The sequence below is a fragment of the Psychrobacillus sp. NPDC093200 genome (genome assembly GCF_050280345.1).
Classification (GTDB): Bacteria; Bacillota; Bacilli; order Bacillales_A; family Planococcaceae; genus Psychrobacillus; species Psychrobacillus faecigallinarum.
Genome location: NZ_JBNNVC010000001.1, coordinates 1039876 through 1097546 on the forward strand (window position 1 = coordinate 1039876; position 57671 = coordinate 1097546).

General features: G+C 35.4%; 59 protein-coding genes and 1 other annotated feature (2 of these 60 only partly in view). Of the genes, 42 read left to right on the top strand and 17 right to left on the bottom strand.

What is annotated here, in order from left to right; translation table 11 throughout:
- The 5 genes from addA to ACQKNZ_RS05060 form a co-directional block, all read left to right on the top strand.
- A protein-coding gene (gene addA / locus ACQKNZ_RS05040; protein WP_427658434.1) for a helicase-exonuclease AddAB subunit AddA crosses the window boundary here: on the top strand, positions 1-706 show its 3' end. The gene continues 3008 nt to the left of window position 1, outside the view; only the last 706 of its 3714 coding nucleotides appear in the window; its start codon lies off the left edge, out of view; its stop codon occupies positions 704-706.
- Between the two features lie 11 nt (positions 707-717).
- Positions 718-1878 (top strand): DUF418 domain-containing protein, encoded by a 1161-nt coding sequence (locus ACQKNZ_RS05045; RefSeq protein ID WP_427658436.1) that lies wholly within the window; start codon positions 718-720, stop codon positions 1876-1878.
- A 79-nt stretch (positions 1879-1957) separates the two neighbouring features.
- Entirely contained in the window at positions 1958-2854 is an 897-nt protein-coding gene (locus tag ACQKNZ_RS05050; RefSeq protein ID WP_340862800.1) for a fumarylacetoacetate hydrolase family protein, read from the top strand.
- 57 nt (positions 2855-2911) lie between these two features.
- Positions 2912-3274: a DUF1516 family protein gene (locus ACQKNZ_RS05055; RefSeq protein WP_144537687.1), complete on the top strand. Its 363-nt coding sequence runs from the start codon at positions 2912-2914 to the stop codon at positions 3272-3274.
- A gap of 446 nt (positions 3275-3720) precedes the next feature.
- The gene (locus tag ACQKNZ_RS05060) at positions 3721-5172 is read left to right on the top strand and encodes an alpha-amylase family glycosyl hydrolase (protein ID WP_144537689.1); all 1452 of its coding nucleotides are present in this window, start codon (positions 3721-3723) and stop codon (positions 5170-5172) included.
- 212 nt (positions 5173-5384) lie between these two features.
- On the opposite strand, the gene ACQKNZ_RS05065 is transcribed toward ACQKNZ_RS05060, so the two are convergent.
- The 3 genes from ACQKNZ_RS05065 to ACQKNZ_RS05075 form a co-directional block, all read right to left on the bottom strand.
- Entirely contained in the window at positions 5385-5888 is a 504-nt protein-coding gene (locus ACQKNZ_RS05065; RefSeq protein ID WP_340862801.1) for a DUF3231 family protein, read from the bottom strand.
- A 118-nt stretch (positions 5889-6006) separates the two neighbouring features.
- Positions 6007-6858 (bottom strand): DegV family protein, encoded by an 852-nt coding sequence (locus ACQKNZ_RS05070; RefSeq protein WP_144537692.1) that lies wholly within the window; start codon positions 6856-6858, stop codon positions 6007-6009.
- A 28-nt stretch (positions 6859-6886) separates the two neighbouring features.
- Positions 6887-7696 (bottom strand): Cof-type HAD-IIB family hydrolase, encoded by an 810-nt coding sequence (locus tag ACQKNZ_RS05075; protein WP_144537694.1) that lies wholly within the window; start codon positions 7694-7696, stop codon positions 6887-6889.
- Positions 7697-7830: 134 nt separating this feature from the next.
- On the opposite strand from ACQKNZ_RS05075, the gene ACQKNZ_RS05080 reads away from it, so the two are divergent.
- Together ACQKNZ_RS05080 and ACQKNZ_RS05085 are read left to right on the top strand one after the other, a co-directional pair.
- The gene (locus ACQKNZ_RS05080; protein ID WP_427658440.1) at positions 7831-8589 is read left to right on the top strand and encodes a prolyl oligopeptidase family serine peptidase; all 759 of its coding nucleotides are present in this window, start codon (positions 7831-7833) and stop codon (positions 8587-8589) included.
- A 49-nt stretch (positions 8590-8638) separates the two neighbouring features.
- The gene (locus tag ACQKNZ_RS05085; RefSeq protein ID WP_144537696.1) at positions 8639-8947 is read left to right on the top strand and encodes a metal-sulfur cluster assembly factor; all 309 of its coding nucleotides are present in this window, start codon (positions 8639-8641) and stop codon (positions 8945-8947) included.
- A 182-nt stretch (positions 8948-9129) separates the two neighbouring features.
- Here the strand turns inward: ACQKNZ_RS05085 and ACQKNZ_RS05090 are convergent, their stop codons facing one another.
- A complete protein-coding gene (locus tag ACQKNZ_RS05090; RefSeq protein ID WP_427658442.1) occupies positions 9130-9861 on the bottom strand; it encodes a Crp/Fnr family transcriptional regulator in 732 nt (243 codons plus the stop codon).
- A gap of 104 nt (positions 9862-9965) precedes the next feature.
- On the opposite strand from ACQKNZ_RS05090, the gene ACQKNZ_RS05095 reads away from it, so the two are divergent.
- A complete protein-coding gene (locus ACQKNZ_RS05095) occupies positions 9966-12092 on the top strand; it encodes an ATP-dependent Clp protease ATP-binding subunit (RefSeq protein WP_151110800.1) in 2127 nt (708 codons plus the stop codon).
- Between the two features lie 54 nt (positions 12093-12146).
- On the opposite strand, the gene ACQKNZ_RS05100 is transcribed toward ACQKNZ_RS05095, so the two are convergent.
- The gene (locus ACQKNZ_RS05100) at positions 12147-12335 is read right to left on the bottom strand and encodes a DUF2929 family protein (protein WP_144537701.1); all 189 of its coding nucleotides are present in this window, start codon (positions 12333-12335) and stop codon (positions 12147-12149) included.
- A 166-nt stretch (positions 12336-12501) separates the two neighbouring features.
- Between ACQKNZ_RS05100 and ACQKNZ_RS05105 the strand changes: the two genes are divergently transcribed.
- The 7 genes from ACQKNZ_RS05105 (at position 12502) to ACQKNZ_RS05135 (ending at position 21103) form a co-directional block, all read left to right on the top strand.
- Positions 12502-13437 (top strand): beta-ketoacyl-ACP synthase III, encoded by a 936-nt coding sequence (locus ACQKNZ_RS05105; RefSeq protein ID WP_427658445.1) that lies wholly within the window; start codon positions 12502-12504, stop codon positions 13435-13437.
- 26 nt (positions 13438-13463) lie between these two features.
- Positions 13464-14702, top strand: a complete 1239-nt coding sequence (fabF, locus tag ACQKNZ_RS05110; protein WP_144537704.1) for a beta-ketoacyl-ACP synthase II — start codon at positions 13464-13466, stop codon at positions 14700-14702.
- 607 nt (positions 14703-15309) lie between these two features.
- Complete coding sequence (locus ACQKNZ_RS05115; RefSeq protein ID WP_144537705.1) at positions 15310-16323, top strand: ABC transporter ATP-binding protein; 1014 nt, start codon at positions 15310-15312, stop codon at positions 16321-16323.
- Positions 16320-17267 carry an ATP-binding cassette domain-containing protein gene (locus ACQKNZ_RS05120; protein ID WP_144537707.1) on the top strand — a complete coding sequence of 316 codons (948 nt, stop codon included), beginning with the start codon at positions 16320-16322 and terminating at the stop codon, positions 17265-17267. The genes ACQKNZ_RS05115 and ACQKNZ_RS05120 overlap by 4 nt, the downstream gene beginning before the upstream one ends.
- 1 nt (position 17268) lies before the next feature.
- Positions 17269-18231: an oligopeptide ABC transporter permease gene (gene opp4B, locus ACQKNZ_RS05125; protein WP_144537709.1), complete on the top strand. Its 963-nt coding sequence runs from the start codon at positions 17269-17271 to the stop codon at positions 18229-18231.
- 30 nt (positions 18232-18261) lie between these two features.
- Complete coding sequence (locus ACQKNZ_RS05130) at positions 18262-19164, top strand: ABC transporter permease (protein WP_427658449.1); 903 nt, start codon at positions 18262-18264, stop codon at positions 19162-19164.
- A 79-nt stretch (positions 19165-19243) separates the two neighbouring features.
- Positions 19244-21103, top strand: coding sequence for an oligopeptide ABC transporter substrate-binding protein (locus tag ACQKNZ_RS05135; protein ID WP_144537712.1), 1860 nt, complete (start codon positions 19244-19246; stop codon positions 21101-21103).
- 247 nt (positions 21104-21350) lie between these two features.
- Here the strand turns inward: ACQKNZ_RS05135 and trpS are convergent, their stop codons facing one another.
- Positions 21351-22337 (bottom strand): tryptophan--tRNA ligase, encoded by a 987-nt coding sequence (gene trpS, locus ACQKNZ_RS05140; RefSeq protein WP_427658451.1) that lies wholly within the window; start codon positions 22335-22337, stop codon positions 21351-21353.
- 44 nt (positions 22338-22381) lie between these two features.
- Positions 22382-22594 (bottom strand) — a binding site (T-box leader).
- Positions 22595-22646: 52 nt separating this feature from the next.
- Positions 22647-22991: a DUF3899 domain-containing protein gene (locus tag ACQKNZ_RS05145; RefSeq protein ID WP_144537716.1), complete on the bottom strand. Its 345-nt coding sequence runs from the start codon at positions 22989-22991 to the stop codon at positions 22647-22649.
- A 233-nt stretch (positions 22992-23224) separates the two neighbouring features.
- Here ACQKNZ_RS05145 and ACQKNZ_RS05150 point away from each other — a divergent pair, with 233 nt between their 5' ends.
- The 10 genes from ACQKNZ_RS05150 (at position 23225) to pepF (ending at position 35718) form a co-directional block, all read left to right on the top strand.
- Positions 23225-24937: a peptide ABC transporter substrate-binding protein gene (locus ACQKNZ_RS05150; RefSeq protein ID WP_427658453.1), complete on the top strand. Its 1713-nt coding sequence runs from the start codon at positions 23225-23227 to the stop codon at positions 24935-24937.
- Between the two features lie 190 nt (positions 24938-25127).
- Entirely contained in the window at positions 25128-26060 is a 933-nt protein-coding gene (gene opp3b, locus ACQKNZ_RS05155) for an oligopeptide ABC transporter permease (RefSeq protein WP_144537720.1), read from the top strand.
- Positions 26060-27079: an oligopeptide ABC transporter permease gene (opp3C, locus tag ACQKNZ_RS05160; protein WP_151110791.1), complete on the top strand. Its 1020-nt coding sequence runs from the start codon at positions 26060-26062 to the stop codon at positions 27077-27079. The genes opp3b and opp3C overlap by 1 nt, the downstream gene beginning before the upstream one ends.
- Positions 27080-27094: 15 nt before the next feature.
- Positions 27095-28150 (top strand): ABC transporter ATP-binding protein, encoded by a 1056-nt coding sequence (locus tag ACQKNZ_RS05165; protein ID WP_144537724.1) that lies wholly within the window; start codon positions 27095-27097, stop codon positions 28148-28150.
- A complete protein-coding gene (locus tag ACQKNZ_RS05170) occupies positions 28150-29091 on the top strand; it encodes an ABC transporter ATP-binding protein (RefSeq protein WP_427658457.1) in 942 nt (313 codons plus the stop codon). The genes ACQKNZ_RS05165 and ACQKNZ_RS05170 overlap by 1 nt, the downstream gene beginning before the upstream one ends.
- A 363-nt stretch (positions 29092-29454) precedes the next feature.
- Positions 29455-30669: a putative glycoside hydrolase gene (locus ACQKNZ_RS05175; RefSeq protein ID WP_427658459.1), complete on the top strand. Its 1215-nt coding sequence runs from the start codon at positions 29455-29457 to the stop codon at positions 30667-30669.
- Positions 30670-31242: 573 nt separating this feature from the next.
- Entirely contained in the window at positions 31243-31638 is a 396-nt protein-coding gene (spxA, locus tag ACQKNZ_RS05180) for a transcriptional regulator SpxA (protein WP_186318146.1), read from the top strand.
- A gap of 222 nt (positions 31639-31860) precedes the next feature.
- Positions 31861-32523: an adaptor protein MecA gene (mecA, locus tag ACQKNZ_RS05185; protein ID WP_144537730.1), complete on the top strand. Its 663-nt coding sequence runs from the start codon at positions 31861-31863 to the stop codon at positions 32521-32523.
- Positions 32524-32688: 165 nt separating this feature from the next.
- The gene (locus ACQKNZ_RS05190) at positions 32689-33855 is read left to right on the top strand and encodes a competence protein CoiA (RefSeq protein WP_427658461.1); all 1167 of its coding nucleotides are present in this window, start codon (positions 32689-32691) and stop codon (positions 33853-33855) included.
- 48 nt (positions 33856-33903) lie between these two features.
- Entirely contained in the window at positions 33904-35718 is a 1815-nt protein-coding gene (gene pepF, locus ACQKNZ_RS05195; RefSeq protein ID WP_427658463.1) for an oligoendopeptidase F, read from the top strand.
- Between the two features lie 626 nt (positions 35719-36344).
- Here the strand turns inward: pepF and ACQKNZ_RS05200 are convergent.
- The 4 genes from ACQKNZ_RS05200 to ACQKNZ_RS05215 form a co-directional block, all read right to left on the bottom strand.
- A complete protein-coding gene (locus ACQKNZ_RS05200) occupies positions 36345-37166 on the bottom strand; it encodes a ClpXP adapter SpxH family protein (RefSeq protein ID WP_186318115.1) in 822 nt (273 codons plus the stop codon).
- On the bottom strand, positions 37163-37561 hold the full coding sequence (locus ACQKNZ_RS05205; RefSeq protein ID WP_151110781.1) for a globin: 399 nt from the start codon (positions 37559-37561) through the stop codon (positions 37163-37165). Before ACQKNZ_RS05205 ends, ACQKNZ_RS05200 begins: the two co-directional genes overlap by 4 nt.
- Before the next feature lie 125 nt (positions 37562-37686).
- A complete protein-coding gene (locus tag ACQKNZ_RS05210; RefSeq protein WP_154312334.1) occupies positions 37687-38292 on the bottom strand; it encodes a lytic transglycosylase domain-containing protein in 606 nt (201 codons plus the stop codon).
- A gap of 33 nt (positions 38293-38325) precedes the next feature.
- Positions 38326-38901 carry a CYTH domain-containing protein gene (locus tag ACQKNZ_RS05215; protein ID WP_144537738.1) on the bottom strand — a complete coding sequence of 192 codons (576 nt, stop codon included), beginning with the start codon at positions 38899-38901 and terminating at the stop codon, positions 38326-38328.
- A gap of 97 nt (positions 38902-38998) precedes the next feature.
- Between ACQKNZ_RS05215 and ACQKNZ_RS05220 the strand changes: the two genes are divergently transcribed.
- The 6 genes from ACQKNZ_RS05220 to ACQKNZ_RS05245 all read left to right on the top strand — a co-directional run bounded on the left by ACQKNZ_RS05220 (position 38999) and on the right by ACQKNZ_RS05245 (position 43830).
- Positions 38999-39385: a hypothetical protein gene (locus tag ACQKNZ_RS05220; RefSeq protein WP_144537740.1), complete on the top strand. Its 387-nt coding sequence runs from the start codon at positions 38999-39001 to the stop codon at positions 39383-39385.
- Positions 39386-39409: 24 nt separating this feature from the next.
- Positions 39410-40069: a GTP pyrophosphokinase gene (locus ACQKNZ_RS05225; RefSeq protein ID WP_144537742.1), complete on the top strand. Its 660-nt coding sequence runs from the start codon at positions 39410-39412 to the stop codon at positions 40067-40069.
- Between the two features lie 18 nt (positions 40070-40087).
- Entirely contained in the window at positions 40088-40891 is an 804-nt protein-coding gene (locus ACQKNZ_RS05230; RefSeq protein WP_144537744.1) for an NAD kinase, read from the top strand.
- Positions 40891-41793, top strand: coding sequence for an RluA family pseudouridine synthase (locus ACQKNZ_RS05235; protein ID WP_154311248.1), 903 nt, complete (start codon positions 40891-40893; stop codon positions 41791-41793). Before ACQKNZ_RS05230 ends, ACQKNZ_RS05235 begins: the two co-directional genes overlap by 1 nt.
- A 237-nt stretch (positions 41794-42030) precedes the next feature.
- Positions 42031-43398, top strand: a complete 1368-nt coding sequence (gene mgtE, locus ACQKNZ_RS05240) for a magnesium transporter (RefSeq protein WP_144537748.1) — start codon at positions 42031-42033, stop codon at positions 43396-43398.
- Between the two features lie 51 nt (positions 43399-43449).
- Positions 43450-43830, top strand: coding sequence for a hypothetical protein (locus ACQKNZ_RS05245; RefSeq protein ID WP_427658468.1), 381 nt, complete (start codon positions 43450-43452; stop codon positions 43828-43830).
- 229 nt (positions 43831-44059) lie between these two features.
- Here ACQKNZ_RS05245 and ACQKNZ_RS05250 read toward each other — a convergent pair whose 3' ends face one another.
- Positions 44060-44581, bottom strand: a complete 522-nt coding sequence (locus tag ACQKNZ_RS05250; RefSeq protein ID WP_144537751.1) for a CotY/CotZ family spore coat protein — start codon at positions 44579-44581, stop codon at positions 44060-44062.
- A 135-nt stretch (positions 44582-44716) separates the two neighbouring features.
- Between ACQKNZ_RS05250 and ACQKNZ_RS05255 the strand changes: the two genes are divergently transcribed.
- From ACQKNZ_RS05255 to ACQKNZ_RS05285, 7 genes are all read left to right on the top strand, one after another.
- Entirely contained in the window at positions 44717-45106 is a 390-nt protein-coding gene (locus ACQKNZ_RS05255; protein ID WP_427658470.1) for a hypothetical protein, read from the top strand.
- A complete protein-coding gene (spoVAC, locus tag ACQKNZ_RS05260; protein ID WP_144537755.1) occupies positions 45106-45561 on the top strand; it encodes a stage V sporulation protein AC in 456 nt (151 codons plus the stop codon). Before ACQKNZ_RS05255 ends, spoVAC begins: the two co-directional genes overlap by 1 nt.
- Positions 45555-46562 carry a stage V sporulation protein AD gene (locus ACQKNZ_RS05265; RefSeq protein WP_154311246.1) on the top strand — a complete coding sequence of 336 codons (1008 nt, stop codon included), beginning with the start codon at positions 45555-45557 and terminating at the stop codon, positions 46560-46562. Before spoVAC ends, ACQKNZ_RS05265 begins: the two co-directional genes overlap by 7 nt.
- Position 46563: 1 nt before the next feature.
- The gene (gene spoVAE / locus ACQKNZ_RS05270; RefSeq protein WP_144537758.1) at positions 46564-46929 is read left to right on the top strand and encodes a stage V sporulation protein AE; all 366 of its coding nucleotides are present in this window, start codon (positions 46564-46566) and stop codon (positions 46927-46929) included.
- A 65-nt stretch (positions 46930-46994) separates the two neighbouring features.
- Complete coding sequence (locus ACQKNZ_RS05275) at positions 46995-47150, top strand: YjcZ family sporulation protein (protein ID WP_144537761.1); 156 nt, start codon at positions 46995-46997, stop codon at positions 47148-47150.
- A gap of 33 nt (positions 47151-47183) precedes the next feature.
- Entirely contained in the window at positions 47184-47429 is a 246-nt protein-coding gene (locus tag ACQKNZ_RS05280; RefSeq protein ID WP_144537763.1) for a stage VI sporulation protein F, read from the top strand.
- A 74-nt stretch (positions 47430-47503) separates the two neighbouring features.
- Positions 47504-47815 (top strand): hypothetical protein, encoded by a 312-nt coding sequence (locus tag ACQKNZ_RS05285; RefSeq protein ID WP_144537764.1) that lies wholly within the window; start codon positions 47504-47506, stop codon positions 47813-47815.
- Positions 47816-47860: 45 nt separating this feature from the next.
- Here the strand turns inward: ACQKNZ_RS05285 and ACQKNZ_RS05290 are convergent, their stop codons facing one another.
- From ACQKNZ_RS05290 to ACQKNZ_RS05300, 3 genes are read right to left on the bottom strand one after another with little or no spacing between them, the layout of a single operon-like run.
- Positions 47861-48289 (bottom strand): GNAT family N-acetyltransferase, encoded by a 429-nt coding sequence (locus tag ACQKNZ_RS05290; RefSeq protein ID WP_144537766.1) that lies wholly within the window; start codon positions 48287-48289, stop codon positions 47861-47863.
- Positions 48290-48292: 3 nt separating this feature from the next.
- Positions 48293-48808, bottom strand: coding sequence for a YjcG family protein (locus tag ACQKNZ_RS05295; RefSeq protein ID WP_144537768.1), 516 nt, complete (start codon positions 48806-48808; stop codon positions 48293-48295).
- A gap of 56 nt (positions 48809-48864) precedes the next feature.
- Positions 48865-49587 carry an alpha/beta hydrolase gene (locus ACQKNZ_RS05300; RefSeq protein ID WP_427658474.1) on the bottom strand — a complete coding sequence of 241 codons (723 nt, stop codon included), beginning with the start codon at positions 49585-49587 and terminating at the stop codon, positions 48865-48867.
- A 119-nt stretch (positions 49588-49706) separates the two neighbouring features.
- On the opposite strand from ACQKNZ_RS05300, the gene ACQKNZ_RS05305 reads away from it, so the two are divergent.
- Positions 49707-50291, top strand: coding sequence for a phosphatidylglycerophosphatase A family protein (locus tag ACQKNZ_RS05305; RefSeq protein WP_144537772.1), 585 nt, complete (start codon positions 49707-49709; stop codon positions 50289-50291).
- A gap of 235 nt (positions 50292-50526) precedes the next feature.
- Positions 50527-51861 carry a serine hydrolase domain-containing protein gene (locus ACQKNZ_RS05310; protein WP_427658477.1) on the top strand — a complete coding sequence of 445 codons (1335 nt, stop codon included), beginning with the start codon at positions 50527-50529 and terminating at the stop codon, positions 51859-51861.
- A 162-nt stretch (positions 51862-52023) separates the two neighbouring features.
- Here the strand turns inward: ACQKNZ_RS05310 and ACQKNZ_RS05315 are convergent, their stop codons facing one another.
- The gene (locus ACQKNZ_RS05315; protein ID WP_186318116.1) at positions 52024-52179 is read right to left on the bottom strand and encodes a hypothetical protein; all 156 of its coding nucleotides are present in this window, start codon (positions 52177-52179) and stop codon (positions 52024-52026) included.
- Positions 52180-52521: 342 nt separating this feature from the next.
- On the opposite strand from ACQKNZ_RS05315, the gene ACQKNZ_RS05320 reads away from it, so the two are divergent.
- Both ACQKNZ_RS05320 and ACQKNZ_RS05325 read left to right on the top strand, forming a co-directional pair.
- Positions 52522-53910, top strand: a complete 1389-nt coding sequence (locus ACQKNZ_RS05320) for an aldehyde dehydrogenase (protein ID WP_427658479.1) — start codon at positions 52522-52524, stop codon at positions 53908-53910.
- A gap of 185 nt (positions 53911-54095) precedes the next feature.
- Entirely contained in the window at positions 54096-56279 is a 2184-nt protein-coding gene (locus ACQKNZ_RS05325) for an EAL domain-containing protein (RefSeq protein WP_144537778.1), read from the top strand.
- A gap of 260 nt (positions 56280-56539) precedes the next feature.
- On the opposite strand, the gene ACQKNZ_RS05330 is transcribed toward ACQKNZ_RS05325, so the two are convergent.
- Positions 56540-57671, bottom strand: partial view of an ATP-binding protein gene (locus tag ACQKNZ_RS05330; protein WP_144537780.1) — the 3' portion only. 446 nt of this gene lie beyond the right edge of the window; only the last 1132 of its 1578 coding nucleotides appear in the window; its start codon lies beyond the right edge, outside the window — the gene reads right to left on this strand; its stop codon occupies positions 56540-56542.

The window sequence follows — 57671 nt, forward strand, 5'->3', positions numbered from 1 at the left end:
TATCAAAAATATATTTGACACAATTTATCCATTTGAGGTTTCTACCCACAAGCGTTCAAAGCAATCAGTAAGTGACATGAAAAAAATTCAACTTTTGTTAGAGCGTGAAGATGAAGAGTTTTTTGGTCCAACTACAAACACTTTAAGTGACAAGACAGCAAAACGACCATTCTTTTTGCAACAGGAAGAGAAGCTGACTGGTGCCGAGGCTGGTACCGCTGTCCATGCATTCATGCAAAACGTAGATTTAGAGGAAAAGAAAACGTCGGAGCAAGTTTTAGCTTTTGCTGAGCGTTTAAAAGAGAGAGAGATATTAACTGCTGCGGAGCAAGCGGCAATAGACCCAAACAAGATGGTTCCATTCTTCCATTCAGAAATAGCGGATCGATTGAGAGCAGCTACACAAGTAATGAGAGAATTTCCTTTCACATATGCTTTAGTTGATCCAGATGGTGACAAGCAAATTATTCAAGGGGTTGTAGATTGCTTGTTTCAAGAAGAAGATGGTCAATGGGTGCTGCTAGATTATAAGACAGATAGAGTAAAACATCTGCAAAATAATGATGATCATTTAGTTCAGGAATTGAAAAATAGATACGAGCTACAGCTTTCCTTGTATGCAAGGGCTATTCAAGACATCATGCAAGTAGAGATAAAAGAGAGAGTTCTATATCTATTTGACATAAATAAAACTGTAACACTTTAGGGGGAAATTTGGTGATTATACCAACGCAAGAGAAAGAAAGAATCATATCCATTGATGTAATGAGAGGCTTTGCTTTATTAGGTATTTTTGTCGTCAATATGTTGTTTTTTCATGGTCCTTATATTTATGTGAATCCATATGACTGGTATCAGACCCCAGGCGACCAAGAAAGCTATAAGTGGATTGATATTTTTGTACAGGGCAGTGTTTATCCTTTGTTTTCAATGCTATTTGGATATGGATTAGCGATGCAGTTTATGAAATCGGAGGAAAAGGGAACATCCTTTAACCGACTAGCAGTTAGAAGGCTGTTAATATTGCTAGGAATCGGATGTATTCATGCTTTTCTTATTTGGTCTGGTGATATATTAATAACTTATGCCCTAGCAGGATTGTTGTTAATTGTACTGATGAAATTGAAGCCGATTTGGTTGTTTTTAATCAGCGCATTATTATTTTTAATACCAAATGGCTTGTTGAGTGGGCTTTTATACTTTTTAGTAAAAGCGGCTCCAGAGGAAGCTACTCTTTATACAGGAATTCAAGAAGTAGAGAATTCCATCGTCGCATTTTCCCAAGGCTCTTGGTTTGATGTATCTAGCCAAAGAATTACTGACTGGCTTTATATGCAAGGGTACGGATTAAATATAGTGCTAATTATATGTACAATTCTTCCACTTTTGATGGTGGGAGCGGCTGCAGCAAAGCTGAAGTTAATCGAACGAGCAAGAGAGCTAAAGCTTTTCTGGATTATCACCATATTGATAACAATGGCAGCAGGTACAGCTATTAAGTGGCTTCCGTTTAGTAAAGGCGATGACTTGTTTACAATGACAGTACAGGATACGTTTGGCGGACCACTTCAGGCAATTGCATACGGAGGGATTATTGCTTTAATCAGTACAATACCTATTATTGGGAAATTACTTTCGCCAATCGGAAAAGCAGGAAGAATGTCGATGACGATTTATCTAATGCAATCTATTATTGCAACGACTATTTTCTATAGCTACGGCTTCGGATTATATGGTCAAGTAGATGTGGCTACAGGTACATGGATGGCAGTAGGTATTTATGTAATTCAAGTTATATTTGCAGAAATTTGGTTCCTTAAATTTAAACAAGGGCCTGTGGAAGCATTGTGGAGAAAACTGACTTATTCAAAAATTTAATTCGAAAAAGATGAAAATAAAGGTTATTTGTAATAGACTATACTAATAGATTCAAATTTCTTTAGAGGAGTGTTTATGGATGAAGCTATTGTCATACCGAGTAAACGACAAAATTTATTTTGGACCAAAAGTGAAAAAGGAAGAGGCAGTATGGGATGTTCTTTCCATTCAAGAAGAACTACAAGTGTTACCGAACTTTCCAGCTACTATTGTCCAAGGTGTCAGTTTCGGGATGGATTTTATTGAACAGATTCGAGTTTTAGTCGAGACAGCTTTAAAAGAAGAGGATCCTAATCGTTTTAAACGCTCATTTACGGAAATTGAATGGTTATCACCTATACCTCGTACTCCTAAAAATGTGATGGCTATTGGTAAAAACTATGCCGACCATGCAAAGGAAATGGGTGGAGTAGCAGAGGATTTCGTAGTATTCACTAAGGCTCCAACTTCCATTGCTGCTGACGAACAAACATTACCAGTTCATGCGGAGCTAACTTCCTCATTAGATTATGAAGGAGAGCTAGCAATCATTATTGGTAAGGAAGGGAAGAACATTCCTACTAAATTAGCTTACGATTATGTATTTGGATATACTATTGCAAATGATATTACAGCTCGTGACCTACAAAAGAAACATCAGCAATTTTTCCTTGGAAAAAGCTTAGATTGTTCATGTCCAATGGGTCCTTACGTGGTTACAAAGGATGAAATTCCAAATCCACAGGACTTAACAATTGTGACTAAAGTGAATGATGAAATCCGTCAAAACGGCGTAACATCAGACATGATATATTCTGTAGAGAATATTATATGTGAAATTTCTAAAGTAGTGACACTTGAGCCAGGGGATGTCATTCTAACAGGAACTCCTGCAGGGGTTGGAAAAGGATTTAACCCTCCAAAATTTTTGAAATCTGGCGATATTGTGAAAGTTTCCATTGAAGGAATCGGAACGCTTGTAAACAAATTTGAGTAATGGTAGTTTAGAAGTGGTATATTAGAGATATATTAAAATTAACGTTGAGGTGAAACAATGGATTTCTTAGCAAGCACGCACTTACACATAACAACTTGGGTAGTAGCCCTAATCCTATTTTTGGTTGCTTTAGCAATGGCTAACCCGAAGGTAGTTCACATGATTTTGCGTTTAGACTATTTACTAATCATCATTACCGGAGTTGCTCTATTCATGAAAGGAATGGACTTTGGTGAAGGTATGCTTTATGGCTTGAAGTTTATAGCAGGCCTTCTAGTAATCGGAATGATGGAAATGACATTAGTTAAAAAGACAAAAGGAAAACCTTATACAACCTTCCTTGTGCTAGTGTTTGTATTTTTCCTTATCACGTTATTCCTAGGATTTAAGCTACCAATGGGTATCAATTTCTTAGCGTAACAAACAAAAGGCTCTCATCTTGAGAGCCTTTTTTATTTGTAAAAATTGAGCTTGAAAATTAATAATATAGGTTGTTTTTAAAAAAGTATCTTGTTCTACAGAATATAGTATAGTTGATTTCTGCTTTAGAAGGACGCTTTCTGCGGTGGAGAACGATAAGCCGGTCGAGTGTAATGTCTTATCTTGCTCACTCAACCCACCAAATATTTTATAATGAACCTTCAGAGTTAATACATTGTGCTTAGTGTTAAATTTACAATCACTAAATGGGAGTTCTTTTTAAGACACAGTTTGGACGAATACTTTTATATTTTTTAGCTATTTCAGTATAAAACATAGCGATTAAAACGTAGCTTTGTTAAAATTAACGGTGATAAGTCTTGTTTTTTTGGGTATAAATAGACAAGATGATTTTATATGTTAACCCGATGTAGAGGAGGATTACCTTGAAACTTAAAAAATGGCTTGTTTCTATATTACTTATTAGTAGTCTATGGATAACGACAGCATATAGCGCTCAAGCGGAAACAGGTTCATCTATACATAATGAAAGTATTTATGACTTATATGTTGACCGATACTTTAACAGTACCGTAGCTAACGACTACAATGTAGATATTAAAGACCACCTTGCTTTTGCGGGGGGAGATTTTATAGGAATAATAGATAAGATGGATCATATAAGAGACATGGGATTTACTATTATCTCGATTGGTCCGGTTTTTTCCACTGAATCCTATGATGGAAAGGCAGTTTTAAATTTTAATGAAGTAGAAAAGCAATTTGGGACTTCTGAAGAGTTTGAAAAGCTTATTAAGACTACGCACGATAAAGAAATGAAATTAATGATTGAATTCCCATTGAATAATTACAGTGCTAACCATGCTTGGGCTTCAGAAGCAGATAAACAAGACTGGATAACTTCGACTGACAATGGAAAACTGACTTTAGACTTGAAAAATGAAGAAGTACAAGCAGCCTTAAAGGAAAGTATTGTTGAGTTTGCTACAAAATATAAATTTGATGGTGTTAAGCTATCAGAACTTGAAGGGGCTCCTACTGATTTTTTAAATGAATTAATAGAAGCATTAAAAGAAGTGCGTGACCCAATGTACATTATTGCATTAGAAGAGAGTGAGGCAGACTTTGATGTCAATTATTCAGAACAGCGAATGATTGATTTTAGGGATGCTTTTAAAAATACAGATTATCCTTCTGAGGTAATTGGCGCTACAGATTTCAATGATTTATTGATGATTGATAGTTTAACGTCTGAAAGATTTACTTATCATAGTGCATTGGAAAACATGTTTCCACCAACTCGTATTCGTACAGCAATTGGGACAATGCTGACTTTACCGGGAGTGCCTTATATGACGTATGGTACAGAGATTGCGATGAATGGACAAATTCCAGAAGAAAGTCATCAAATCATGAACTTTCGAGTAGATGAGGAACTCATTGAATATATTAAAGATATTAACTCTATTCGAGCAAAATCAGATACCATACGCTCAGGAGATACAGAACTATTAAAAAATGAAAACGGTTATGTTGTTTATAAACGTTCTTCAAATGATGAAACCTTTATTATTGTAATCAATAATACAAGCGCCACACAGCGAATTGATCTTTCTAGCGATATTGTTGGAGAAGATAAAGAGCTTAAGGGGCTTTTTGAATCAGATATCGTTAGGCCTTCAGATAATGGATCTTACCGTTTAGTTATTGACCGTGAAATAGTAGAAGTCTTCCAAGTAACAGAACGAAAAGGTCTAAACACAGCCTATATTGTTGCTATGGGAATCTCATACCTATTATTCATTGTTTTCCTAGTAGTAGTTTGGAAAAAAGGAAAACAAAGAAGAAGAGATGACGATCGTAAAAAAGCGAAATGAAAATAATGACTATCTCTTGGCTTATAGCTAAGAGATAGTTTTTTTATTAAGGATTTAATTAATTTGAAGGACTTCGAATTTTTTGTTTCAAGTATGAGCTGAGAATTCGAATAAGAGAATTTGTCATCATCTATAGAACTTATTCCTACAACTCAACATTTGATATTCTGATGAAAAGATTAAAGGGACGTGATAGTCACGTCCCTTTAAAATCATTTAGGCTCTGGATGAAGAGGAGGGAGGATTAACCAGCCCTTTTCCTTGCTCAATCTCAATAATTTAGCACCTAATTGCGCCTTTTTCATATGAAATTGACCATACATCATGCCGATGTCTTCTCTTGTGGAAATACCCATTGCTTTACTGCATGCTACCAAACCAGCAGCGCCATCAATAGCTAAAGCGGCAGCAATTTCAGGATCATTGAATCTAGCACCTGTAGGGATGTCCTCTAAATTTGCTACTGGTCGTTCAGGTGGAGCAGGAGGTAGTCCAATCCCATTTTCTTTCAAAATCTTTTCTAATTGTTTATTTTCTTCTTTCATGTCTTCAACAGAGTCTTCAATGATTTTCTTTAATTCGGTATCTCCAGTGTGGTTATAAAAAGTTTGGTGAGCTGCGATTAAACCTTGGTTTGTTGTTAGATTGGTCCAAATAGCAAACACTTCACCACAATGTAAAGGCTGTTCTTTTTGATTTCCAGATAAAATACCCATTATTTCACTCCATTTCAGCAAATGTCGACATAAGTCCAACTTATTATGTGCTAAGAGGTGTAAAATATCCTTACAAATAAAAAAGACAAATCTATTAATAGAAATGTCTTTTAAACTTTTAAGCTTCTTTATTTAAAAAGAACACAGAGATTGCTCCAGGTCCAGTATGTGCTCCGATAGTTGACCCTATCAGATGAATCTCTACATCTTCTGGTTGAAAGCGTTCTTGTATCATTTGTTTGAGCTCATTAGCTCTTTCTTCTACTTCGGCATGGCTAATGGCAACTACTTGACCTGCAAGATTTCCCCCACGTTCCTCGATTAATTCAATAATACGTTTCATCACTTTTTTTGTACCGCGTATTTTCTCGATTGGTACAAGTTTGCCATCTTCTACATGAAGAATTGGTTTAATATTTAAAAGTCCACCAATAAAAGCACTTGCTTTCGATACTCGACCACCACGTGCCAAATAATCTAAGTCATCTACCGTAAACAAATGCTCCATATTCTTAGCATTTCTTCTAATTTTATCTTCTATAGATGCTAAATCAAGACCTTCTTCTTTTAATTTAACTGCTTCCTTCACAAGAAGACCATATCCAAGTGAAGCACATTTGGAGTCGATTATCGTTAGTTTTAAATCGGGATAGGTTTCTAATAGTTGTTCCTTCATCATGACAGCCGTAGAGTATGTGCCAGATAGTTCAGAAGAGAAAGCTATGTATAGTCCCTCATCGCCTGATTTAGCTAACTCCTCAAAAATTCGAAGGAAGTGCTCTGGAGAAGCCTGAGAGGTTTTAGGCTGTTCACCTCTACGAATAGCCGCATACACCTCTGTAGATTCTATATCATTAATATCTTCATATTCTTTATTACCAACATGAACACGAAGAGGTGCTAGTTCAACTTGGCTTAACTCAAAAAATGACTTAGGCAAATCACAAGCACTGTCAGCAAATAATTTCATTTTAACCCTCCTAAAAATTGTGAATTTGTTAATTCAATTTTAATCTTTCTTTTAAGAACTCTGCAATACCATCTTCATTATTTGTGGAAGTAATTTCATTGGCTATGTTTTGAAGCGGTGAAATCGCATTTCCCATAGCTACTCCAACTCCAGCATATTCAATCATTTCAAGATCGTTGTCTTCATCTCCGAATGCAATAATTCTATCCTTAGGGATATTCAAATATTTAGAAACATGGTCTAAGCCTACAGCTTTATTTAAGCCATGCCTAACAATTTCAATAACATCCCATGGCGCACCCCATCTTCGATGGTCAATAACCTCTGCATGTACATCCCGTAAATGCTTCCTTACCAGGTCTACAGAATTTTCGTCAGCATGTATGAGAAGACTAGTAGGATCAGCTTTAAGAAAAGTACGTAAATCTCCAGTTGTTATTTGTGGATTTCCTAGTGCAAAGGCAGATAACATTTGTTCATCATGATAATGTAAGTATACGTCATCTAGAACTTCAGCGAGCATATTTTTTATAGAATAGCTCTGAACAGCTTCTACAACTTCTTTTACTACGTTTAGGCTTATCGGTTTGTGTATCATATCCCATGAACGATTATTTGGGTGATGAACAAAGGCACCGTTAAAATTAACTATTGGTGTAGTCAAGCCAAGCTCTCTATAGTACATTTCACTAGATCGAAAAGGTCTGCCTGTTGCAATCATAACTTCATGACCTTCACTCTTAGCTTTTAATAATGTAGTTTTAGTGTTTTCCGATATTACTTTTTCGTCTGTTAACAAAGTACCATCTAAATCTAATACAATTAAGTGACGTTCCATGAGAAAATTCCCCCTCTATTCTATATAAAGTTTATCTTGTTCCAAAGACAACGTCAAAATGTAGAATGTTGCGATTTTGTAAAAAAAGATTTGCTTTGTTAAAATAGTAATAATACAAATGAGGGGTGACTTAAATGATTACTAATTTAGAAAATTGGGGAGAAATTCCTGTCTTACATATATTTAATGATAACTTTGATAAAAATGCACCAGTAGTTTTTTTCCTACATGGATTTGAAAGTGGAAAAGAACATAATCTTCATTATGCGTACCAGTTAGTTAGTAAAGGCTGTAGAGTGATTATGCCCGACGCTCATTTACATGGAGATCGCGATATGAAGTTAGACCAAGTAGAAATAAGCCTTAGATTTTGGGAAATAGTTTTAACTTCCATAGAAGAGCTTGGTAAACTAAAGCAGGAGCTAAGTACTCGTGGTTATGATAATGGACAAAAAATTGGGGTTGCTGGAACCTCTATGGGGGGCATAACTACTCTTGGGTGTTTAACTGCGTATCCTTGGATAGATACAGCAGCAATTATGATGGGTACTCCAGGATATGTAGAGTTAGCAAAAGCTCAAATTGAATTAATAGAAAAAAGAGGCTTTAAAGTTCCATTGAATGAAGAAGAAAAAAGAAAAATGTTTGAAACGCTGTCTGTATTTGATGCATCTAACCAACTAGAAAAGTTAGCAAACAAGCCGCTATTTTTCTGGCACGGTTCGAAGGACGAAGTAGTACCTTTTGCACCAACCTCGAAATTTGTTGATGATTTGATTGTAAAATACGGTGAGTCTCAGATTGAATTTATGAAGGAAAAAAATTCTGGCCATGCTGTTTCCAGAAAAGGTATGCTACGAGCTACAGAATGGCTAGCAAACTGTTTGGCATAAAAGCTACTTCTTTGTTATGATGAATGAAAGAAGTAAGGAGGTTATCAGTATGGATCAAGATATGAAAGATAGTATGATGTCTGCACTTGAGAATGTTATTGACCCAGAGCTGGGCGTTGATATTGTCAATTTAGGCTTAGTATATGATGTAGATTTAACAGATGAAGGACAGGCTACAGTTACGATGACGCTAACTTCTATTGGTTGCCCAATGGGACCGATGATTGTCGATCAAGTAAAAACTGCGCTTGGAGAATTACCAGAAGTAAAAGAAACCGAGGTTAACATTGTTTGGAATCCGCCATGGTCAAAAGACAATATGTCTCGTTACGCTAAAATTGCATTAGGTATTAGATAAAAAACATTCCGTCCATATGTGGGCGGAATGTTTTTTTATTTGCGGGATTAATACACAAACTGTTATTGAAGCATTAGGTGGCGAATTAGCGGGAGAGGGAGACACATAAAACATCACAAACGGAGCATAGTATCGCTTCCTCCGCGAAAATCATCCACCTAGAGTCAAATCAAAAAATAAAACTAATCTATTCTACAAACACATAGAGGACAGCTCTCGCATTGGTTTTCTCTTTTTAATAATTCTATATCGTGAATGGTAATAACTCCTTTTTGAAAAGAAACAATACCTTCATTCTTCAAATCATTTAGCATACGATTGACTACTTCTCTACTCATAGCACATAGATTAGCTATTTCCTGATTAGTTAGCTGAAAATTTATTTTAATACTATCATCAGGGAGTTTTTCCCCATAAGTATTAGCCAGACGTATTAAAGTTGAAAATAGTGCTCCTTTTTTTCCATGAAGCATTAAATCTCGAAATCTTGTCTGATTTTTTAAGTATACGAGTTGTATATATTTTGTCCATTCTACCATTAGCTCTGTAGAACTCACGAGAAAACTTTCAAATTTATTCTTAGGAAGCATCAATAGCTGAGTGGTCTCTAATGTATGGGCAGAAAAACTATGATGCGCATTATCTGCAAAAACACCAGATTCTCCTATACAGTTGTCTGGACCTACAATTCTCAGAGTCAGTAGTTTGCCGCCTTCTGTATCTTTATTTATAGCAATAGATCCGCTAATCACAAGATAAATCTCTTCTGCTAGCTCACCTTCAACATAAACGGAGCGATCTTTTTCCAATTTTATAATAGAGCCATATTGTTTAAATAATAAGCCTATATTCGGGGATACTAAACTATTATCCACCCCATCACCGCCTTTACTAATACCTTTAAATAATAGCATAATTTCATAAAAATTAAGCTAATTTCTTTACAAAATATGCTAATAAGCTATATAGTTATATTAGTCAATAAAGGTCAAACTTTTGTGAAACGGAGCTGTTAAATATGCAAATGAACCAACAAGATCAAAAAAGTCCTTTAGAAACGTACGGTCGTAATTTAGTAAACGCTGTAAAGGACGGAAAGATGGATCCAGTGATCGGTAGAGATCAGGAAATAAGAAATGTAATACGAATTTTATCAAGAAAAACAAAAAATAATCCTGTTCTCATCGGCGAGCCAGGAGTGGGGAAAACAGCTATAGTCGAAGGACTTGCCCAACGTATTGTAAAAAAAGACGTTCCTGAAGGATTAAAGGATAAAGAGATTTTTGAATTGGATATGAGCTCATTAATTGCAGGTGCAAAATATCGTGGTGAATTTGAGGAACGCCTTCAAGCGGTTTTAAAACAGATTAAAGAAAGTGAAGGTAAAATTATTTTATTTATTGATGAAATTCACACTATTGTTGGAGCGGGCAAAACGGATGGAGCAATGGACGCCGGGAATATGCTGAAGCCAATGCTTGCTCGAGGGGAGCTTCATTGTATTGGAGCTACTACTTTAGATGAATATCGTATGTATATTGAAAAAGATCCAGCATTAGAGCGTCGTTTTCAGCAAGTATTAGTGAGAGAACCTTCTGTGGAGGATACTGTTTCTATTCTGCGTGGATTAAAGGAAAGATTTGAATTACATCATGGTGTTCGCATTCATGACCGGGCAATCGTGGCGGCTTCACAGCTTTCAAACCGCTATATTACGGAACGCTTTCTACCAGACAAAGCGATTGACTTAATAGATGAAGCTTGTGCAATGATTCGAACAGAAATAGATTCTATGCCTCAGGAGCTGGACGAAGTAACGAGAAGAATGATGCAACTACAAATTGAAGAACAAGCTTTGATGAAGGAAAAGGATGCAGCAAGCAAAAAAAGATTAGAACAACTTCGTAATGAATTAGAGGAGTTAGAGAAATCTTCAGCTGATATGCGTCAAAAATGGGAAACAGAAAAGGAATCAATTCAAGTAGTCCAACAAAAGAGAGAAATGCTAGACCGTTACCGCCGAGAACTTGAGGAAGCTGAAAACAATTACGACTTAAATAAAGCTGCGGAGCTACGTCATGGAAAAATACCACCTTTAGAAAAAGAGTTGCAAGTTTATGAGGATGAAATAAATAGCGATTATGATTCACGCTTACTACGTGAAGAGGTGACCGCCGATGAAATAGCACATATTATTTCTAGGTGGACCGGGATACCTGTTACTAAGCTTGTTGAAGGAGAAAGAGAAAAACTACTTCGATTAAAAGAGACTTTAGGAGAACGTGTAGTTGGCCAGGAGCAAGCAGTTCAATTAGTGACAGAGGCTGTTTGGCGAGCACGAGCAGGCATAAAAGATCCTAACAAACCTATAGGCTCATTTCTATTTTTAGGACCGACAGGAGTAGGTAAAACAGAGCTAGCTAAATCTTTGGCAGCTAACCTGTTTGACTCTGAAGAGCATTTCATCCGAATAGACATGTCTGAATACATGGAAAAGCATAGCGTTTCCCGATTGGTTGGGGCACCTCCAGGATATATCGGATATGAGGAGGGCGGTCAGCTAACAGAGGCTGTTCGAAGAAACCCATACTCTGTTGTATTGTTGGACGAAATTGAGAAGGCTCATCCGGACGTAGCGAATATTTTATTGCAGCTAATGGATGACGGTCGAATTACGGATAGCCAAGGTCGCATTGTCAACTTTACAAATACTGTAGTGATTCTGACATCTAATATAGGCTCGCAATATTTATCTAACACAACTGGAGAAGTTTCAGAATCAGACGAGGAACTTGTCATGTCAGCACTTCGTGCACACTTCAAGCCAGAACTGTTAAATCGGATGGACGATATTATTATGTTCCATTCATTAACGACTCATCATTTTGAAATGATTGCAAAAAAGTATGTAAAACAATTGCAGGATCGTTTATTAGAACAGGAAGTTACTTTGAAAGTCGAGGAAAATGTCTATGCATGGATAGTTGAGGAAGGAACGGATGCAGCTTATGGTGCAAGACCATTAAGAAGATTTATACAACGACATCTTGAAACTGCTGTTGCGAAAATGCTAATTGGAGGAAATGTGGTTCCTGGTAGTAACATTGTGGCAGTAGTGGAAGATGGTCAGCTAGTAGTTAAATAAACAGTCACTATACTATATCCAATAAAAAAACTCCCTATCAAAAGGGAGTTTTTTTTAATGGTGTTCAGCAGCTACAGGCTCGTCCGGAATAACTTTAGTAATTAGGATAATTATGATGGCTGCTGGAATAGTCATATATAAACCATGATAAAAGTTAAAATCAACGCCATTAACAGAGCTTACTACATAATTTAACATGGTAACCAAGATAAATGACCAGATAACTGTCATAATATAATGCATAAAATTTTCACCTCAAAAATGAATTTATCTATAAGTATCATAACACATGGCGGTTCTATACAAAAGAATTATTCTTACAATCGAACAACTATGTTGAAAAATGTTCATATATTCGTTATTATTAATACCAGGTACTAATAATAGATTATAAGAAAAGAGGAATTCCATGAATGCAGGAATTATAGGGTTAGGAACTTATGCACCTGAGAAAATCTTAACGAATGAAGATCTTGAAAAAAGAATGGATACTTCAGATGAATGGATCAAAACAATGACTGGTATAGAGGAGCGAAGAATAGCTGCTCCAGAAGAAGAAAGTTCACATATGGCTGTAAAGGCTGCTCAAGAAGCAATAGAGGATGCAGGGATTTCTCCAGAACAAATAGGGCTTATTTTGGTAGCGACAGTTACTCCAGATCGTCCTTTTCCTAGTGTAGCTACAATGATTCAGGAGCAATTAGGAGCAACGAATGCTGCTGCAATGGATATATCTGCAGCATGTGCAGGATTTATGTATGGGATAGTTACAGCCAAGCAATTTATAGAGTCCAAAACTTATTCTCATATTTTAGTAGTGGGAGTAGAGAAACTTTCTAAAATTACAAACTGGGAAGACCGCAACACTGCAGTACTTTTTGGAGACGGGGCTGGTGCTGTAGTAATTGGAGAAGTATCTGAAGGCAGAGGTATTTTATCATTTGAGCTTGGAGCGAATGGTAGTGGAGGTAAATATTTATTGCAGGATGGACCTTACATTACAATGAATGGTAGAGAGGTATTTAAATTCGCAGTACGACAAATGGGTGAGTCTGCACTTAATGTTATAGAGAAGGCTGGCCTTCAAAAGGGAGACATAGATTTGTTAATCCCACATCAAGCGAATATTCGTATTATGGAAGCATCGAGAGAAAGACTAGAATTACCAAAAGAGAAAATGGCTAAAACTATTCATAAATATGGTAATACTTCATCGTCCTCTATACCATTGGCTTTAAAAGAAGAAGTAAAAAGTGGAAAAGTAAAAGATGATGATGTTATCGTGATGGTAGGTTTTGGTGGCGGTTTAACTTGGGGAGCAATAGCTCTAAAATGGGGAAAATAAACTAAAATTCGAGGGGACGAAAATATATGAAAAAACGCAGGGTTGTAGTAACAGGACTTGGAGCTGTTACACCGCTAGGTAATGATGTGGAAACTACTTGGGCTGGCATTAAAGCAGGTAAATCAGGGGTTGGAATGCTGACAAGACTTGACGCATCATTGTTTCCAGCAAAGGTTGCTGCAGAAGTAAAAGACTTTGATATAGAAAAGTACATTGAAAAGAAAGATGCACGTAAAATGGATCGCTTTACTCATTACGCTTTAGCTGCTTCGATTATGGCAGTGGAGGATGCGAATTTGACTATTACCGAGGAGCTCGGTCTACGAACAGGAGTATGGATTGGTTCAGGTATCGGTGGAATGGAGACATACGAAAATCAGTTCCGAGTATTTTTAGAAAAAGGAACTAGACGAGTTAGCCCGTTCTTTGTACCAATGATGATTCCAGATATGGCTGCTGGTCAGGTATCTATTCACTTTGGAGCGAAGGCTATTAACTCATGTACAGTAACAGCCTGTGCATCAGGTACTAACTCTATCGGTGATGCTTTTAAAGTAATCGAGCGAGGCGACGCGGATGTCATGATTACTGGGGGAGCAGAGTCCCCTATTACTCATATGTCGGTAGCTGGCTTCTGTTCTAATACTGCACTTTCTTTAAATACAGACCCTCAAACTGCATCTAAACCATTTGATGCTAATAGAGATGGATTTGTCATTGGCGAAGGTGCAGGAATAATAATACTCGAGGAGTATGAACATGCAGTAGCTCGTGGAGCAAAAATATATGCAGAAATTATTGGTTATGGATCTACTGGAGATGCGCATCATATAACTGCTCCAGCCCCAGAAGGAGAAGGAGCAGCTAGAGCAATGAAGCAAGCTTTAGATGACGCGGGAGTTTCTCCTGAACAAATTAATTATATTAATGCACATGGAACAAGCACACCTTACAATGATCAGTTTGAAACAATGGCAGTAAAAACAGTTTTTGGTGAACATGCATATAACTTGGCAATGAGTTCAACAAAGTCCATGACAGGTCACTTGTTAGGAGCTGCAGGAGGAGTAGAAGCTATTTTCAGCGTACTGGCTCTTCACGAAGGCATCTTGCCACCTACAACTAATCTAGAAACACCAGATCCTTTGTGTGATTTGGATTATGTACCAAACGTTGCAAGAAAAGAAGATATTGACTACGCATTGAGCAATTCCTTAGGGTTTGGCGGTCATAATGCTAGTATATTATTTAAAAAAATGAAATAAGTAAAGAAATGCATGTTACCTAATCAAGGGTTTCATAGTATAGACAAAAGGATTGGAAATCAATTGGATTTCCAATCCTTTTATTTTGGTTCGTTTTAATCTCTTGGATGGTCCACGCATTAAACGTATGCCGAAGACAAATTGAAAAAATGTTATCGTAATTCCTACAGTACCTTCCATTAAACAACATTATGCGATTGGATTGGAATTCTTGAAGATTCCTGCAGAAATATGTCGAAGACAATTTCCAATTTCTTCAGATGGTTTAATGTTTGAATCCTTGTTTATAAACAAGGATTTTTTTAGTTTAATGGAATAAATAGTAATAAATTGATGATAATGATTTAAAAATGATATTAATTTAAAAAATAAAAATACATATTTTCCAAAAATTATATATATTAAATCCTTATCACTTCTAAATTTTTAATAAAATCTATTTGTTTTTAATATACTAGATTAAATAATTATATAAAAAATATTATTGCACTCGTAATCATACTGTAATAGACTTTACAAATAAAGAATCAAATAAACAGAAAAGTTCAAAAAGTCAAATAAATGAAATGAGAAATAAAATAGTATTGATTGTGAAAGGAGAATTACTTTGAACAATTCAAAACAGCTATTAACCATTAACGATTTACATACAGGATTTAGAATCAAAGATACATATTATGATGCCGTTGATGGAGTTTCAATTTCTTTAAAGAAAAATGAAATCCTTGCGATAGTGGGGGAATCAGGTTGTGGTAAATCTACTTTAGCTACATCCATTGTTGGGCTACATGATCACAACAAAACTAGAGTTGAGGGAGAAATTATATATAACGGTGTCAACTTAGCCAAACTGAATGATGAAAAGTTTAATGCTGTACGAGGGGAAGAAATAGGGATGATCTTTCAAGATCCTTTATCAGCACTCAATCCTTTAATGAGGGTTGGCGAACAAATTGAAGAGAGTCTAGTCTACCACACGAAGCTAAGTAAAGCGCAAAGAAGTGCAAGAGTAATAGAATTACTAAATCAGGTGGGAATAACTAATCCTCAAAGAACAGTAAAACAATTTCCACACCAGCTTTCTGGAGGGATGAGACAAAGGGTAATCATAGCAATAGCAATTGCATGTAAACCTAAGGTAATCATAGCCGATGAGCCAACAACCGCTTTAGATGTGACAATTCAAGCGCAAATTCTCGATTTACTTATGGATCTTCAAAGGGAGACAGGGGCAGGAATAATTCTTATTACTCATGACTTAGGAGTTGTTGCAGAAGTTGCTGATAGAGTGGCCGTTATGTATGCGGGGCAAATAATCGAGGAAGCACCAGTAGCGGAACTATTTTCAAATCCCTTACATCCTTATACTCGTTCATTATTTAATTCAATTCCACAAATAAATAGTGAGACTGAAAAACTGGAAGTGATTAAAGGCATGGTACCTACTCTCATGAACCTTCCTAGAGAAGGATGTAGATTTTCAGGACGCATACCTTGGATCTCAGAAAATGCTCATGAAAAGCAACCAGCCCTTCATGAGGTTTCCCCAGGACACTTGGTAAGATGTACTTGTTGGCAACACTTCCATTTTGAAGGTGAAGAGGGAGGCTATGCTCAATGAGCTTTATGCAAATTAATGACCTTCATGTACATTATCCAATACGAGGAGGATTTTTCAACACAATTATAGATCGAGTACATGCTGTCGATGGGATAAATATGGAGATTGAAAAAGGAAAAACATATGGCCTTGTAGGAGAATCAGGGTGTGGAAAATCCACTACTGGTAAGTCGATAATAGGTCTTGAGAAAATAACTTCAGGAAGTATTATTTATGAGGGAAAAGATGTAACAAATAAACAACGAAATAAATCTTCTTCTTACAACCGTGATATTCAAATGATATTTCAAGATGTTCACTCTAGTTTGAATCCTCGAAAAAGAGTAAGGGATATTATTGCGGAACCAATTCGTAATTTCTTAAATCTAACTCCAGAAGAAGAGAATAGAAGGATCAATGAATTGCTGGCAATTGTAGGAATGAGTGAAGATGCAAAGCTTAAATATCCTCATGAATTCTCAGGAGGACAAAAGCAAAGAATAGGGATTGCTCGAGCAATTGCATGTGATCCAAAGCTAATTATTTGTGATGAGCCTGTTTCAGCTCTTGACCTATCCGTGCAGGCCCAAGTCTTAAATTTTTTAAAGGAAATTCAGCAAGAATATGGCTTAAGTTACCTTTTTATATCGCATGACCTTGGGGTTGTTAAACATATGTGTGACCATATTTCCATCATGTATAAAGGAAGATTTGTTGAATCAGGTACACGAAATGATATTTATACTAATCCACAGCATATATATACTAAACGCTTGTTGTCATCAATTCCTGATATCAATCCTATAGGAAGAGAAGATCGAAAAGTGCAAAGGATGCAGGTGGAATCTGATTATATGACCAATCATAAAATCTATTATGACGAAACTGGAAAAGTGTTTGATTTGATGAAGCTGTCTGATTCCCATTATGTAGCAATGAATGCTAATACGAAGGGAGGCAGTTAATATGTGGAAAACGATTGTTCGCCGAGTATTGATAATGATTCCACAACTAATTGCTTTAAGTTTATTAATTTTCATTATGGCGAAATTTATGCCAGGGGATCCTTTCACTGGAATGATTAGTCCTGAAACTGACCCTAACAGATTAGACGAGTTGAGAGAACTAGCAGGTTTAAATGACCCCTGGTATGAGCAATATGCCCGATGGATGGTTAATGCAGTCCAAGGAGATTTTGGCAAAAGTTATACTTACAAGGTTCAAGTTTCAGCTCTAATAGGTGAGAGAGCAATGAATACCTTTTGGTTATCTTTATTGAGCGTAGTGCTACTTTACCTTTTGGCAATACCGCTAGGAGTTTTAGCAGGACGTTTTCAAGACACTTTCTTAGATAAAACGATTGTCTTATATAGTTTTATTACTTATGCAATTCCTACATTTGTATTGTCTCTATTATTTTTGTTCTTTTTTGGTTATAAATTACATTGGTTTCCAACCATAGGAAGCGTGGATATTAAATATGATGCTGGAACATTTGGGTATCTATGGAGCAAAATCTATCATATGATGCTCCCTGCTCTCACTTATGCCATATTGGCAACTACTACTGTTATTCAGTTTTTACGTTCGGAAATTATTGATTCTAAATCGATGGATTATGTTAGAACCGCAAGAAGTAAAGGAATACCAATAAGAAAAGTGTACTCTAGGCATATTTTTAGAAACTCTTTATTACCAATTGCTGCATTTTTAGGATTCACGATTACGGGACTACTAGGAGGCTCTATCTTTATAGAGACTATTTTTGGATATCCAGGAATGGGACAGTTGTTTATTTCATCTATACTATCTCGTGATTATAGTGTAATTACTGCACTTGTTATGTTATATGGCTTCTTAACATTATTAGGTAGTCTACTGTCCGATATTATCATGAGTATTGTTGACCCAAGAATTAGGATAGAGTAGGAGATTACATGTTAAGGAGAGGTGAATAATATGGGAAAACAATTGAACGTAAAAAAAGAGGCAACCTTGAATGCTCCACCTACCGGATTTCAAGTTATATTAAGGGAATTTAAAAAAGATAAACTTGCAATGTTTTCTCTTATATCATTAGTCATCATTATAGTTGGTGTATTCATATGGGCATATACGATTGATAAGGAAGCTATTATGAGAGTAAGTTTAAGAGATAAATATGCATCACCAGGTGATAAGTTCTTTTTAGGGGCAGATCAAGGTGGGAAAGATATTTTGGGACAACTGATCATAGGAGCAAAAAACTCCATAGGAATTGCAATAGCTATTACATTGATAACGGGATTTGTAGGGATAGTAGTCGGCTTGGTTTGTGGATACTTTGGAGGATGGATAGATAATATCTTTATGAGAATTATAGATTTCTTTATCACTATACCATCTTTAATGTTAATAATTGTGTTTGTAACAATTGTACCAAAATATACAATGACAACGTTTGTAATAATAATGAGTATTTTCATGTGGACCTCCACAGCAAGACTCGTGAGGAGCAAGGCACTAACAGAAAGTAGAAGGGATTATGTAAATGCTTCGAAGACAATGGGTACGCCTGGAATTATCATAATATTCAAAGAAATTATGCCTAATATCAGTTCTATATTAATAGTTGAGTTGACTCTTAACTTTGCAGGTAACGTAGGAATCGAGACTGGGCTGAGTTATCTTGGGTTTGGTTTACCTCCAGCAACTCCTAGTTTGGGTACACTGGTTGCTTACGCAAATAACCCGCTCGTTTTACAGGAGAAATGGTGGGTATGGCTTCCAGCATCACTTTTCATCTTATTAATGATGTTAGGAATAAACTACGTTGGGCAAGCATTACGACGTTCGGCAGATGCAAGACAACGTCTGGGATAACACCATCAGATAACTAATAATTGGTATTAGACGTAACATGTTTAATATAGAAAAAAGAGACTAAAAAGGAGGAATATGAATGACTAAGAAGCTTTGGACATTATTAGTAGTATTGATAGCTTTTATGTTGGTCCTTGGAGCGTGTAATAATAAGGAAGAAACAACTCCAGCTCCAGCTGAAACTTCCGATTCTGGGAAAAAAGATGATGGAGAGAAGGATGAGAAAGAGGAAGCGGAGAAAGAGACAGCCACTGAAGAAAATGATTCTCCATTCCCAATTTCTATGGAAACAGAAGGAAACGCAATTTCTGGAGGTACCTTAAAAGTTGCGTTAGTTAAGGATAGCCCATTCCAAGGGGTATTCGCTTATTCGCTTTATGAAGATGCCTATGATGCAGAAATTTTACAATATGCATCTAATTCTATCTTTGAAATAGATGGAGACTTCTTGATTAGTGATAAAGGAATTGCTAGCCTAGAAGTAGATCAAGAAAACAAAAAAGCAACTATTAAAATCCGTGAGGGTATAAAATGGTCTGACGGAGAACCTCTTAAAGTGGAAGATTTAATTCAACCATATTTAATTATTGGTCATCCAGATTATACTGGTGTACGTTATGATGCAGATTTTCAAAATATAGTTGGCGCAATTGAGTATCATGATGGTAAAGCAGATACTATTTCCGGGTTAAAGAAAATTGATGAAACAACTTTAGAAATTTCACTAATTCAAGTCTCACCGGCAATATTTAGTGGAGGAGATGGACTGTGGACTTATGCAGAGCCAAGCCATATTGTTAAAGATTTACCAGTGGCTACTCTAATTGAATCTGATCCAGTTCGAAAAAATCCAGTCACACTTGGTGCATTCGTGATAGAAAAAATTGTCCCTGGTGAATCAGTACAATTAGTAGCAAATGAAAATCACTGGAGAGGTAAACCAAAATTAGATGGCGTATTAGTAAAAGTAGTACCACCAACTTCTATTTCAGTTGCTATGCAATCTGGAGAGTATGATATCGCTTCAAATTTCAGTGCAGCAAAAATTGAAGAAATTAAAAACTTTGATAATCTTGAAATTTTAGGACGACAAGAATTGTATTACCAATACCTAGCGTTTAAAGTAGGTAAATGGGATTCTACAAAAGGGGAAGTAGTAACAGACATCGAAAACGCTAAAATGGGAGATCAAAAATTACGTCAAGCAATGGGATATGCTTTAGATGTAGAACAAGTTGCTGAAGTATATTATAATAACCTCCGTGAACGTGCGAACTCTATGTTACCGCCAGTATTTAAATCATTCTATGATAAATCTTTACAAGGTTACACTTATGATCCAGATAAAGCGAATGCATTATTAGATGAAGCTGGTTATAAAGATGTTAATAATGATGGTCTTCGCGAAGATCCAGAAGGTAAACCATTTGAAATTAAGTATGCTACAGCTGCTGGTGATGATATAGCGGAAGATATCACTCAATTCTTCTTGCAAAATTGGAAAGATGTTGGCTTAAATGTTAAGTTAACTACTGGACGCACAATTGAATTTAATGCATTCTATGACATGGTAGAAGCAGATGATCCTGAAATTGACATGTATACGGCAGCATTTGGAACAGGATCTGACCCATCACCATCGGGCTTATATTCAAAGAAAGCAAAGTTTAACTATAGTCGTTACACATCTGACTTCTTAGAGGATACATTAGCTAACATAAACTCACCAAAAGCTTTTGACTCAGCATATCGCGCTGAGCAATTTAGAGCATTCCAAGAGCATATGGAGGAAATGGCAGTTGTAATTCCACTAACTTACAGATTTGAGATCATTCCAGTTAACAAACGACTTAAAAACTATAATATTGATTACTCAGAAGGCACTTACTTACATGAACTTGAGCTAACTGCTGAAGAGCCAATTAAATCTGCTAAATAATATTGATAAAAAAACCGCTCCTAGACGAAAGTTTAGGTGCGGTTTTTCATATGTTTTAAGAAGGATGTGATACTAATGAGACTACTAATATTCTTAATAAGCTATGGAATAGCAATTATCAGCTGCTCCCACCTAGTGTTATATTTAAACTTTCTATCTTTAGGCTATTCTTGGAGTTCTGTTTTACTATATATGCTTAACTCTAAGGACTTTATCATCTTTTGTATATCAATATTGGGATTAACGATTAGCGTCTTCTACCGAGACCCATTGCGGCTTCCATCTTAACAAGCGTATCATTTGCCAATTGGTTAGCCTTTTCTGCTCCGCGATCTAGAATGGAATCTAATTCTGATGAATTTAGTAATTCCTCATATCTTTGTTGAATAGGAGCAAAATGATTAATAATTGCTTCAGCAACTGATGCTTTAAAATCTCCATAGCCTTTTCCTTCGTAGTTTGCAACGAGCGTAGGAATCGGTGTACCTGTTAAAGCTGATTCTATTGTTAATAAATTTGAAACTCCTGGTTTGTTTTCAGGGTCAAAGGCTACGATACCTTCTGAATCGGTGACAGAGCTTTTAATTTTCTTTTCTATTTGCTTTGGTGTATCTAAAATACGAATGGTTGCTTTTTGGTTGGGATCCGACTTGCTCATTTTCTTCATTGGATCTTGAAGTGATTTGATACGAGCGCCGTATTTAGGTAGCTGAATTTCGGGTATAGTTAAAACATTCCCATATCTTTTATTAAATCGTTCAGCCAAATCCCGAGTTAGTTCAATATGCTGCTTCTGGTCATCCCCAACAGGCACAATATTTGTTTGGTAAAGAAGAATGTCAGCCGCCATTAGCGGTGGGTAAGTTAATAGCCCAGCAGTAACTCCGTCTTTGCCATCCGATTTATCTTTAAATTGAGTCATTCTTTCTAATTCCCCAATATGAGAAATACATTGCATCATCCATCCTGCTTTTGCGTGAGCGGGAACTTCTGATTGTACAAACAGAATAGATTTTTCTGGATCAATTCCTACAGCTAGATATAAGGCTGCTAGGGAACGAATATGTTTTTGTAGCTCCTGTGGATCCTGTGCAACTGTAATCGCATGCTGGTCCACGATACAAAAAATACATTCATTCTCATTTTGTAAATCTATAAACTGTCTAAATGCACCAATATAATTCCCTAATGTAATTGTACCGGTTGGTTGTACGCCTGAAAAAAGTGTTTTCATTCAATTTTCCTCCTTAGAATATAAAAAAACATCATGCATCCCTAAAAAGGGACGAATGATGTAATATCCGTGGTACCACCCAGCTTGCTATAAAAATAGCCACTCTTCTTCATAACGTGAAGGAAACGGTATAAGCTACTTAAGATTCACTCATACTGCTCAGAAGCCCATTCCATTTAAGGTATGATCTGCTCACAGCACCCGCAGACTCTCTAAACATACGTTATAAATGTACTTTTCTTCCTCAAAGCTCTTTTATATAGTTTTGATTATTATATATAGAAGAAACTCAAAAATCAAGCGATAAAATTATCCATAATAGAAAAATAATGCAATACAAGTACAAGCTAAAATAGATAACCCTAACGCGAGAATTGGCTTAGGGGAGAAGGAGAAAACTTCGGAAGGAAGTCGCATATTTTCTATTTCATCTCTTAAGTGCTTTCGCGTAAAAAATTTTCTGGAGCTAGATACATATAAATCAAAAAATCCGCCTGAAACAACATATGTTACTAATCCTAAAAATGTTATACCTCCTCCTATATAGAAGGAAATATTAGCGTATGTCTCCAAATCGATATGTTTATATATTAAAAGTATTAGCAAAAAGATTATAATCTGTGCACTTAAAAAATATATTATCTTCTTTTTCATATTTCACCTCTATCAAAAATATTATAGAAGATTTGTTTAAAATAATCAAAACTAATAAAAAACAAAGAAAATAATTAACAAAATAGTTACTAAATTTTCACAATCGTTAGGACAATGTAATGATTTTGTTACAAGACTGTAAAAATATTTATAAAAAGCTATGTACAACTCTCTTATAAAATGTATAATAATAAATGTAATGAATTTTTCTGAATATTAGGGAGGTTATTTTTTTGAAGAATAGCAAATTAGTATGGCTATTAAGCCTACTGTTAGTTGTAGGGCTATTCCTAGCTGCATGTGGCGGCGAAAAGGAAGCAGAACCAGCTGACAAACCAGACTCAACAGACACACCAGAAACAGAAGCTCCAGAAGATGCTAAAATTGATGAAGAGCAAGTACTAAACTTAATCGCGGGTGCTGAAATTCCAACTCTTGACTCTGCTTTAGTAACTGACTCAGTAGGTTTCGATCTACTAGGCAACATAAATGAAGGTCTTTATCGTTTGAACCAAGAAAACGTAGCTATACCTGCAATTGCTGAAGGTGAGCCAACTATTTCTGAAGATGGATTAGTTTATACGTTCAAATTACGTGATGCTAATTGGTCTGATGGTTCTCCAGTAACTGCAAATGACTTTGAATTTGCTTGGAAACGCGCTATGAACCCAGATACTGCATCTGAATACGGTCCATACATGATGGAAGGCGTTATCAAAAATGCAACTCAAATTGTTGCAGGTGAAGTTGAGTATACTGAATTAGGTGTTAAAGCTCTTGATGAGAAAACATTAGAAGTTACTCTTGAAAAACCAGTTCCTTACTTCTTATCATTAATGTCATTTGGAACATTCTTACCACAAAAAGAAGAATTCGTTACAACTCAAGGTGCAAATTACTCTAAAAACTCTGAAGCACTTTTATACAACGGTCCATTCGCATTACAAGATTGGGATGGAACAGGGTTAAACTGGAAACTAGTTAAAAACGAACAATATTGGGATAAAGACACTGTTAAACTTACTGAAATTAACTACGATGTAGTAAAAGAGACAGCTACTGCTGTTAACCTTTACAGTAATGGTGAAAAAGACCGTGCTGGTCTATCTGGTGAATACGCAATGCAATATGCTAATGATCCAGAACTAGTAACTGAAATGGATGCATCTGTATTCTACTTCAAGTACAATCAACAACGTAATGGAGAGCCAACTCCACTTGCTAACGTAAATATTCGTGAAGCAGTTTCAAAAGCAATCAATAAGCAAGATTTAGTTGATGTAGTTTTAGCTAATGGTTCTGTTCCAGCTCACTACTTAGTACCAAAAGGATTTACTTTTGATGCTGATGCTAATGACTTCCGCGATGTAAATGGAGATATGTCTGTTTTTAACGTAGAAGAAGCGAAAGCAGCTTGGGAAAAAGGATTAAAAGAATTAGGTGTTACAGAACTTACTTTAGAAATTCTTGGTGGAGACACTGATATTTCTAAAAAAATGGATGAGTATTTCAAAAACCAATTAGAAACAAACCTACCAGGTTTAACTATTACTCTTAAAGAAGTACCATTTGCTGTGCGCTTAGATCTTGACACAAATCAAGACTATGACATTCAAGTTGCAGGTTGGGGACCAGATTACCAAGATCCTTACACTTTCATGAATTTATGGTTAACTGACGGTGGTAACAACCAAATGTCTTATTCAAACCCTAAATATGATGAGCTAGTAAATTCTGCTAACACTGAATTAGCACTAGACGCAGAAGCTCGTTGGCAAGCACTTGCTGATGCTGAAAAACTTCTAATTGATGAAGATTTCGGTATTGGACCGATTTACCAACGTGGTACTATGCAACTTCTAAAACCATATGTTAAAGGTGTTGTATCTCACCAAATTGGTGGAGACTATAGCTACAAATGGGCATATATCGAAGGTAAAAACTAATTAGTATAAAGTTGTAAAAATCTCATAAAATGAGAGTATATGTATTCCTTTAGGAACATATACTCTCTTTTTAAATGAGTCGAAATATACGAAATATTTTTACTATAAAATATAATTTTGACAAATTACTATTTTTTTTGTTTAATATATAGATTAGTAAAATTATTTATAAAATTTAGGAGGTGCAAAGATGGCAAAATATATTCTGCGTCGTGTTTTTTATATGTTTATCACGCTTTTCCTGATTGCGACAGCTACCTTTTTCTTGATGAAGACGCTACCAGGATCCCCTATAAGCTCTGCTTCAAAACTATCCCCAGCTCAACTTGAAATAGTGGAAGCGAAATATGGATTGAATGACCCCATTCCCGTCCAGTATGCAAATTACATGCTTAACTTAGTTCAAGGTGATTTAGGTAACTCGTTTCAGTTTAAAAATGCTGAAGTTACTGATTTAATTCTTAGCCGAATCGGACCGTCTTTCCAAATTGGTGCTCAAGGTCTGATTGCAGGTGTTCTAGTAGGAATTATTCTAGGAATGATTGCTGCTTTAAAACAAAATACAATTTGGGATTATAGCAGTACAATCGTTGCTATTATTGGTATTTCTATACCATCTTTTGTGTTTGCAACATTATTACAATATTGGTTAGGTGTGAAGTGGCAAATACTTCCTGTAGCTTTATGGAAAGACGGATGGGCTTCAAGTATTATGCCGTCTATTGCATTAGCCATGGGACCGTTAGCTACCGCTGCACGTTTTATCAGAACAGAGATGGTCGAAGTATTAAGCTCTGATTATATTACTCTAGCAAAATCTAAAGGCGCAAATGGTACTGAAATCGCATTTAAACATGCTTTACGTAATGCTTTAATACCATTAGTGACAGTACTTGGTCCAATGGCAGCTGGATTGCTAACTGGGTCATTAGTAATTGAACAAATATTTGCAATCCCAGGAATCGGTGAACAATTCGTTAAATCTATTAATACGAATGATTATTCTATTATTATGGGTACTACTATTTTCTTCTCTGTATTCTTAATTGTTGTAATATTCATTATAGATTTGCTTTATGGAATTATTGATCCGCGTATTCGTTTGTCAGGAGGTAAGAACTAATGAGTCAAGACTTAAAAAAGTTACCTGCTGAATCATTTAACAGAGTTCAAGTAGATAGTAGCCAAGCAGAAAAAATTTCTAAGCCAAGTGTTAGCTTTTGGAAAGATGCCTGGTACCGTATTAGAAAGAATAAAGCTGCTATCGTTAGTGTTTTTATACTATTGATTATTCTTGTTATGTCACTTATTGGTCCACATATTGGCCCGCATGATGCAGAGACACAAACAATTACCCATGCTAACTTACCACCAAAAGTTCCTGGAATTGAAAAACTGGGTATTATGGATGGGTACGGCAACTTGGCAGGTAAAGAAGTAGATTTATATGAATTAAAGAAAGTAGACACATATTATTGGTTCGGAACTGACGGTTTGGGCCGTGACATGTTTGCGCGAGTATGGGAAGGAACCCAGGTATCTCTTTTCATTGCCTTTATGGCTGCGTTAATTGACATGGTAATTGGAGTAGCCTATGGAGGAATTTCTGGTTACTACGGTGGTCGTGTAGACGACGTCATGCAGCGTATAGTAGAAATTCTTATCGGTATTCCAAATTTAGTAATCGTTATTCTCATGATTATGTTTATGGATCCTGGTATCACAGCGATTATTATTGCCATTACGATAACCGGATGGATTGGTATGTCTCGTGTAGTTCGAGCACAGGTTTTGAAATATAAGAACCAAGAGTTCGTTTTGGCTGCCCGTACGCTAGGTGCTTCAAATAATAGAATCATAACAAAACATATTCTTCCGAATGTTTTGAGTATTGTTGTTATAAATACGATGTTTACAATACCTAGTGCAATTTTCTTCGAAGCTTTCTTAAGCTTTATCGGGTTGGGATTACAGCCACCTGCTGCATCTTTAGGTACGTTGATTAATGATGGTGTTAAATTACTTAAATTCCAACCACATATTTTAGTATACCCAGCTGTAATCATAAGCTTACTAATGCTGTCCTTTAACTTGCTAGGTGATGGTTTAAGGGATGCACTAGATCCGAAGATGAAAGACTAAAGGAGGAAAGCAAGGATGGAAAAAATATTAGAAGTTAAAGATCTAGAGCTTTCCTTCCATACTTTTGCAGGAGAGGTTAAAGCCATTCGTGGTGTTAATTTCGATCTTTTAAAAGGTGAAACACTTGCAATTGTAGGGGAGTCTGGTTCTGGTAAGTCAGTTACAACTAAGGCGATTATGCGTTTACTACCTGAGTCTAGCTCAGAATTTAAAAATGGACAAATTCTTTTCAATGGAAAAGATTTAACAAAGCTTACTGATAAAGAAATGCAAAAGATTCGTGGGAAAGACATCTCCATGATTTTTCAGGATCCTATGACATCCTTGAATCCAACGATGACAATAGGTAAGCAAATTATGGAGCCAATTTTAAAGCATCGTAAAGTAAGTAAGGCAGAGGCTAGAAAAATAGCAGTAGATTTATTGCGACTAGTTGGTATGCCAAAGCCTGAGGCACGTATTAAACAATACCCTCACCAATTTTCTGGCGGACAGCGCCAACGTATTGTTATAGCTATTGCTCTTGCTTGTAATCCACAAATATTAATTGCAGATGAACCAACAACAGCATTAGATGTAACTATTCAAGCGCAAATATTAGAGTTAATGAAAGATTTACAGAAGAAGATTGATACATCAATTATCTTTATTACACATGATTTAGGTGTAGTAGCTAATGTTGCAGATCGAGTAGCGGTAATGTATGGTGGGAAAATTGTAGAAACAGGAACTGTAGATGAGATTTTCTATAATCCTCAGCATCCATATACATGGGGCTTGTTAAGTTCTATGCCTTCTTTAGACACTGCAGAAGAAAAATTATATGCAATTCCAGGAACACCTCCTGATTTGTTAAATCCGCCTAAAGGGGATGCTTTTGCCCTTCGTAGTGACTATGCACTGAAAATAGATTTAGAGGAATCTCCTCCATTCTTTAAAGTCAGTGATACACATTATGCTGCTACTTGGTTATTGCATCCAGATGCACCAAAAGTAGAGCCACCTGCATCAATAGTTGAACGTATGAAAAAGTTCCCTGGAAGTCGTTACTACGAAGGGAGTGTAAACTAATGGCTGAAAAATTACTTGAAATAAAAAATTTAAAACAATATTTTAATGAAGGTAAAGAAAATGAAGTTCGTGCCGTAGATGACATTAGCTTTGACATCTATAAAGGTGAAACGTTAGGTTTAGTAGGAGAATCAGGCTGTGGTAAATCCACAACTGGACGAACTATTATTCGACTATATGACGCCACTGAAGGAAAAGTAATTTATGATGGTGTTAATGTACATGACAAAAAATCTAAAAAAGATTTGAAAATCTTTAATCGTAAAATGCAAATGATTTTCCAAGATCCTTACGCATCATTAAATCCACGTATGAAAGTGTTGGATATAATTGCGGAAGGTTTAGATATTCATGGACTAGTTAAAAATCAAACAGAACGCAAGGCACGGGTTATTCAGTTATTGGAAACAGTTGGACTTAATAAAGAACATGCTGAACGTTATCCACATGAATTCTCTGGAGGTCAACGTCAACGTCTTGGTATTGCAAGGGCGTTAGCAGTTGAACCTGAGTTTATTATAGCGGATGAACCAATCTCAGCTCTAGATGTATCAATCCAAGCACAAGTAGTTAACTTATTGAAGGAACTGCAAGAAGAAAAAGGATTAACTTACCTTTTCATTGCGCATGACCTTTCAATGGTTAAATATATTTCGGATCGAATTGGAGTTATGTATTTCGGTAAGCTAGTGGAGCTTGCTCCTGCTGAAGAATTGTACTTAAACCCATTACATCCTTATACGCAATCTCTATTGTCTGCTATACCTCTTCCGGATCCTAATTACGAGCGTACACGTGTGCGTAAATCTTATGATCCGTCAGTTCATAATTATGCAGATGGAGAAGAAATTGCAATGCGAGAAGTTACTCCAGGTCACTTTGTATTTTGTTCAGAGAAAGAATTCAAAGAACTAAAAGCTATTTCTCAATCACGTGCTTAATAAAATTTTTAATAACAGTAGGCTGAATCGAAGAAATTCGAATTAGCCTACTTTTTTATAGGTTGGATTATTTGTACAAAGGTAACACCTTGTTAATAAAACTAGATAGTAACCTATTTCTATGGAAGGTTATAAATTATAAAGTTCTAAACTTCTCAAAAAAAGTTTAGTTAAATGTTATTATGGATAAATAAATATATACCCTAAAAAAGTCTAATTAAACTTTAATACGGAGAGAGAAAAATAATAAAGTTAAAATTTTGATTAATTAGGAATTTTATATCCATATTAGACTTATTGACTCTTTTCATCGAAGGATATAGTTGTTAAAATGTTAGACGTAAAGAAAGGAAGACGGTTATCATGCACACAATAATAAAAGGGATTTTTGCAACAATGTTAGGTGTGTTTATCGCAGCACCTTTAGTAACTGCAGCAGAGACAAAATCTTTCTCAAATGAATTTACTGCAAAAGAATATGGCTACAAAACAATCGAGGAATCATTAGTAACCTCGTCCAAACTATTTGTCTACGATTCAGGTCTGACTTTTAACTACCCAGATGCAGTAAGAGGTGTTTATGTGACAGGTCACTCTGCGGGCGGGGAGAAATTCAATCAATTAGTCGAGTTAATGGATGCAACAGAGTTAAATGCCATGGTAATTGACATTAAAGATGATTTTGGAAATCTTACTTATAAACCTAAAGAGGATTCTCCTTTGGTTAAATATGAAATAGGTAAACCATACATAAAGGATCTTAGAGGAGTACTTGAAACGATGGAGGAAAAAGAAATCTATCCAATTGCCCGAGTCGTAGTATTTAAAGATACTGAACTAGCTGAAAGAAAACCGGAATTATCGTTTGTAGAGAACGGTTCCGTTTGGAAGAATGGAAGAGGTGAAGCATTTGTCAATCCCTTTATGCAAGAAGTATGGGATTATAATGTAGAAATTGCTATCGAAGCTGCAAAAATGGGCTTTAAAGAAATACAGTTTGACTATGTTCGTTTTCCAGAGGGCTTTGAAAAAAGGGATACAACACTTAAATATGGCATAGGTAAATATGGCGAATCGGATTTGGATTCTACGCAAAAAAGAGTATCAGCGGTAACTGACTTTGTTGCTTATGCAAGAGAAAAACTTAAGCCTTATGGAGTCCAAGTATCTGTGGATATATTTGGGTATTCAGCAACACTTCCTGAAGCACCAGGTATTGGGCAAAATTTTTCTAAAATCTCCGAAAACGTAGATGTGATTTCATCTATGATTTATCCAAGTCACTGGACATCCTATTTCGGCATTGCTAAGCCGGATTTAGAGCCTTACCGTCTTGTTCAAGAGTATGCAAAGGTGGAGAATGCTAAACTAGCAGAATTAGAAAGCCCTCCGGTATCAAGACCATGGCTTCAAGACTTTACAGCTTCATACCTAGGTAAAGGCAATTACCTTGTATACGGAAAAGAAGAGGTTGAAGCACAAATTAAGGCGTTAAATGAAGCAGGGATAAATGAATTCTTATTATGGAATGCAGGCAATAAATATTCTTCTGGTGTAGATTACACTCCGATAAATTAATCCATTAAAAAGTAGGCGATTGCCTACTTTTTTTGATTTAGAAAGTAAGAAGAATCGTTTTACTCAGAGTTATCTGTGCTTCTCAAGCAATTTTTTTATTCGAAAGGAGGCAACAGAGAGGTTTTACAAATTGTATCTTTGGGAATAACTAATTATATAATAGAAGTGCAATGATTAGATCAATTCATTTTAAGAATTTTGCCATCAGAGAAATGTAGTTTTTTTGTCATAATGAAACTTTTCTTCATGGAAAACGTACTATATAGTGTAACAGCAATTTTCATTAGTAGCTGACTAAATGAGAATGATATTTTTTATAAAATTATGTTTAGGATCTTATGAAAATGGGTATTAATGTATTAAAAGGCACATTATTATTTTAGAAATATATTAAAATGTACACTTTATGAACGTTCTTTCAAATACTAATGCTTTCAGAAAATATTTCAAATAAATGTATTTTAAATACCTATATATTAGTGTATACTAATAAAAGTATTCAACTTAATTAAATTAATTATAATCTACTTTATATAACACAAGTAACAATCGAGAGGAAGTGTTTTTTGAATGATGGTTACATTATTTACTTCACCAAGCTGTACTTCATGTAGAAAAGCAAAAGCATGGTTAGAAGAGCATGAAATTCCTTACACGGAACGTAATATTTTCTCAGAACCTTTGAGTATTAGTGAAATTAAAGAAATACTTCGCATGACAGAAGACGGTACAGATGAAATTATTTCAACCCGATCTAAAATTTTTCAAAAGTTAAATGTAGATGTGGAGAGCTTGCCACTTCAAAGATTGTACGAGTTAATACAAGAATATCCTGGTTTACTACGTAGACCAATTATATTAGATGAAAAACGTTTACAAGTCGGATATAATGAAGACGAAATTCGTAGATTTTTACCTAGAAAGGTCCGTGCTTATCAGTTATTGGAAGCACAACGACTTGTTAATTAGTGCATAATAAAGCTGGTGGTTTTTCAAAGAAAATTTGAAAAACCACCAGCTTTTCTTTATCAGTTTTACTCGCCGCGTGTTATAATTTTTACATACTGTAAAATGTTGTATCAATTTTTTTAAAAGTGAAGCTGGAATCCTTTTCTTTTTTTCTTAAACAACATACAATAGTATTAGACACTACAGTAATGAGGCGGTAAGAAGCGAAAGGAGATGTGTTAAATGGATATCGAGCGCATCAATGACAACACTTTCAAAGTATACATTTCATACATCGACATTGAAGAAAGAGGCTTCAGCCGAGATGAAATTTGGTTTAATAAAGATAAGAGCGAGCAGCTTTTTTGGGAAATGATGGATGAAGTTCATGATGATGATCATTTTGAAGAGTTAGATGGTCCTTTGTGGATACAAGTTCATGCGATGGAAAAAGGTTTAGAAGTGATTGTCACTCGAACAGAAATGGCAAAAGATGAACAATCAGACGATAGCTTAAGATCAGAAGATTTATCAAATAAGATTTTTAAGAATGCTGTCTCCAATATGGGGCCACATGAGTTTGATGATTTTTCGAACTATATGGATGACCTAGATGAAATACCTTCCGAATATACATTTGTATTTGAAAATTTTGAAGATGTAATTGGCTTGTCTAAAAAACTTGAGGATTTAGATTTTGATACTTCCTTATATCATTATAACGAAAAATATTACTTACATGTAGCGTTTGATATGGATTTGGTTGAGTTAGAAGCTATATTAAATACATTAAGTGTTATTTCAGAATTTGGACAAAGCACTAAAACAACCATTCACATAATTCAAGAATACGGCAAAGAAATAATTGCTAATAATGTAATGGAAGAACTTAATAGACATTTTTAATGCCTTCTTTAAAGAAGGTTTCAGATTGTAGGTGAAGTTATTTTTTAACTTTTTCTACAATCTTTTTTTATGAATGATTCAAAAAAAATATATGAAAAAGTAGTTAACATATAAAAATTACATTATTGTGATTTTTTTGAATCCTATGTATAGTAGGAGTTGGAGGTGATTTTCATATTAACAGCTTTAACTACGGAAGGTAAGGTTTTTATACCTTCTCACTATTCGAATGACATTTTAAAGTATAGTAAGCGCTCCGTTCATTTTCAATGTGCTGAATGTCGTGAAAAGGTAATATTAAGAATAGGGAATATAAAAGTGCCCCATTTTGCACATTACCGCAATTCGTCGTGTGCCCATTCTTTTTCAGAAGGAGAAAGCCAAGATCATTTGAATGGAAAAATCCAGCTTTATGATTTTCTAGAACGCTTAAAAATTCCTTGTGAACTGGAGCCCTATCTCCAAGATATTAAACAAAGGCCAGATATTTTAGTCCAAGCCCACGAAAAAGTAGCATTAGAATATCAGTGCAGTAAAATAACTCCCGAGGTTATTCGAAAACGTAATTTGGGATATCAAAACTCAAATATCCAACCCCTTTGGATCTTAAAAACCCCCGACTTAGCCGATTTTTCTTCGAAATCGATAGGTTCGATGAAAATAGCTCCTTTTCAACTTGAATTTATCCTGTCTACCAAAGCGTATGGTAGAATTCTTATCACATTTTGTCCTCAAACAAAAAACTTTTCCTACTTATCTAATTTTCTCCATGCTTATTCCAATTATTTTGTCGTTAAAGTAAATAAATTACCCATTAGTCTACAAACATGGCCATTAGCAATGGTAAAAAAAATAACAGAGGAAGAATTCCAGGAATATCTCATTATTTACAATAAAAAACGTCTAAATCGGTTAAACAATTTATATCTTTATAATAGAAAGGGGATTCAATCCGAATTTTTGAAGGTTTGCTATAGATGGAGAATTCATCCTCAGCAGATACCTATGTTCATAGGCATACCATCACTTGAGGCAGAAGCCTTTCTTGAACATAGCTGTGAATGGCAGCTACAATTAATCGACTTCTTACAAGTAAATAAGATTGCTTTAAATTCAGTTTCTGTTCATCATTATAGTTCATTCCTAGCAACTAGCCGTTGGAGAAAGTCAGAACAAATAGAAAAACGAATGAAGGCTATACAAGCATATATAGATGTAATTCAGGAATGCTTAGAACAGACGGATAAAAATATCTCAGATAGTACATTTAATTACCCAAAAATGTATAAGCTACTTTATCAGCATTTCCTTGCAAAGGGAGCAGAAAATTGAGAAAATAGAACTGATTCGTAGCACGAAACAATGGAAGGAGAGGTAAAAATGTCAGAAGACGTTAAGAATAAAATATTAACAAGAAATGAAGTTGAAGAAAATCTTACTTGGAGATTAGAGGATATTTTTCCTACAGAGGATGAATGGGAAAAAGATTTTAGCGAGGTAGCAGAATTAGCTAAAAAGGCATCTTCTTATCAAGGGACGATAGAAAATGGACCGGAAGCATTATTAAATGTATTAACATATCGTGATGAGTTAACTATGAGATTGCGTAAGCTCTACACTTATGCCCATATGCGCAGTGACCAAGATACTGCAAATAGCAAATATCAAGCGATGGATAGTCGGATAAAATCTTTATTTGTAAAGGTTTCTACAGAGCTTTCATTTTTGGTGCCTGAAATATTATCTTTAGATGAAACGACTCTAAAAAATTATTTACAAGAAAATAAAGGCTTACAAGTTTATCGCCAAATGCTTGAAGAAATAAACAAGGAACGTCCGCATGTACTTCCAAAAGAACAGGAGGCTTTACTCGCGCAGTTTGCTGAAATTGCTGGAGCCTCGGCAGATACCTTTGGAAAATTAAATAATGCTGATTTAGAATTTCCGTTTATAAAGGATGAAGAGGGTAATGAAGTACAAATAACACATGGTCGTTACTCACGCTTTTTAGAAAGTGAAGATAGAAGAGTACGGGAAGATGCATTTAAAGCTATGTATGAAACTTATGGTAAGTTTCGCAATACTTTTGCATCCACTTTAAGTGGAAATATTAAAGGCGATAATGTTAATGCTCAAATTAGAAATTATGCATCTGCAAGAGAAGCTGCACTATCGACAAATCACATTCCTGAATCTGTATATGATAATTTAGTTGGAACAATAAATAAAAATGTTCATTTACTTCATAGGTATGTTAGTCTACGTAAAAAAGTTTTAGGCCTAGAGGAGTTACATATGTGGGATTTATATACGCCACTTGTTAAAGAGCTTAAAATGGAGTATACGTATGAAGAGGCCTGTAAGACGATGCTAGAGAGCTTTGAACCATTAGGTGAAGAATACGTATCAATAGTAAAAAACGGCCTTGAGAATCGCTGGGTGGACGTTGTAGAAACGAAAGGTAAGCGGTCAGGAGCATATTCATCGGGTACCTATGGAACAAATCCATATATTCTAATGAACTGGCAAGATAATGTGAATAACTTATTTACACTTGCTCATGAGTTTGGACATAGTATTCATAGCTATTATACAAGAGAAAATCAACCATATGTATATGGAGATTATTCTATTTTTGTTGCAGAGGTTGCCTCTACTTGTAACGAGGCATTGCTGAATGATCACTTACTCAAAACAATAGAAGATCCTAAAAAGCGCATTTACTTGTTAAATCATTGGCTAGAAGGATTTAGAGGGACAGTATTCAGACAAACAATGTTTGCAGAGTTTGAGCATATTATTCATCAATTAGACCAAGACGGAGAAGCTTTAACAGCAGATAAGTTAACAGAGGTCTACTATGAATTGAATAAAAAGTATTTTGGTGATGATATAGTAATTGATGAGCAAATTGGATTAGAATGGGCGAGAATTCCACACTTCTATTACAACTATTATGTATATCAATATGCTACTGGTCTAAGTGCTGCAACCGCTCTGAGCAATCAGATTTTATCTGAGGGCAAACCAGCAGTTGAACGCTATATCAATGAATTCTTAAAGGCCGGATGCTCGGATTATCCAATTGAAGTATTGAAAAAAGCAGGAGTAGATATGAATACAGCTGCTCCAATAGAAGAGGCTTGCCGTGTATTTGAAGAGAAGTTAAATGAGTTAGAGAAACTATTATCGTAATTGTTTATGACGTCCAATCCATTAAAGGATTGGACGTTTTTTAATTCATACAAACTTAAGGAAACTTAGATGTATTCTTTAATATTGACGAATTTGTGAAAGTGGAGCTTAATCGGTTGTTTTTATCACTGGAGCATGCTAAAGTAAGAGTGTGAAATAAATCACAAGATAACATACACCCCTTTGTTTGAACGTGAACATTTCTCCCATCCCCTTTGTAAAAAGCCCTTTCCTAACTGAGGAAAGGGCTTTTTCTTTTTTTGATAAAAAAGAAAAAAGTTCTTTTAAGTAACTTAAATAAGTAGTTTGTAAATCATACTCGTACATTTATATGTTTTGATAAAAGAAACAAGCCGCGACTCCAGTGGGTTGACTAAGGCAAACAAACGTGAATGCGGCTATGATGGCTTAACAATCACCTCAGGGCTTCAAATTAGCATATAATTTAACTATGCTTACTCCAACCTAGTTATTTGTAGCAACAGATGGCTACTCCTCAGCAAAAAGCATCCGTAAAACGGAAATGTCCCTCTATTTTTCAATGATTCTTATATAAAATCCAATGTAATAAAAATAACTGTAAACAATTCATAATAGAATTGTTTACAGTTAGCTTCAGTATATATTTATCTATTTTTTAAACGCCATAATACTAGATTTGGGAGCAAAACTCTTTCGACTTCTTGTCGTAAGAGAAGCTTTTTGAGCTCAAATTCAGCTTGTTGCTCTGTTAAACCATAATAATCGGCGATTTCCTTAGTGGTTAATGAATGAAAACGATTAAATAATTTATCTAGTCCGGGTGGATCTTGTCTTCTTGGAAGATCATCTAACATTTCTTGTAAAATTTGTACGTATATATCATAAGAATAAGTGCCAGATATTTTAATGCCTTCATCTTCAATATGTTCATTGAAAAAGACAATCGTAGGAAATGTGTCTACTTCCATTTCACATGTGATGGATAAATCACTTTGGAAGGAACGTAGGCATTCTTTCGACTGAAAGTCACGTGAAAATTCCTCTACATCAATTTTGGCTTCACTAGCTAGCTCCTGTAATACAGAAAAGGAAGTAACATTCTTTGTTTGAAGAAATAAATATTCCTGTATTTTGTTGAAAAAACGAAGTGCTGCTTTTCTACCTTGAAATTCTGCCGCTTTTACTGCAATTGAAGGTAAGACAGAATGCTGGCTATATGGATAGTTTATATTATCGTCTACTGATGTTTCACTTGTGGCGTTGCAAACAGTATTCAAGTTGTTAAGTCGAGTGCTAAGGACTGTACGAATTGTAAAGTACTGACCGTACTCTACTTGCAATTTCCGAATAATCGGTTGCAAATCCCAACAAGCAGAACAAAGTGGATCTAAAAACATATACATTTCAAGTGGCTTGTTTGTAATAGGAGTTGCGATCGGCTCAACCGGAATTTGTATTCTTGTCACATCTTTTCCTCCTCATGACTCATTTGATTGACCATGTGGTTGGCAGTAAGCACAAGTCTTCTATATAAATCATGTCGCACCTTTCCTTCCAGTCCGACTTCGTCCATGGCTTCTGACATGCAGCTTAGCCATGCTTCTGCACGTTCAGGTGTAATCGAGAAAGGGTTATGACGCATCTTTAACATTGGATGGCCATGTTCTTCTGTATATAAGTTAGGTCCCCCAAGATATTGGGTTAAAAATTGTTTTTGTTTACGCGCGGTTTCCGTTAAATCATCTGGAAAAATTGGCTTTAGCTTTGGATGTTTTGCTACTTTGCTATAAAACGTATCAACAAGGAGTGATAATTTTTCTGCACCTATCTCGTCGTATGGTAAAATCGGGCTCTGTGTCATAGTTGTTTACTCCTTTGCTTTAGCGCTAAATACATTTTAGCAATCTAATACGAATATCTCAAACAATTAGACTGTGATAAAAATAAATATAGAAAAAACGACCATTTTTAAAGGTCGTTTATACGTTATGCCAAGAAGTTGTTTAGAACTTTTTTCACATAATTCTCTGTTTCTTTATAAGGAGGAATACCATTATACTTTTTTACTGAACCGGGTCCTGCGTTATAGGCAGCCAAAGCATTTTCTATATTACCATCAAATTGTTCAAGCATTTGCTTCAAATACTTTGTCCCACCCATAATATTTTGTTCCGGGTCAAGAATGTTCTGTACTCCTAAATACTTAGCTGTTCCTGGCATTAGCTGCATCAATCCGGAAGCTCCCGCAGAGCTAACTGCATTTGGATTATAATTGGACTCTTGTTTAATGACAGAAGAAATAAGCTTTGCTGGCACATTATATGCTTCTGAAGCTCTATTTATAAGTTCATCTATTGATGAGGAACCTATAGAAGTAGAGGCTTGTCTTATATTTAAGGAATTATTTATACCATTTTCGGGTATATAAACTGGTAAGTCGCCACTATAAAATAGTGAATCTATATTATCAGATGAACTGCTATTAGTATTACCTTGCAGAACCTGGCCAAGCATTTCTGAAAACAGGGCGGATGTGCTATTGTTTTGGGTGCTTTGGACACTTCCCAGTATTTGCATTGCATTTATATCCATCAATGTTTTTAAAGACTTAATATCTATAAGTCATCAACCTTTCAAAGAATTCATAGCCTTTACAAGGCGTGCAATCTTTTTATCGGTCGAACGAAGGGGAATTTGATGCCTATCCAGTAATTTAAAAAAGAATTTTTGCCCTTCTTCGACATCTTTACATTCAAATTCTATCTCATAATCTTCTACGTTACTGTATAAGGAGTGATCCAAGAAAAGTGTTCCTTCTTCTAACTTCAATTGGGCGCGATTAGTTTGTATGCTACCAAAGCAAGTAAGAGGTTTAGTAGAAATAATCTCCTCTATAAACGGAATGGAAGGAAAAATAGCTTTCTGTATAATTATATCTCTTTCATCATCAGTAACCAAAACTGTTTGCTCATTCATAATATGCTCTTCAATTGGAGTCTTCAGTGTAAGCTCATTGCGATCATCAAGAACTCTTAAACGAAACCCCATGCGATTATTTTTAAAGAATTGGTCTGCTGTATCGTAATAATAATTAGCCTGAGTTTTAAATTCATTTGGTTTAATGTTAAAGAAATCACTTATTCTCGTGAATTCTTCTTTAGTTAATAAGTTTTTAAATTCAATCTCTTGCTCCGATTGCATAGTCTCACACCTTTCTTATTATTTCATTATAGACGGTTTGCAAGGAGTTTCAATATGTTAAAATAGTTACAGAATAGACAGAAGGGAACGATGTGTTTTGCCTATTACATTTCAAGTACAAAGCGGAGTACAACTGGAAAATGATATTCGCTTTACTTTAGAAGATGTACCTCAAGGATTGACTATAAAAGCAGGTGGTCAGATGATTACAGATTCTGATTCATTAGCCTTCGTATATTTATTGGAGGGAGAGACTGAATATCACTATCTGAAATTCGGTCAGGATGTTTGGCCATTGCTTGTCAGCACACTTAAGGCGGTGCAAGATCCCGTATTACAAATTGGGGATAAAAGAATCGTCTTAGAAAAATTTAAAGAAGAATTAGAAATGCTTATATTTAATATTGAAGGAAATGATAACTATGGAGCAGATTTTGCTCAGTCAGTTGAGAATGCTTTTAATGAAATTTTAAAAGCGGAATAAGTGTTCAAGTGGAGGTTTATTAGTATGGGCCAATGGGAACGTTTTTTAGAACCATATAAACAGGCAGTTGCAGAGTTAAAAGTTAAATTAAAAGGAATGCGTACTCAATTTGATATTGAGAATACAAATTCCCCGATTGAATTTGTAACTGGTAGAGTGAAACCACTCGCAAGTATATACGATAAGTCATTAGAAAAGGGAATTGTGTTTGAACCTTCTGTAACGCTTGCAAAAGAAATACCGGATATTGCGGGACTGCGAATGATGTGTCAATTTGTCGATGATATAGAAACGGTGGTTCAGTTACTTCGAAGTAGAAAAGACATCACTATTGTTGAAGAGAGAGATTATATAAGTCATAAAAAACAAAGTGGTTATCGATCCTTTCATGTGATCATTGAATACCCTGTTCAAACCATTCATGGAGAGGTAAATATATTAGCGGAAATTCAAATCCGCACTTTAGCAATGAATTTTTGGGCCTCCATTGAGCATTCGTTAAATTATAAATATAAAGGTGTATTTCCAGAAGAGATAAAAAATCGTTTGCAATATGCAGCTGAGGCTGCTTTTCGTTTAGATGAAGAGATGTCTCTTATCAGAGGGGAAATACAGGAAGCCCAAAAGTATTTTAGTGAAAACAAGGAGCTATCCACTCCTCGCATCAAAGAAGAAAAAATATAAAGAGAGGCCGTGGTAATAATGAAGTTTTTTATACAGTCTCGAAATGATGAACTCTCCAATCAATTAATGGAAACTGCCAAAATGTATCTTACTGACTTTGGGCTTGTATTAGATGAAGAGACCCCGGATATTGTCCTATCAATAGGTGGAGATGGAACTTTGTTGCATGCCTTTCATAAATACAAACATATGACAGATTCTGTTGCGTTTGTTGGTATCCACACCGGACATCTTGGTTTTTATGCAGATTGGAAGCCATCAGAAATAGAAAAGCTAGTGATTAGTATTGCGAAAAAAGAATTTAAAGTAATAGAGTATCCTTTATTGGAGGTTACTATTAACTATAAGCACGAAGAGGATAACTCCGTTTATCTGGCGTTAAACGAATCTACCGTTAAATCCCCAGATGTAACGCTAGTAATGGATGTTGAGTTAAATGGAAGTTTGTTTGAAAGATTTAGAGGAGACGGCTTGTGTATGTCTACTCCATCGGGTAGTACAGCCTATAATAAAGCACTTGGTGGAGCGATAGTACATCCATCCCTAGAGGCGATGCAGTTAGCTGAAATTGCTTCAATTAACAATCGAGTATTTAGGACAGTTGGCTCTTCTTTAGTTTTACCAAAACACCATACGTGCCTATTGAGACCTGTTAATGGTCCAGATTTTATGGTAACTGTGGATCATCTTCACTTGTTGCACAAAGATGTTGCTTCAATCGAATATAGAGTAGCAGAGGAAAGAGTTCGTTTTGCTAGATTCCGTTCCTTCCCATTTTGGACAAGGGTACATGACAGCTTCATAGATAGTGATTTAAAATAATGACAGAAAATCAGATAAAGCTTTCTTTTTCTATTAACGAATCTGTTCTACTAAGAGATGCTATCAGTCAGTATGGAATATCCAAAAAAGCTCTTACAAGTATTAAATATGATGGCGGTCAAATTTTAGTTAACGGGGAAGAAAAGACAGTAAGACATACTCTTGCTAAGGGTGATATAGTCACTATCGTGTTTCCACGAGAGAAAAAAAGCGAAGGATTAATCGCGGAGGAAATGTTCTTTCCTATATTATTTGAAGATGAGCATTTACTTGTTATATCTAAAAAAGCTGGAATAAGTACAATTCCTTCCCGGGAACATCCTATGGGAACATTAGCGAATGGGATTTGTGGATATTTAGAAAAGAATTCTTCTGCTTCAACTGTACATATTGTTACTAGGCTAGACAAAGATACGTCAGGAATAGTGTGTATTGCAAAGCATCGTCATGCTCATCACTTACTGAGTGAAATGCAAAAGGCAGGTGCAATTTCAAGAACTTATGAAGCGATTGTACATGGTTATGTAGGACAAGATTCCTTCCTCATTGATGCACCCATTGGACGAAAAGACAATAGTATAATCGAGCGAATGATAGACCCAGAAGGAAAACAGGCTAAAACATCGGTAGAAGTGTTGAGTCGATTTACTGTTAAAGGTGAAAAGTTGAGTCATGTCAGATTAAAGCTCTTTACTGGTAGAACCCATCAGATTAGGGTACATATGATGTCTGTTGGACACCCACTATTAGGAGATGATCTATATGGTGGAAGACTTAATTTAATATGCCGTCAGGCTTTGCACGCCAAACAATTAGAATTGGTTCATCCTTTTACTAAACAACCATTATATATAGAAGATAAATATCCTATGGACTTGCAAGCTATTTTTGATATCATTTAAAAGGAAAAGTGAATGAAATATTAAAACAAGGGGAGTGACAATGATCACTACCCTTGATTATTTTTGAATAATTTTCCTAAACATTTTTGAGGTTCATTATTTCCATATAGTTTCAAAAAAATTTCCCAGGGAATAATATATTGATGTAACTTTTGTTGCCATTTTAAGAAAGCTATTGCTTATTAAAAACAGTGGTCATACAATAGTAAAGGTTATATGCCGGAAGGAGGGAAAGATATGAAAGAGGAAAAAGTGGATCTATTGGAACTTGAGGAATCAAATTTAATTCATTTTTTGCTTACAGATTCAATGGATGATTTTAGAGAGATTTTTATGGAACTTCATCCTTACGATCAGTCAATATTTTTTGAGAAGGTAGAGCCAGAATTACGACAGAAAATCTTTCATTATCTTTCTCCGAAAGAGATGGCAGAGCTTTTTGAGGCAACTAAGTTTGATGAAGAACTGTATGAATTTTACTTAAAAGAAATGGACACAACGTATGCAGCCGATATGCTTTCGTTCATGTATGCTGATAATGCAGTAGACGTACTAAACGAACTAGAGGATGCACAAGTAGCAAGTTATTTAAATATTATGGACAAAGAATCTGCACAGGAAATCAAGGACCTGTTAGATTATGAAGAATATACAGCTGGATCTATAATGACAACTGAATATGTCGCTATTCCAGAAAACTCCACTTGTCGTTCTGCCATGACAATATTAAGAAATGCAGCTCCTGATGCCGAAACGATTTATTATTTATTCGTTGTAGATGAATCACATAGGCTTGCAGGGGTCATATCATTGAGAGACCTTATCGTAGCAGATGAAGATACTTTGATAAAAGATATTATGAATGAGCGTGTTGTAAGTGTTCTAGTAAACGAAGATCAAGAAGAAGTCGCTAAAATGATTAAGGATTATGACTTTTTAGCTGTCCCTGTTCTAGATTTTGAGAACCATTTACTTGGAATTGTAACAGTAGATGATATTATCGACGTATTAGATGAAGAAGCGTCAGATGATTATTCCAAACTTGCCGCAGTATCTGATATGGATACATTTGATAAGGGTCCATTTTCGGCTGCAAGAAAGAGACTTCCATGGCTAATCATTCTTCTATTCTTGGGGATGATGACGGCAAATCTGATGAGTATTTTTGAGCAAACATTAGACAAGGTTGCACTTCTTGCGGTGTTTATCCCTCTAATTGCGGGTATGGCCGGTAATAGTGGGACACAGGCGCTAGCCGTTGCTGTACGCGGGATCGCAACAGGCGATATCGAGGAGCAAAGTAAAACTAAACTATTATTTCGTGAAGCTGGTACAGGCTTAATAACAGGATTAATCTGCGGACTACTTGTGATAGGAGTTATTTACTTTTGGAAACATGATCTTTTAATCGGGATGCTCGTTGGAGCTGCAATATTTGGATCAATATTTTTTGCTACACTTGGAGGATCATTTATTCCTTTACTCATCCATCGCATGAAAATCGATCCAGCTGTAGCATCTGGACCATTCATAACGACCATCAATGATTTAATTAGTATTTTAATCTATCTGGGCTTAGCGACATTGTTCATCTCTTCTTTATAAATTAACCAATTCAATGTTTTTTGCATAAGGTAAAGGAAAAAGGATGTGTCAATGAGCTCATTAAATGATCCTTTACTTTTTATACAAGGGCCACCGGTTTTTCATCTTCCTCCCGAATTTAAAGAAGTTATAGAATTCGAAAAGCTAGTAGAAGATGGAGAGGAAGAAAGTACTTCGATTTATGAAAAAAACAGAGAAATGTCCGGCACAACTTCAGCTATTTTAGATAAATTATATTTTTTAGCAAAGCCATTTCAACGCCAAGTATACCGCCCGTTAAACTTTCATTTAAAAGGTGGGGGAATACTGCAAGGAGAAGTTGAGGAAGTGAACGGAAAAAGCGTTACAATTAAATTAAACTCAGGAGAAAATGCTGTCTATCCAATTGAGCAAGTTATAAAAATTACTTGGCGAGGAAGTATAATAAAATAAATGATGGTTAATATATGATTAGCTTTTTTACGAGAAAAGCAGTAGATAAAAGACACGTCCCTAAGGGTACGTGTCTTTTATCTATTCAATAATTGCTAATCATTTACAAAAAAATCCAAATAAGATCAAAAGAAGGTAGTACAAGTAAAGCTAATGCTTTAAAAAAACAATGATTAAAAACCGTTCGGTGGTTAGCCCGAACGGAATAGACACTACATTATTGAAACGATTAGTCACATACATCTAAAAATACATCCGCTACGCATTCAATACCACAGAAACAGTTTAAATCTACGGTTACACAGCTACCAGTTAAATCGAAATTACGTACCTTACAAATTTGTTTGAAATCAATTTTAGTACCATCACCGTTTAATAAATTTACTCCGTGTCGTTGAGCGTCAAGTGGTTCTAAAACTCTTAATGTAGCACAACAGTTATCAAAGATATCTTCTACACGGAAAAATACTGATACGCAATCATTATCATGTGGTCTAGGTGTTAAATCACGGAAAAAAGCTTTGAAGGGATCTCCATCTTTTGTCAATAACATGAAAACACGTGTATCTGCATTATTTCTTGATGGACTTACAAGTCCTCCAAGTGGCTCTAAAAAGCAACTAGTTGGACACGGACCGCAATTATTTTCTGCTTGATCTTGTATATCTTTAATAGCTCGAACTACGTCACATACGCAACGTTGATTTTTATCATGGTGACCAGAAACGTGTTCATTATTTCCACAACCCATAAATATTCACCTCCTTTGTCTCTTCTTAAGTAATTTATGTAGGGGTACAGTTTTGGATAGGGGCAAATAGCTCAGATAGAATTGCATAATTCAATTTTGCGCGTACATACTAACTAAAAAAGGAGCAAAGAACCTATGAAAAAAATAGTGTGTGTTCTCCTGTTATTATTCTTAATGGCTGCTTGTTCAGGCCCAGAGTATAAGGTGTATTCTGATGGAGATACTTCCAAACTTGAAGAGCTCCTTAAAGAGCAGGATAAAATTGTTGGATATAAAAGTGTAATGGATAACAATGATGTTCTGGTAGCGATTGATATAGCAAGATTAAAACGATTTCAAAAAGTGAAAATCGAAGATGAAGTAAAAAAAGAAATTGAAAAAGAGTTCCCGGATAAAGAGGTTATAGTGACAGGGGATATCAAAATCAAATGGGAAATTGAAAAAGTCATGAATAAAGAAAAGAAAAATGAAAAATTGAAAAAAGCTATCGAAGAAATTAAAACCCTATCGAAGGAAGAGACCTAATGGATCAAAAACAATTTCAAAAAGTTGTTGATAAGCAGACTCCCAAAGCCCCGGTGTTTATGAATTGTTTAAAAGCTTTTATAGTAGGTGGAATATTTTGTACAGTAGGTCAATTAATAACATTCTTCTATATGCGCTTTTTTCCTTTTACTGAAAAAACAGCAGGGAATCCTACTGTTGCAACTATGATATTCATAGCTATGATTTTAACAGGGACAGGCTTATATAAAAAAATTTCCCAGTTTGGAGGAGCGGGATCTGCGGTGCCCGTTACCGGATTTGGTAATGCAGTTATCTCCGCTTCCATAGAACATAAAACAGAGGGTTATGTATTAGGGGTCGGTGGTAACATGTTTAAGCTTGCAGGATCAGTTATCGTATTTGGCGTGCTTTCTGCATTTTTTGTGGCTCTAGTTAAAACAATTCTCGTCAAATTGGGAGTGGTCTCATGGTAAATACCGGTGGAACTATTTCATTTACACAAAGGCCGAGCATCGCAAGTGCAGGCGTTGTTGTTGGACCTGTGGAAAAAGTGAGCCCATTTGCGGAGTCTTTTGATGAAATATTAACGACAGAAAAGGAAAAAAACGAAACTTATGAACAGGCCGCTAGTCGATTTATAGAAAAGGCTTGCTCAATTGCTGTTAGTAAGGTTCATGAAAAGATGGATAATATTGATTTGTTTATTGGAGGAGACCTAGTCAATCAAATGTCGCCTTCCAGCTTTGCAGCAAGAAAGCTTGCAATTCCTTACTTTGGCGTATTTTCTGCTTGTGCAAGTTCTATGGAAGCAACTATCATTGGCTGCCTCCTGTTAGAAACGGGAAATTCGAAAAGTATCCTTGCTGGTGCTTCAAGTCATCATCCCACTGTGGAAAGACAGTTCAGATATCCTTTGGAGTATGGGGCGCAAAAGCCTAAGACTGCACAATGGACAGTAACGGCTGCTGCTTTTGCTCTTTTACAGAGCAATGCTAAAAATGCACCCTATATTTCTCATGCGACGATGGGAAGAGTAGTGGATGGAAAGCAATCGAATCCTCTCCATATGGGAGCTGCTATGGCCCCAGCTGCTAGAGATACAATCGAACGTCACTTAAAAAACACAAACAGTAAAATGTCAGATTATGATTTGATAATGACAGGTGACTTAGGAAAGATAGGACTTTCTATATTAAAAGAGATGTTTCAGGATGAAAATAGCGGAGTAATTTTGCAGGATGCTGGAGCTCAATATTATGGAGATGACCAATTCTTTAATGCCGGTGCGAGTGGTCCTGGCTGTTCTGCTTCAGTATTTTTTAGTCATATATACAGTCAACTCAAAAAAGGTACATTTAAACGGGTTTTACTAATAGCTACAGGTGCATTGCTTTCTCCATTAACTTATCAACAGGGAGAAACCATCCCATGCATAGCACATGCTATTGAATGTCGAATGGAGAAGAAGGGATAATATGATTTCATCATTAATTACAGCTTTTATCGTCGGAGGTTTAATTTGTGTAATTGGACAAATTCTAATGGATGTTTGTAAACTAACACCAGCTCATACATTAAGCGGTATGGTGGTAGCAGGGGCAATTTTAGATGGTTTTGGTTTATATGAGCCCCTTATTGATTTTGCAGGAGCGGGGGCAACAATTCCGATCACTTCCTTTGGGAACTCATTAACCCATGGTGCACTCGCAGAAGCTGAAAAACATGGCTTAGTTGGAGTAATAACTGGAATGTTTGAGGTAACGAGTTCCGGTATCAGTGCAGCTATATTATTCGGAATAATTGGTGCTTTTATATTCCAAAAACGAAAAACAACCTATTAAGCAAAATGCCCTATTTCTTGCGCCCCCCTTGCATACTATAAGTTGAAAGGAAGGGGGGAAAGGATATGTACGGTTATTGTGATGGAGGATGTTACGGTTACGGCGGAGGCTACGGATATGAGGGTGGCTACGGTGGAAATAAAGGTGCAGGCTCAACATTTGTATTAATCGTTGTTTTATTCATTTTATTGATCATTGTCGGAGCTAGCTTTCTCCCTTAAACCTGATTATAAATAATGCGAGGGGGAAATTACATGCAAAATTCTTTTTTCAGAGCGATTGAGAATAAAACCGGTGTATCAATGGATGAGCTTTTCACACTAGCTAACGCAATTTCAAATGCTGATTTTACCAATGAACATCAAGTTCGTAAAATCGTAAGAAAAGTAGGCAGGCTTGCCAACAAACCTGTTTCTAAAGAATTAGAAGATCAACTGACGAACTCAATCCTCCAAAAAGGAAGTTCAATCAGTTTAACCGATATTGAAAAAATGCTGTAATATTTAAAAAATAGGTTTAAGGTAAATTAAACAAGGGTAAAGAGCATATAGTTTTATAATGGAGGTGGATAAGAATGGGGTATATTATTCCAGTTCAACCTTTGCAGTCGCAAATTTATGCGAATCGTATGCAAATGGAAGAATATAATTTTGCTCAAATCAATAATGTTCAAAATGTTAAAATGAAATCGATTTTCGATGATCACTTAGCTGACCTTCAACAAAAAGAAGGAATAGAACAACAAGAAGAAAAGCAGTTATCGGGTAATAAAGAACTTTCTAGCTTGCCATTATCTAAAGGCTTTATCCAACCAAATCCCGTTAATTTATCACCTATCATTGCAGAAATATCAGGTAAAGGTAACTATGTGAATACCTATATTTAAGCAAAGAGTAAAACCCGCTAACCTATAGTTAGCGGGTTTTACTCTTTATAATTCTTTTTCCATCGCTCTATGAGGGATACCAGCTTCCAAAAATTCAGGAGACGTGATGACATAATCTCTTTTTTCATAAAAGGGTATTGCGTGACTCTGAGCGTTTAACTTTAGTTTTTTAAATTGATGATCCTTTGCGTAATCTTCCATACATTCCATCATCAAATTACCTAGTTTTTTCCCTCTATATTCAGGTAAGATACATACGCGTTCTACTTTACCAATAGTGGGCTCAGCAATGCGAATCCGACCAGCTCCAAAAGGAGTATCTCCGTCATAAGCAACAAAATGTGTTGCTTTCATGTCGTATTCGTCTAACTCTAAATGCAGAGGAACGTCTTGTTCCTCTACAAATACTTTTCTTCTTATATATATTGCATCATCGTACTCTTTCTCAGTTTCAACAATCTTTGCAAATACCAAAGGTTACTCAGCTCCAGACAATCTAAATGTTTCATATACGGTCCAGGAACCGTCTTCTAGCTGATACAACAGATGAATTCGATCTATCTCTTCCTCGAATTCTGCTCCAATCATTTTTAATTGTGGCAATATATCGTCATGCTCACTTGCACTAAGTTTTTGTGCAATAGTAATATGAGGTACAAATGAATAGGTTTCATCATCATGATACTCAATTGAATTCAGATCCTCATGTAATTTTTCAAGCTCTTGTGTAGATTGAATATTGAAGTAGATAGCATTTGTTACAGGAGCAAAAGAACTTACTTTTGTTGTTTTCATTATAAAGGGCTTATGGGTCTTAGCTATTTCATTAATTTGGTTAGCTATTGTTTTAATTTGGGCTTCATCTGCTTCAAAAACTCCCTTTAAAGTCATATGAGGAGTAATAAGAGCATAATGGGGATCATAACGCTTTCTATAAGAGTTCGCAAAATCTTGCACCTTTTTTGATGGAAAAGCAACAATACCGTATTTCATAATCATGACCTCCTTAAAATTATCTTACAATATATTTCTATTATACCAAAAACATCTTAAAGACTGAAATTGTTTTGCAGTGATCTTTTAATGTCTGGTTGCCATAGCTTCCAAGTATGGTCTCCTTCTAATTCGTCATAAAAAGTAGAAAACCCTTTATTTAGGAGTAAATTATGCAATTTTCTGTTTGGTGTAAGGAAATCAGTTTCTAAACCATCTCCCGTTTTAACAGCAGTCTCTTGGTTACCAACCACCTGGTATAGAGAAAATGCATGTACTTCTTTATGATTTTCAACCATTTCTAATATGTCCTCATTGATGAGAGGGGAATGCATTATAACTTTCCCAAAAGTATTTGGATACCTAAGGGCTGTAAGTAAGGAAATTGTGCCAGCTAAGGAATCCCCTATCAAAGCTCTTCCCATTCCAATTTGATAAGTCGGATAATTTTCATCTATATAAGGAACTAGCTCTTGTGCTATAAAACGTGAATATGCTAGCTGTTTTTCTCCATCTGGGTGATACATGCTTCTACGTTCTTTGACACTTTTATAAGGAACACCGACAATTATTAGATTTTCTATTTCTTGATTATCATACAATTCATCTGCTACACGAGAAATTCTTCCTAATTGAAAATAATCTTTACCGTCAGATGCTATAAGGACTGAATATTTATATAATGGAGAGTAATTTGGCGGCAAATAAATTAATAACTGTACTTCTTCATCCAAAGCTTTGCTGTATATAGTTGTATCTTGTAAAGTCCCTTTGTTCATTCTTACACCTCGTTGTCATGTTATATAGAAATTGTAACATATACTGGGAAAGAGGTATAATGAGAGCAGCTTATAGGTATTCTTTTTACAGACTCAAAATAGAAAAAGGAGGTTATTTTTTGGATAATCAAACATCTAGAGTGCATTCCCGCACAGTAGAGCAAGCAACGGTGGATGCGTTAAAGCGTAGAGGAGTTACAATCGAAGAGATTGCTAAAATAGTGTATGAAATGCAATTTCCATATAACAAAGGACTAACAATTGAACACTGTATTGAGTCGATCAAGAGTGTCATGAAAAAAAGAGAAATGCAACATGCAATTCTTGTAGGAATTGAATTAGACGAACTTGCAGAGAAAAAAATGTTATCAGCTCCACTACAACAGATTGTAGAAGCAGATGAAGGATTATTTGGCGTAGATGAAACAATTGCGTTAGGCGCTGTATTTACATACGGAAGTATAGCCGTCACCACGTTTGGACATCTAGACAAAAATAAGATTGGTATAATATCTAAGCTTGATACAAAGGCAGGAGGTAGCATTCATACCTTTCTAGATGACTTGGTTGCAAGTATAGCGGCAAGTGCTGCATCTAGACTTGCTCATCGAACAAGAGACTTGCAAGAGGCTGACGAAACCTTCGAGGATATAGCTCCAGAAGAAACAGCACCGGAAACTAATATCAAGGGAGCGACTACTTAAAAAGAGAGCAGCCACTCGTGGCTGTTTTTTTTTAGACTAGAAAGTATTAAAAATAAGTTACTAACCATACTCATCTAGCTAATCGTACATATATACACGCGTGATTTGCTTTGAGCAATGCTTACACTATCGCATACTTCATGCCAAAGTCTAAGCCGAATATTGAAATCAGCATGTTCATTCTATGCTACAGTAATAAAAACAGAATAAAATGAATTTTTGAGGTGGAAGAAGTATGGGGATTGATGAGAAAGTAAAACGGCTTTTAGACGCTTACGATAAAAATGGGTATATAAATGGAACAATTCTTGTAGCGTCAAGTGATCGAATTATAGTGAATAAAGGATATGGATTTGCGAACTGGGAACATAAAATTCCTAATTTTTCTCATACTAAATTTCGTATAGGATCCCTGTCCAAAGCTTTCACTTCTTTTGCAATTTATCAGTTACATAAAAATGGTAACTTAAATATAAATGACGCTATAGGAAAATATTTAGTGAATTATCCTAATGGAGGGGAAATCACCATTTATCACTGTTTAACAAATACCTCGGGGATTCCCAATTTTACAGCAGACTCAGATTTTTGGTCTAGGAATATGAGATTGCCTCTAACTCTAGCCCAACTAATTGACGCCTTTAAAGATAAGCCACTACATTTTAAACCAGGTAGCGAATTTGAATACTCTAATTCAGGCTACTCTATCTTAACGGCAATAATTGAGCAGGTCTCAAATATCCCTTATGCAAAATATTTGAGCGATTATATTTTTAATCCGTTAGGGATGGTTAATACTGGCTGTGATGATGGCAGGAAAGTAATAGCTGATATGGCGACAGGGTATTCGGTTTGGGAGAAAGTTATCCGAGCAGAATATTCGGATATGTCTTTTCCTCTTGGTGCTTATGGTCTCTATTCAACAGTCGAAGACCTTTTCATTTGGGACAAGGCGTTAAGCTCCTTTACTATATTAGACGAAGTGTTAACGAAAAAAATGTTTGAAGTAAATAGAAGTAATTATGCTTCTGGTTGGGTAATTTCAAATAAATTTAACAAAAAATGTTCGCATCATTATGGAGATATTAGTGGTTTATGTAGTAATTTTCTTCGATTTTCTGAGGAGAATATAACGGTAATCTATTTAAGTAATTTGAGTATAACACCCGTAATTAAACTAACTGAAGAGATATCTGAAGTAATGTTTGGTGGAAGTGTGTCTCTGCCAGCATCTATAGATGCAATTGGAGTGGACGATTCACATAAAAGACTTTGTATAATCGGGAAATATCAAGTTATAGATCGACCCACTCAATCCATATCAATATCTCAAGAAAATAACAGTATTTTCTTAACTGTTTCAAAAATGTTTAATGCGCTATACAAATATAAACTAATACCCGTGAAGCAGGATTTGTTGAGTATTACTTTTAAGACTGAATTTGTGGATGAAGAGCTTACTATTCACTACAGTCCTTCAAATATAGTTGAGTGTGTTCAATACATAGATTGTTATGGAGAAAAGCACACGGCTCACAATATGAAGACATATGAAAAGAGGAGAATCTAAACAGAATCTCCTCTTCGATAAAATATTGATAATGATTTATTTAATTTGAAAAGCGCAATTGCTTAAGTCAAATCCAACAAGCTAATGTAGATTACTCAAGCTAAGTATTCCATAATAGTCAGCCATCCTAGTAAGAGGAAAGATGAATTTATGGATTATAATCTATTCCATTGTAGCAGTTTCCATTAAAGCTGAGTCATCTTGCTGGAAATATAAGAAAGTCTCCTCTTCTAATTCATTTAGTAAACGTTCCTTATTTAATCCGATAGACTTCGGACCTTGAAAAATAGGCTCCCACCAAGTTTGAGTTTCAGTCATTATATTTCCTCTCCTTTTCCAAAAAACTTATTAATTTTATCATTTGACTTTCATATACCCCAATATGATTCATAACCAAACAATTATTTCAAAAACATGACTTTTTTCATAAGGGATGGAGTACATAGAGGGACTTATTGAATGGTTTCAAATCTCCCTTATGAAAGTAGTATGCCATTTTAAAGTTATTTAATGTACAAGGATAAAAATACAAATTCTTTCGTCAACTGAAAAATAATAGTATGCTTTAGAGAGTAGACTATATATGATAACAAAAAGTAGTCAAAGGTTTATTTGTTCACCAAACATAGTGCAATTAAAAGTTGATGAGGAGATGATAATGTGAATTTTACATCACAGCAGCTAGATCAGATGTTAGAGGAACACCAAGCGTATTTTTACTCAGGCATAACTAAATCTGCAAAGTTTCGAATCGACCAATTAGACATTTTGAAAAAAACGATTAAAAAATATGAAAATGAAGTAGTTAAAGCACTTTATAAAGATTTAAGGAAGAGTGAGTTTGAAGCATATACAACTGAAATAGGGTTGATATATGAAAGTATTACTCATATGAAGAAAAATTTGGATAAATGGATGGAGCCAAAACAGGTGAAAACACCATTGGCGCTCATGCCATCAAAAAGCCAAATTATTAGCGAGCCTTATGGAACAGTTTTAATTATTGCTCCATTTAACTATCCATTTCAGTTAATAATGGAGCCTTTACTTGGAGCTATAGCAGGCGGAAATTGTGTAGTTATCAAACCTTCTGAAACAACTCCTTTTACTACCAATATAGTAAAAAAGATTATAGCTGAAGCCTTTCATCCTCATTATATTAGAGTCGTTGAGGGAGAAAAAGAAGAAACCTCTTTATTGATACATGCTCCTTTCGATTTTATCTTCTTCACTGGTAGTGTAAACGTTGGGAAGGTAGTGATGGAGGCTGCCTCTAAAAGGTTGACTCCAATTGCATTAGAGTTAGGTGGAAAAAGCCCAGCTATCGTTGATCATACGGCTAATTTAGACCAGGCTGCAAAGCGAATCATTTGGGGCAAATTAGTTAACTCTGGACAAACCTGTATTGCTCCAGATTATTTACTCGTAGAAGAAACTGTCAAAGAAAAGCTTCTTGAAAAATTACGGGAAGCTATTCAACATTTCTACGGTGAAAACGTTCAAAAAAGCCCTGATTATGGGCGAATAGTAAATACCAATCATTTTAGGAGATTACAAAAAATGGTTTTACAAGAGAAAGACCATGTTGTTTTTGGAGGTAAAATGGACAAGGAAGATTTATATATAGAACCTACCATTTTAGATGGAGTACATTTCTCTAGTCCTTCTATGCAGGAAGAGATTTTTGGGCCAATCTTGCCAGTGATTAGTTACAAAGATTTACCTACTATTATTCGCCAAATTAGAAAATTTCCAAAGCCCCTAGCAGCCTATATGTTCAGTGAGCATGAAGGAGCACAAAATTATTTTCTAGAAGAGCTTTCCTTTGGTGGTGGTTGTATCAATGATACAATTATGCATGCTGGTAGTGCCCACTTACCTTTTGGTGGGGTTGGAAACTCCGGAATGGGAGCTTATCACGGCGCATCAAGCTTTGAAATGTTCACCCATCAAAAATCAATTGTGAAAAAAAGTACAGCTATCCCATTAAACGTAGCGTTCCCTCCGTATAAAAATAAAATTAAGTTAGTAAGAGGCTTATTAAAATAATGATACATCCGAGAGTTGTGGTATTAATTTACCACAACTCTTAGTTCATTAGATTTAATATTAGACCATTAAATTACTTGTTATAATTCTATTCTATCAATAAATTATTGACATGAAATGACTTATTTACTAATATGTAGACAAAGGTTTGTATTTTATTGATTAAATAAAATGGAGGACAAGAAATGGAGTCCATATTTGGCACAGAGTCTGAAGATTTATTGCTAACAGTAAAAAATGCATTGCGTAAAGAATCTATTAAAGAACATGATAAACTTGAAATAATGCTTGAGGATGCTTTTTTTAAGATGAAGCTCATGAGCTATGCAGTAAATGAAACGATGATTCTAGCCCTTACAAACAGAGCTGGACAAATAATATATGTGAATGACAGATTCGTTGAAATTTCTGGTTATTCACCTGAAGAGCTTATAGGTAAAACTCACCGTGTCATCAAATCCTCTCATCATTCCACTCAATTTTTTAAGGAAATGTGGGATACGATTTTACAGGGTCAAACCTGGGAAGGCGAAATATGCAACAAACGTAAAAATGGTGAGTTATATTGGGTTAAAACATATATTCTTCCAATTGGCGAAGAATACAAGGATACTTATTTTTTAAGTATTCGTACGGACATAACAGCTGAAAAAGAAAAGGAACAAAGACTGCAGGCAAGTTTACTAAATTCCTTTGAGACCGTGGTAAGCCACGTAAATAATCTGATTTTTAGAGTAGATAAAGATTATAATAATGAGTATTACTTTTCCTTATTAACTGGTAAAATTGCTACGGAATATTTTAAGGAAAGAGGAATACAGGCAATCCATCCCTCTAGTGAAATGTTTGGAGAACAACCATTTCAAAGCTTAAAGTTAGCAATGAGTTATTTCCCTAAGGAAGTATCCGATAAATTAAATGAAAATATTACAAAGGTTTTCTTAGGAGAAGAAGTTGCCTACAAGGAATGGTTTGGTTCTAAATGTATTCATATTACTATTTCTCCTATTGAGCAAAATGGGAAAGTAACTGGTGCGATTGGTATTGGAAATGATATAACCGAGCTTGAGAACACTCGAACAACCCTATCCGAACTTGCATACAAAGATCACCTGACCAATACATATAACACGGCGGCTTTAAATAGAGATATACAGCTAAAAATATTACTAAAGGAGCCCTTTAGTTTTCTATATATAGACTTAGATCGTTTCAAAAATATTAACGATTCACTAGGCCATGTCACTGGGGATATTTTATTGCAAAAGGTTTCCAGAAGAATGAAATCCTTCTATAAAGAAGGAGCACAAATCTATCGTATGGGTGGAGATGAATTTGTAATCCTTTTGGATGATCAAGAATTCCCTTGTAAAAATTACTTACATAATGCTCAGCAACTGATAAAAGAAATTGAAAAGCCTTTTTATATAGATGAAATGGAATTGTACATTTCGTGTTCAATAGGGCTATCCTGCTTTCCTCTTCATGGCTCTGAATATGCTACTTTACACAGGGCAGCTGACTTAGCATTGAATGTGTCTAAAGAGCAGGGAAGAGGAACTGCAGTATTATATGAAAAAAATTTAGAAGAAGGTTATATTAATAAGGTTCGTTTAGAGAGTGATATCCGTTTTGGATTAGAGAACAATGAATTCTTCCTAGTCTACCAACCTAAAGTAAATTTAGTTACTAATGAAGTTCATGGTTATGAAGCTCTTATCCGATGGAATAGAAAGGGTAAAAATATCATTCCTCCAAATGATTACATCCCGTTTGCTGAAGAGACTGGGTTAATCATCCCTTTAGGTAGGTACGTTCTCTATGAGGCATGTAGACAAGCTGCTGAATGGCTACATAAAGGCATAGCTTTTGATACAGTGTCTGTGAATATAAGTCCTGCCGAATTAGAGCAAAACGATTTTGTAAACAATGTTAAAGATATTCTCTTGGAAACGGGACTGCCACCTCAATATTTAGAGCTAGAAATAACGGAAAATGTTTTAATGAAAAATTTAAATAAGCTATTGAGCATTCTAACAGAATTAAAAAACTACGGAATTCGCATAGCAATGGATGACTTTGGGGCAGGTTTTTCTAACTTTCGCTATTTAAGTGAACTCCCTATCCATACATTAAAAATAGACAGTATGTTTATGAACCGTATATTTGAAAGGCGAAATGAAGTAATCGTCTCCTCTATCATTCGAATAGGGCTTAGCCTTGGACTAGAGGTAGTAGCTGAAGGTGTAGAGACAGAGGAAGTTATTCAGTTTTTAAAACGACATAAATGTAAGATTGTTCAAGGTTTTTATTACTCAAAGCCTTTAAATGCCAGAGATGTACCCGACTTCAATCTAATGGTCAAATAAAATATGGTAGGATTTAATAAGAAAGTACAGAGATTATGGTTATCCTCTTCTTCAAATAGATGAAGAATAAATAAATAGGCGGGCTCTCGGGAGGGGCGATAAGCCATCAATGCGTCGTATGTGATGTCTTATCTGTCTACTTTATCCCGCTATAGTGACCGCCTTATTAAGTATTCAATTACTACAAGGAAATATTTTGTCTAAAATGATGATTAATAATCTTTGTTTAAATACCACTGTTATACAACGCTACTCTATTGTCAGGAATTATTACTATAAGGTAATTGGATAGTCACAGTTGTTCCGTGATTTTTATCGCTTTCAATCAAAATATTTCCACCGTGTTCAGATATAATCTTTTCAGAAATCATCATTCCAAGCCCTGTTCCATTAACTTTAGTTGAAAAAAACGGATCAAATACCTTTCCAGCAGTATGCGTGTCCATTCCAACTCCATTGTCTCTTATTTTAATTATTACAATTTCTGATGGTTCAATGGAGCAGCTAATATGAATTTCTCCGTTGTCAGTAATTGCCTCAATTGCGTTTTTAACAAGGTTGATGAGTACTTGTTTCATCTGACCTTCTTCTCCATAGAGAATGATAGGTCCTTCTAATAGCTCAGTTGTAAGAAGGATACCATTTAAGTTAATCTCCGGCTGAAACAAAACGAGAATATCATCTAAAGATTTCTTAAGGTCATACTTTTTAGGTAATTTCGCATGAGGCTTTGCTAAAACAAGAAATTCACTAATTATATAATTTATTCTTTCAATCTCATTTTCAATTACTTTTGTGTAGCGATAATAAGGTTGGGATGGATCACCGTTCATAATTTGCATAAACCCAGAAATTACGGTAATTGGATTCCTAATTTCATGAGCTACTCCAGCAGCCATTTCTCCAGCAATTTTCAACTTTTCTGATTGTAATAATAAGGTTTCTGTCTCTTTTTTAAAGCTGACATCTCTACTAATGATAGAGAGAGCAATAAGCTTCTTGTTGTAATCATATATAGGAGAAAAAGTGATTTGAGCATCAAAATAAGTACCATCTTTTTTTCGATCTGTTGTTTCAAGAAAGTGATAGCTAGCACCGTTTAATACTTCCTGTCTTCTAGCCTCGTCTAGTTGATACTGGGGAGAAATAATGGTTACGCTTTGTCCAATAACCTCTTCTCTTTTCCACCCATATAATTCTTCAAAGGCAGGATTTACTTCAATTATTTTATTATTTTTATCGAAAACAGTTATACTATCCTTGGCATTATCGAAAAAGAGCTGTAAGTAACTTTCACGTGAATATCGTTCCTGCCTCATTGAAGAATTTAACTCAGTTATTTTGTTCCAATATTTTCTATCAAAGTATGTATTTAATATAGAAGTAAAGATA

Bases quoted from the DNA above. Each gene is read 5' to 3' on its own strand.
- ACQKNZ_RS05050 (WP_340862800.1), top strand. From the start codon at position 1,958: ATGAAGCTATTGTCATACCGAGTAAACGACAAAATTTATTTTGGACCA.
- ACQKNZ_RS05055 (WP_144537687.1), top strand. From the start codon at position 2,912: ATGGATTTCTTAGCAAGCACGCACTTACACATAACAACTTGGGTAGTA.
- ACQKNZ_RS05065 (WP_340862801.1), bottom strand. From the start codon at position 5,888: ATGGGTATTTTATCTGGAAATCAAAAAGAACAGCCTTTACATTGTGGT.
- ACQKNZ_RS05070 (WP_144537692.1), bottom strand. From the start codon at position 6,858: ATGAAATTATTTGCTGACAGTGCTTGTGATTTGCCTAAGTCATTTTTT.
- ACQKNZ_RS05075 (WP_144537694.1), bottom strand. From the start codon at position 7,696: ATGGAACGTCACTTAATTGTATTAGATTTAGATGGTACTTTGTTAACA.
- ACQKNZ_RS05080 (WP_427658440.1), top strand. From the start codon at position 7,831: ATGATTACTAATTTAGAAAATTGGGGAGAAATTCCTGTCTTACATATA.
- ACQKNZ_RS05085 (WP_144537696.1), top strand. From the start codon at position 8,639: ATGGATCAAGATATGAAAGATAGTATGATGTCTGCACTTGAGAATGTT.
- ACQKNZ_RS05090 (WP_427658442.1), bottom strand. From the start codon at position 9,861: ATGCTATTATTTAAAGGTATTAGTAAAGGCGGTGATGGGGTGGATAAT.
- ACQKNZ_RS05095 (WP_151110800.1), top strand. From the start codon at position 9,966: ATGCAAATGAACCAACAAGATCAAAAAAGTCCTTTAGAAACGTACGGT.
- ACQKNZ_RS05100 (WP_144537701.1), bottom strand. From the start codon at position 12,335: ATGCATTATATTATGACAGTTATCTGGTCATTTATCTTGGTTACCATG.
- ACQKNZ_RS05105 (WP_427658445.1), top strand. From the start codon at position 12,502: ATGAATGCAGGAATTATAGGGTTAGGAACTTATGCACCTGAGAAAATC.
- fabF (WP_144537704.1), top strand. From the start codon at position 13,464: ATGAAAAAACGCAGGGTTGTAGTAACAGGACTTGGAGCTGTTACACCG.
- ACQKNZ_RS05120 (WP_144537707.1), top strand. From the start codon at position 16,320: ATGAGCTTTATGCAAATTAATGACCTTCATGTACATTATCCAATACGA.
- opp4B (WP_144537709.1), top strand. From the start codon at position 17,269: ATGTGGAAAACGATTGTTCGCCGAGTATTGATAATGATTCCACAACTA.
- ACQKNZ_RS05130 (WP_427658449.1), top strand. From the start codon at position 18,262: ATGGGAAAACAATTGAACGTAAAAAAAGAGGCAACCTTGAATGCTCCA.
- ACQKNZ_RS05135 (WP_144537712.1), top strand. From the start codon at position 19,244: ATGACTAAGAAGCTTTGGACATTATTAGTAGTATTGATAGCTTTTATG.
- trpS (WP_427658451.1), bottom strand. From the start codon at position 22,337: ATGAAAACACTTTTTTCAGGCGTACAACCAACCGGTACAATTACATTA.
- ACQKNZ_RS05145 (WP_144537716.1), bottom strand. From the start codon at position 22,991: ATGAAAAAGAAGATAATATATTTTTTAAGTGCACAGATTATAATCTTT.
- opp3b (WP_144537720.1), top strand. From the start codon at position 25,128: ATGGCAAAATATATTCTGCGTCGTGTTTTTTATATGTTTATCACGCTT.
- opp3C (WP_151110791.1), top strand. From the start codon at position 26,060: ATGAGTCAAGACTTAAAAAAGTTACCTGCTGAATCATTTAACAGAGTT.
- ACQKNZ_RS05165 (WP_144537724.1), top strand. From the start codon at position 27,095: ATGGAAAAAATATTAGAAGTTAAAGATCTAGAGCTTTCCTTCCATACT.
- ACQKNZ_RS05170 (WP_427658457.1), top strand. From the start codon at position 28,150: ATGGCTGAAAAATTACTTGAAATAAAAAATTTAAAACAATATTTTAAT.
- ACQKNZ_RS05175 (WP_427658459.1), top strand. From the start codon at position 29,455: ATGCACACAATAATAAAAGGGATTTTTGCAACAATGTTAGGTGTGTTT.
- spxA (WP_186318146.1), top strand. From the start codon at position 31,243: ATGGTTACATTATTTACTTCACCAAGCTGTACTTCATGTAGAAAAGCA.
- mecA (WP_144537730.1), top strand. From the start codon at position 31,861: ATGGATATCGAGCGCATCAATGACAACACTTTCAAAGTATACATTTCA.
- pepF (WP_427658463.1), top strand. From the start codon at position 33,904: ATGTCAGAAGACGTTAAGAATAAAATATTAACAAGAAATGAAGTTGAA.
- ACQKNZ_RS05205 (WP_151110781.1), bottom strand. From the start codon at position 37,561: ATGACACAGAGCCCGATTTTACCATACGACGAGATAGGTGCAGAAAAA.
- ACQKNZ_RS05210 (WP_154312334.1), bottom strand. From the start codon at position 38,292: ATGGATATAAATGCAATGCAAATACTGGGAAGTGTCCAAAGCACCCAA.
- ACQKNZ_RS05215 (WP_144537738.1), bottom strand. From the start codon at position 38,901: ATGCAATCGGAGCAAGAGATTGAATTTAAAAACTTATTAACTAAAGAA.
- ACQKNZ_RS05225 (WP_144537742.1), top strand. From the start codon at position 39,410: ATGGGCCAATGGGAACGTTTTTTAGAACCATATAAACAGGCAGTTGCA.
- ACQKNZ_RS05230 (WP_144537744.1), top strand. From the start codon at position 40,088: ATGAAGTTTTTTATACAGTCTCGAAATGATGAACTCTCCAATCAATTA.
- ACQKNZ_RS05235 (WP_154311248.1), top strand. From the start codon at position 40,891: ATGACAGAAAATCAGATAAAGCTTTCTTTTTCTATTAACGAATCTGTT.
- mgtE (WP_144537748.1), top strand. From the start codon at position 42,031: ATGAAAGAGGAAAAAGTGGATCTATTGGAACTTGAGGAATCAAATTTA.
- ACQKNZ_RS05245 (WP_427658468.1), top strand. From the start codon at position 43,450: ATGAGCTCATTAAATGATCCTTTACTTTTTATACAAGGGCCACCGGTT.
- ACQKNZ_RS05250 (WP_144537751.1), bottom strand. From the start codon at position 44,581: ATGGGTTGTGGAAATAATGAACACGTTTCTGGTCACCATGATAAAAAT.
- ACQKNZ_RS05255 (WP_427658470.1), top strand. From the start codon at position 44,717: ATGAAAAAAATAGTGTGTGTTCTCCTGTTATTATTCTTAATGGCTGCT.
- spoVAC (WP_144537755.1), top strand. From the start codon at position 45,106: ATGGATCAAAAACAATTTCAAAAAGTTGTTGATAAGCAGACTCCCAAA.
- ACQKNZ_RS05265 (WP_154311246.1), top strand. From the start codon at position 45,555: ATGGTAAATACCGGTGGAACTATTTCATTTACACAAAGGCCGAGCATC.
- spoVAE (WP_144537758.1), top strand. From the start codon at position 46,564: ATGATTTCATCATTAATTACAGCTTTTATCGTCGGAGGTTTAATTTGT.
- ACQKNZ_RS05275 (WP_144537761.1), top strand. From the start codon at position 46,995: ATGTACGGTTATTGTGATGGAGGATGTTACGGTTACGGCGGAGGCTAC.
- ACQKNZ_RS05280 (WP_144537763.1), top strand. From the start codon at position 47,184: ATGCAAAATTCTTTTTTCAGAGCGATTGAGAATAAAACCGGTGTATCA.
- ACQKNZ_RS05285 (WP_144537764.1), top strand. From the start codon at position 47,504: ATGGGGTATATTATTCCAGTTCAACCTTTGCAGTCGCAAATTTATGCG.
- ACQKNZ_RS05295 (WP_144537768.1), bottom strand. From the start codon at position 48,808: ATGAAATACGGTATTGTTGCTTTTCCATCAAAAAAGGTGCAAGATTTT.
- ACQKNZ_RS05300 (WP_427658474.1), bottom strand. From the start codon at position 49,587: ATGAACAAAGGGACTTTACAAGATACAACTATATACAGCAAAGCTTTG.
- ACQKNZ_RS05310 (WP_427658477.1), top strand. From the start codon at position 50,527: ATGGGGATTGATGAGAAAGTAAAACGGCTTTTAGACGCTTACGATAAA.
- ACQKNZ_RS05315 (WP_186318116.1), bottom strand. From the start codon at position 52,179: ATGACTGAAACTCAAACTTGGTGGGAGCCTATTTTTCAAGGTCCGAAG.
- ACQKNZ_RS05325 (WP_144537778.1), top strand. From the start codon at position 54,096: ATGGAGTCCATATTTGGCACAGAGTCTGAAGATTTATTGCTAACAGTA.